The sequence below is a fragment of the Streptosporangium sp. H16 genome, assembly GCF_051918855.1.
GTDB lineage: Bacteria > Actinomycetota > Actinomycetes > Streptosporangiales > Streptosporangiaceae > Streptosporangium.
In genome coordinates this window covers 57077-113655 of sequence record NZ_JBPXMD010000018.1, presented here as the reverse complement: position 1 = coordinate 113655, position 56579 = coordinate 57077, and the positions used below count along the sequence as shown (strand labels likewise).

The 56579-nt window shown below is 69.6% G+C and carries 54 protein-coding genes (2 of these 54 running past the window's edge); 33 read left to right on the top strand and 21 right to left on the bottom strand.

The window, feature by feature from the left end; translation table 11 throughout:
• Positions 1-926 carry the 3' end of a sensor histidine kinase gene (locus ACTOQ2_RS27585; RefSeq protein ID WP_440103404.1) on the top strand. It extends 955 nt beyond the left edge of the window, so the window shows 926 of its 1881 coding nt (coding positions 956-1881); the start codon falls outside the window, past its left edge; it ends in the stop codon at positions 924-926.
• An 11-nt stretch (positions 927-937) separates the two neighbouring features.
• Here ACTOQ2_RS27585 and ACTOQ2_RS27580 read toward each other — a convergent pair whose 3' ends face one another.
• A complete protein-coding gene (locus ACTOQ2_RS27580; RefSeq protein ID WP_440103402.1) occupies positions 938-1747 on the bottom strand; it encodes a sensor histidine kinase in 810 nt (269 codons plus the stop codon).
• Between the two features lie 439 nt (positions 1748-2186).
• On the opposite strand from ACTOQ2_RS27580, the gene ACTOQ2_RS27575 reads away from it, so the two are divergent.
• Positions 2187-3515 (top strand): hypothetical protein, encoded by a 1329-nt coding sequence (locus tag ACTOQ2_RS27575; RefSeq protein ID WP_440103400.1) that lies wholly within the window; start codon positions 2187-2189, stop codon positions 3513-3515.
• A gap of 28 nt (positions 3516-3543) precedes the next feature.
• Here the strand turns inward: ACTOQ2_RS27575 and ACTOQ2_RS27570 are convergent, their stop codons facing one another.
• The 5 genes from ACTOQ2_RS27570 to ACTOQ2_RS27550 form a co-directional block, all read right to left on the bottom strand.
• Positions 3544-5217, bottom strand: a complete 1674-nt coding sequence (locus ACTOQ2_RS27570; RefSeq protein WP_440103399.1) for a tRNA ligase subunit PheS family protein — start codon at positions 5215-5217, stop codon at positions 3544-3546.
• Positions 5218-5775: 558 nt separating this feature from the next.
• Complete coding sequence (locus tag ACTOQ2_RS27565) at positions 5776-5991, bottom strand: EF-hand domain-containing protein (protein ID WP_362871798.1); 216 nt, start codon at positions 5989-5991, stop codon at positions 5776-5778.
• A 245-nt stretch (positions 5992-6236) separates the two neighbouring features.
• On the bottom strand, positions 6237-6593 hold the full coding sequence (locus tag ACTOQ2_RS27560) for a four-helix bundle copper-binding protein (protein WP_440068853.1): 357 nt from the start codon (positions 6591-6593) through the stop codon (positions 6237-6239).
• Positions 6594-6770: 177 nt separating this feature from the next.
• The gene (secD, locus tag ACTOQ2_RS27555; protein ID WP_440103397.1) at positions 6771-9047 is read right to left on the bottom strand and encodes a protein translocase subunit SecD; all 2277 of its coding nucleotides are present in this window, start codon (positions 9045-9047) and stop codon (positions 6771-6773) included.
• A gap of 149 nt (positions 9048-9196) precedes the next feature.
• Entirely contained in the window at positions 9197-9583 is a 387-nt protein-coding gene (locus tag ACTOQ2_RS27550) for a hypothetical protein (RefSeq protein ID WP_440103395.1), read from the bottom strand.
• A gap of 117 nt (positions 9584-9700) precedes the next feature.
• On the opposite strand from ACTOQ2_RS27550, the gene ACTOQ2_RS27545 reads away from it, so the two are divergent.
• Positions 9701-11362, top strand: a complete 1662-nt coding sequence (locus ACTOQ2_RS27545) for an alpha-amylase family protein (protein ID WP_440103393.1) — start codon at positions 9701-9703, stop codon at positions 11360-11362.
• A 28-nt stretch (positions 11363-11390) separates the two neighbouring features.
• Here ACTOQ2_RS27545 and ACTOQ2_RS27540 read toward each other — a convergent pair whose 3' ends face one another.
• Positions 11391-12032 carry a TetR/AcrR family transcriptional regulator gene (locus tag ACTOQ2_RS27540; protein ID WP_440103391.1) on the bottom strand — a complete coding sequence of 214 codons (642 nt, stop codon included), beginning with the start codon at positions 12030-12032 and terminating at the stop codon, positions 11391-11393.
• Positions 12033-12112: 80 nt separating this feature from the next.
• Here ACTOQ2_RS27540 and ACTOQ2_RS27535 point away from each other — a divergent pair, with 80 nt between their 5' ends.
• From ACTOQ2_RS27535 to ACTOQ2_RS27525, 3 genes are all read left to right on the top strand, one after another.
• Positions 12113-12847, top strand: a complete 735-nt coding sequence (locus ACTOQ2_RS27535) for an SDR family oxidoreductase (RefSeq protein ID WP_440103389.1) — start codon at positions 12113-12115, stop codon at positions 12845-12847.
• A 202-nt stretch (positions 12848-13049) separates the two neighbouring features.
• Positions 13050-16130, top strand: coding sequence for an ATP-binding protein (locus ACTOQ2_RS27530; protein WP_440103387.1), 3081 nt, complete (start codon positions 13050-13052; stop codon positions 16128-16130).
• Between the two features lie 226 nt (positions 16131-16356).
• The gene (locus ACTOQ2_RS27525) at positions 16357-16896 is read left to right on the top strand and encodes an RICIN domain-containing protein (protein ID WP_362696219.1); all 540 of its coding nucleotides are present in this window, start codon (positions 16357-16359) and stop codon (positions 16894-16896) included.
• A gap of 25 nt (positions 16897-16921) precedes the next feature.
• On the opposite strand, the gene ACTOQ2_RS27520 is transcribed toward ACTOQ2_RS27525, so the two are convergent.
• Positions 16922-17338, bottom strand: coding sequence for a VOC family protein (locus ACTOQ2_RS27520; RefSeq protein ID WP_440103385.1), 417 nt, complete (start codon positions 17336-17338; stop codon positions 16922-16924).
• A 300-nt stretch (positions 17339-17638) separates the two neighbouring features.
• Here ACTOQ2_RS27520 and ACTOQ2_RS27515 point away from each other — a divergent pair, with 300 nt between their 5' ends.
• Positions 17639-17770: a hypothetical protein gene (locus ACTOQ2_RS27515; RefSeq protein ID WP_440103383.1), complete on the top strand. Its 132-nt coding sequence runs from the start codon at positions 17639-17641 to the stop codon at positions 17768-17770.
• A gap of 14 nt (positions 17771-17784) precedes the next feature.
• Positions 17785-18876 carry an alanine racemase gene (locus tag ACTOQ2_RS27510; RefSeq protein ID WP_440103381.1) on the top strand — a complete coding sequence of 364 codons (1092 nt, stop codon included), beginning with the start codon at positions 17785-17787 and terminating at the stop codon, positions 18874-18876.
• A 242-nt stretch (positions 18877-19118) separates the two neighbouring features.
• On the opposite strand, the gene ACTOQ2_RS27505 is transcribed toward ACTOQ2_RS27510, so the two are convergent.
• Both ACTOQ2_RS27505 and ACTOQ2_RS27500 read right to left on the bottom strand, forming a co-directional pair.
• A complete protein-coding gene (locus ACTOQ2_RS27505) occupies positions 19119-20984 on the bottom strand; it encodes a CASTOR/POLLUX-related putative ion channel (RefSeq protein ID WP_440103379.1) in 1866 nt (621 codons plus the stop codon).
• 585 nt (positions 20985-21569) lie between these two features.
• Positions 21570-22109 (bottom strand): DUF4262 domain-containing protein, encoded by a 540-nt coding sequence (locus ACTOQ2_RS27500; RefSeq protein WP_440103377.1) that lies wholly within the window; start codon positions 22107-22109, stop codon positions 21570-21572.
• A gap of 317 nt (positions 22110-22426) precedes the next feature.
• Here ACTOQ2_RS27500 and ACTOQ2_RS27495 point away from each other — a divergent pair, with 317 nt between their 5' ends.
• On the top strand, positions 22427-23233 hold the full coding sequence (locus tag ACTOQ2_RS27495) for an SDR family NAD(P)-dependent oxidoreductase (RefSeq protein ID WP_440103375.1): 807 nt from the start codon (positions 22427-22429) through the stop codon (positions 23231-23233).
• A 116-nt stretch (positions 23234-23349) separates the two neighbouring features.
• On the opposite strand, the gene ACTOQ2_RS27490 is transcribed toward ACTOQ2_RS27495, so the two are convergent.
• Positions 23350-24753, bottom strand: a complete 1404-nt coding sequence (locus ACTOQ2_RS27490; protein ID WP_440103373.1) for a hypothetical protein — start codon at positions 24751-24753, stop codon at positions 23350-23352.
• 207 nt (positions 24754-24960) lie between these two features.
• Positions 24961-26520 carry a glycosyltransferase family 39 protein gene (locus tag ACTOQ2_RS27485; protein WP_440103371.1) on the bottom strand — a complete coding sequence of 520 codons (1560 nt, stop codon included), beginning with the start codon at positions 26518-26520 and terminating at the stop codon, positions 24961-24963.
• A gap of 324 nt (positions 26521-26844) precedes the next feature.
• Between ACTOQ2_RS27485 and ACTOQ2_RS27480 the strand changes: the two genes are divergently transcribed.
• The 7 genes from ACTOQ2_RS27480 to ACTOQ2_RS27450 all read left to right on the top strand — a co-directional run bounded on the left by ACTOQ2_RS27480 (position 26845) and on the right by ACTOQ2_RS27450 (position 34522).
• On the top strand, positions 26845-27360 hold the full coding sequence (locus ACTOQ2_RS27480) for an FBP domain-containing protein (RefSeq protein ID WP_440103369.1): 516 nt from the start codon (positions 26845-26847) through the stop codon (positions 27358-27360).
• 167 nt (positions 27361-27527) lie between these two features.
• Positions 27528-28901 carry an alpha/beta hydrolase gene (locus tag ACTOQ2_RS27475; protein WP_440103367.1) on the top strand — a complete coding sequence of 458 codons (1374 nt, stop codon included), beginning with the start codon at positions 27528-27530 and terminating at the stop codon, positions 28899-28901.
• A gap of 170 nt (positions 28902-29071) precedes the next feature.
• Complete coding sequence (locus ACTOQ2_RS27470) at positions 29072-29593, top strand: RNA polymerase sigma factor (protein WP_362696255.1); 522 nt, start codon at positions 29072-29074, stop codon at positions 29591-29593.
• Positions 29590-30828, top strand: coding sequence for a CU044_5270 family protein (locus tag ACTOQ2_RS27465; protein ID WP_440103365.1), 1239 nt, complete (start codon positions 29590-29592; stop codon positions 30826-30828). The genes ACTOQ2_RS27470 and ACTOQ2_RS27465 overlap by 4 nt, the downstream gene beginning before the upstream one ends.
• A 284-nt stretch (positions 30829-31112) precedes the next feature.
• Entirely contained in the window at positions 31113-31958 is an 846-nt protein-coding gene (locus ACTOQ2_RS27460) for a class I SAM-dependent methyltransferase (protein WP_440103364.1), read from the top strand.
• 344 nt (positions 31959-32302) lie between these two features.
• Entirely contained in the window at positions 32303-32989 is a 687-nt protein-coding gene (locus ACTOQ2_RS27455) for a TetR/AcrR family transcriptional regulator (protein WP_440103363.1), read from the top strand.
• Between the two features lie 72 nt (positions 32990-33061).
• The gene (locus tag ACTOQ2_RS27450; RefSeq protein ID WP_440103362.1) at positions 33062-34522 is read left to right on the top strand and encodes a serine/threonine-protein kinase; all 1461 of its coding nucleotides are present in this window, start codon (positions 33062-33064) and stop codon (positions 34520-34522) included.
• A 102-nt stretch (positions 34523-34624) separates the two neighbouring features.
• Here the strand turns inward: ACTOQ2_RS27450 and ACTOQ2_RS27445 are convergent, their stop codons facing one another.
• The gene (locus tag ACTOQ2_RS27445) at positions 34625-35350 is read right to left on the bottom strand and encodes a hypothetical protein (protein WP_440068818.1); all 726 of its coding nucleotides are present in this window, start codon (positions 35348-35350) and stop codon (positions 34625-34627) included.
• A 225-nt stretch (positions 35351-35575) separates the two neighbouring features.
• On the opposite strand from ACTOQ2_RS27445, the gene ACTOQ2_RS27440 reads away from it, so the two are divergent.
• From ACTOQ2_RS27440 to ACTOQ2_RS27425, 4 genes are all read left to right on the top strand, one after another.
• A complete protein-coding gene (locus tag ACTOQ2_RS27440) occupies positions 35576-36763 on the top strand; it encodes a CE1758 family FMN-dependent luciferase-like monooxygenase (protein WP_440103360.1) in 1188 nt (395 codons plus the stop codon).
• A 2-nt stretch (positions 36764-36765) separates the two neighbouring features.
• The gene (locus tag ACTOQ2_RS27435; protein ID WP_440103358.1) at positions 36766-37254 is read left to right on the top strand and encodes a MarR family winged helix-turn-helix transcriptional regulator; all 489 of its coding nucleotides are present in this window, start codon (positions 36766-36768) and stop codon (positions 37252-37254) included.
• Positions 37251-37967: a CE1759 family FMN reductase gene (locus ACTOQ2_RS27430; RefSeq protein WP_440103357.1), complete on the top strand. Its 717-nt coding sequence runs from the start codon at positions 37251-37253 to the stop codon at positions 37965-37967. The genes ACTOQ2_RS27435 and ACTOQ2_RS27430 overlap by 4 nt, the downstream gene beginning before the upstream one ends.
• Before the next feature lie 206 nt (positions 37968-38173).
• A complete protein-coding gene (locus ACTOQ2_RS27425) occupies positions 38174-39202 on the top strand; it encodes an oxidoreductase (RefSeq protein WP_440103355.1) in 1029 nt (342 codons plus the stop codon).
• A gap of 13 nt (positions 39203-39215) precedes the next feature.
• Here the strand turns inward: ACTOQ2_RS27425 and ACTOQ2_RS27420 are convergent, their stop codons facing one another.
• Together ACTOQ2_RS27420 and ACTOQ2_RS27415 are read right to left on the bottom strand one after the other, a co-directional pair.
• On the bottom strand, positions 39216-39986 hold the full coding sequence (locus tag ACTOQ2_RS27420; RefSeq protein WP_440103353.1) for a phosphotransferase: 771 nt from the start codon (positions 39984-39986) through the stop codon (positions 39216-39218).
• Positions 39983-41518: an MFS transporter gene (locus ACTOQ2_RS27415; RefSeq protein ID WP_440103351.1), complete on the bottom strand. Its 1536-nt coding sequence runs from the start codon at positions 41516-41518 to the stop codon at positions 39983-39985. Before ACTOQ2_RS27415 ends, ACTOQ2_RS27420 begins: the two co-directional genes overlap by 4 nt.
• An 88-nt stretch (positions 41519-41606) precedes the next feature.
• Here ACTOQ2_RS27415 and ACTOQ2_RS27410 point away from each other — a divergent pair, with 88 nt between their 5' ends.
• A complete protein-coding gene (locus ACTOQ2_RS27410; RefSeq protein ID WP_440103350.1) occupies positions 41607-42569 on the top strand; it encodes a LysR family transcriptional regulator in 963 nt (320 codons plus the stop codon).
• A 319-nt stretch (positions 42570-42888) separates the two neighbouring features.
• Here the strand turns inward: ACTOQ2_RS27410 and ACTOQ2_RS27405 are convergent, their stop codons facing one another.
• From ACTOQ2_RS27405 to ACTOQ2_RS27390, 4 genes are all read right to left on the bottom strand, one after another.
• Positions 42889-43584: a hypothetical protein gene (locus tag ACTOQ2_RS27405; protein WP_440068803.1), complete on the bottom strand. Its 696-nt coding sequence runs from the start codon at positions 43582-43584 to the stop codon at positions 42889-42891.
• Positions 43585-43834: 250 nt separating this feature from the next.
• Positions 43835-44254: an ATP-binding protein gene (locus ACTOQ2_RS27400; protein ID WP_440103348.1), complete on the bottom strand. Its 420-nt coding sequence runs from the start codon at positions 44252-44254 to the stop codon at positions 43835-43837.
• Between the two features lie 172 nt (positions 44255-44426).
• A complete protein-coding gene (locus ACTOQ2_RS27395) occupies positions 44427-44945 on the bottom strand; it encodes a hypothetical protein (protein ID WP_440103347.1) in 519 nt (172 codons plus the stop codon).
• On the bottom strand, positions 44942-45427 hold the full coding sequence (locus tag ACTOQ2_RS27390; protein ID WP_440103345.1) for a hypothetical protein: 486 nt from the start codon (positions 45425-45427) through the stop codon (positions 44942-44944). Before ACTOQ2_RS27390 ends, ACTOQ2_RS27395 begins: the two co-directional genes overlap by 4 nt.
• A gap of 373 nt (positions 45428-45800) precedes the next feature.
• Between ACTOQ2_RS27390 and ACTOQ2_RS27385 the strand changes: the two genes are divergently transcribed.
• The 9 genes from ACTOQ2_RS27385 (at position 45801) to ACTOQ2_RS27345 (ending at position 53875) form a co-directional block, all read left to right on the top strand.
• Positions 45801-47078, top strand: coding sequence for a helix-turn-helix domain-containing protein (locus ACTOQ2_RS27385; RefSeq protein WP_440103344.1), 1278 nt, complete (start codon positions 45801-45803; stop codon positions 47076-47078).
• Positions 47075-48859, top strand: a complete 1785-nt coding sequence (locus tag ACTOQ2_RS27380) for a S9 family peptidase (protein WP_440103342.1) — start codon at positions 47075-47077, stop codon at positions 48857-48859. Before ACTOQ2_RS27385 ends, ACTOQ2_RS27380 begins: the two co-directional genes overlap by 4 nt.
• Before the next feature lie 238 nt (positions 48860-49097).
• Positions 49098-50072 carry a hypothetical protein gene (locus ACTOQ2_RS27375; RefSeq protein ID WP_440103341.1) on the top strand — a complete coding sequence of 325 codons (975 nt, stop codon included), beginning with the start codon at positions 49098-49100 and terminating at the stop codon, positions 50070-50072.
• A 219-nt stretch (positions 50073-50291) separates the two neighbouring features.
• Entirely contained in the window at positions 50292-50705 is a 414-nt protein-coding gene (locus ACTOQ2_RS27370; protein WP_440103339.1) for a very short patch repair endonuclease, read from the top strand.
• A 196-nt stretch (positions 50706-50901) separates the two neighbouring features.
• The gene (locus ACTOQ2_RS27365) at positions 50902-51066 is read left to right on the top strand and encodes a hypothetical protein (RefSeq protein WP_440103337.1); all 165 of its coding nucleotides are present in this window, start codon (positions 50902-50904) and stop codon (positions 51064-51066) included.
• Entirely contained in the window at positions 51056-51556 is a 501-nt protein-coding gene (locus ACTOQ2_RS27360; protein WP_440103496.1) for a DUF6879 family protein, read from the top strand. Before ACTOQ2_RS27365 ends, ACTOQ2_RS27360 begins: the two co-directional genes overlap by 11 nt.
• 15 nt (positions 51557-51571) lie before the next feature.
• Complete coding sequence (locus ACTOQ2_RS27355) at positions 51572-52423, top strand: helix-turn-helix domain-containing protein (RefSeq protein WP_440103335.1); 852 nt, start codon at positions 51572-51574, stop codon at positions 52421-52423.
• A 94-nt stretch (positions 52424-52517) separates the two neighbouring features.
• Entirely contained in the window at positions 52518-52988 is a 471-nt protein-coding gene (locus tag ACTOQ2_RS27350; RefSeq protein ID WP_440103334.1) for a glycine-rich domain-containing protein, read from the top strand.
• Between the two features lie 2 nt (positions 52989-52990).
• Positions 52991-53875 carry a phosphotransferase family protein gene (locus ACTOQ2_RS27345; protein WP_440103332.1) on the top strand — a complete coding sequence of 295 codons (885 nt, stop codon included), beginning with the start codon at positions 52991-52993 and terminating at the stop codon, positions 53873-53875.
• An 88-nt stretch (positions 53876-53963) separates the two neighbouring features.
• On the opposite strand, the gene ACTOQ2_RS27340 is transcribed toward ACTOQ2_RS27345, so the two are convergent.
• The gene (locus ACTOQ2_RS27340; protein WP_440103330.1) at positions 53964-54221 is read right to left on the bottom strand and encodes a hypothetical protein; all 258 of its coding nucleotides are present in this window, start codon (positions 54219-54221) and stop codon (positions 53964-53966) included.
• Between the two features lie 18 nt (positions 54222-54239).
• On the opposite strand from ACTOQ2_RS27340, the gene ACTOQ2_RS27335 reads away from it, so the two are divergent.
• Positions 54240-54380 carry a hypothetical protein gene (locus ACTOQ2_RS27335; RefSeq protein ID WP_440103328.1) on the top strand — a complete coding sequence of 47 codons (141 nt, stop codon included), beginning with the start codon at positions 54240-54242 and terminating at the stop codon, positions 54378-54380.
• 120 nt (positions 54381-54500) lie between these two features.
• Complete coding sequence (locus tag ACTOQ2_RS27330; protein WP_440103326.1) at positions 54501-55073, top strand: SUKH-4 family immunity protein; 573 nt, start codon at positions 54501-54503, stop codon at positions 55071-55073.
• Between the two features lie 178 nt (positions 55074-55251).
• Here the strand turns inward: ACTOQ2_RS27330 and cpt are convergent, their stop codons facing one another.
• The gene (cpt, locus tag ACTOQ2_RS27325) at positions 55252-55785 is read right to left on the bottom strand and encodes a chloramphenicol phosphotransferase CPT (RefSeq protein WP_440103324.1); all 534 of its coding nucleotides are present in this window, start codon (positions 55783-55785) and stop codon (positions 55252-55254) included.
• A gap of 212 nt (positions 55786-55997) precedes the next feature.
• Here cpt and ACTOQ2_RS27320 point away from each other — a divergent pair, with 212 nt between their 5' ends.
• Positions 55998-56579 carry the 5' portion of a dihydrofolate reductase family protein gene (locus ACTOQ2_RS27320; protein WP_440103322.1) on the top strand. It continues 153 nt past the right edge of the window, so 582 of the gene's 735 nt are visible here — the first part of the coding sequence; the start codon lies at positions 55998-56000; its stop codon lies beyond the right edge, outside the window.

Below are 56579 nucleotides of genomic sequence, written 5' to 3'. Positions count from 1 at the left end.
ACGAGGTGAGCGTCTCGGCCACCGTGCTGAAGACCGGGCGCCTGACGCGAAAGGGGAGCTACGAGCAGAGCGGCGGAAAGATCGCGACCTGGGTCCGGAAGATGGGAGTCACCTCCACCGTCGGTTCTCCCATCATCGTCGACGGAAGCCTGTGGGGCGTGATGCTCGTGTTCTCCAGCGCCCGGGAGCCGAGGTTCGAGGGGGCGGAGGAACGCATCATGGACTTCACCGAGCTGGTCGCGACCGCCATCTCCAATGCCCAGGCCCGTGCCGATCTCGCCTCCTCCCGCGCCCGCGTCGTCGCCGCGGCCGACGAGACCCGCCGGCGCATCGAGCGCGACCTGCACGACGGAGCCCAGCAGCGCCTGGTCTCGCTCGGGCTGGAGCTACGCGCGGTGGAAGACGGCCTGCCGCCGCCGATGACCGAACTCAGGGAACAGCTGTCCCGGGCGGTCCAGGGACTGAACGGGGTCGTGAACGATCTGCAGGAGCTCTCACGGGGCATCCACCCGGCGATCCTCTCGAAGGGCGGGCTCGTGCCCGCGCTGAAGGCGCTCGCACGCCGCTCCGCCCTTCCCGTCGAACTCGAACTGGAGTCCGTCCCACCTCTGCCGGAGCACGTCGAGGTGGCCCTCTACTACACGGCCGCGGAAGCGCTGACCAACGTGGCGAAGCACGCGAACGCCTCCGTGGTGTACGTCACCCTGGACATGGCCGGAGCGGCCGTCCGGCTCTCGATCCGCGACGACGGGTGTGGAGGAGCCGACTACGGCAAGGGGTCGGGGCTCATCGGGCTCAAGGACCGCGTCGAGACGCTCGGCGGCAGGCTGCGGGTCGCGAGCTCCGCGGAGGAGGGGACGTCGCTCTCCGTGGTGATACCGATAGTGATGACACCGATCGAGACGGTTTCGGCTGATCATTCCTGATATCGGCGATATCAGGAATGTTCTGGCAGCTCATGGACGGCGAGGGGTAGGCGGAGGACGAACCGCGCGCCACCGGTGCTGGAGTCCTCCACGTCGATGGTCCCTCGGTGGGACTCGGCGATGTCACGGGCGATCGTGAGGCCGAGCCCGGTGCCTCCTCGGTTCCGGCAGCGGGCGGTGTCCAGCCGGGTGAACCGCTCGAAGACCCTCTCCCGGTCGGCGGCGGCGATGCCGTCACCGTCGTCGGTGACGGCCAGCTCGCCGTACCGGCCGTTCCGGCACACCTCGACCAGCACCGCGTGCCTGGCGTGGCGCTGGGCGTTGTCCAGGAGATTGGCGAGGAGGCGGGTGATCTCGGCGTCGATGACGTTCGCCCGCACCCCGGGGGCGAGCCGAAGCCGTACGGGGACACCGTTATCGCGCCGCGAGATCGCGGCGCGGACCATCTCTCCCAGGTCCACGTTGACGAACGCGTCAGGCGTGTGCGCCCCCACTTTCGCCAGCACCAGCAGGTCGGTGACGATCCTCTGGAGCCGGTCGACGCCCTCCAGCGCGTCTGCCAGGAGCTCGTCCAGATCCGTCTCGTCGGGATGCAGCCGCGCCTCTTCCAGGAGCGTTCTGAGCCCGGCGATCGGGGTGAACAGCTCGTGGGAGGCGTCGGACACGAATCGCCGCTGCTGGATCAGCGACTGGTCGACCCGGCTTCTGGCGCTCTCCAGCCGTTTCAGCAGGTTGCCGGTGGCCAGGGCGAGATGCATGATCTCGTCCGCCCTGGGAAGGCCGTGGAACCCGTTGCTCAGATCCTTGGTGTGCGGTGACATGAGGATCCGTTTCGAGATGTGTTGATCGGTGCGCTCCCGTCGACGGCGACGGGGTTTCTCGTCGGCGGTTCGACGGCCGGGGGGAGCCCTCCCGCCTCTGGACAGTTGTTCACCACATCATGATGTCGTTTTTGCCGCCCGTCGTCTGCGCTGGCAGCCTCCGTTTGGTCCTTCATGCCAGCGGGGCCTCCGGTATTACCGCTAGCCGCAATGCCCCGGCGCCCTCACCCGAGTATGATCCGCCGCCCGAGCCGGGCCGGCTCACCGCGGCACGGCGGTGGTGTGAAGGGTGACGGCCGGGTACGGGTCCGGCGGGAGACGGCGGAGATAGCGGAGATATCGGAATGCTGATGATTCCTTGACTGGGGCTGTCGAGCCCATCGTGATCTGGGTAAAGTGCGGATCGATCGTTTTGACCAGCTTTCGGGGAGTTCAGGACATGCGACTTACTCTGCGCCGGGCTCTCGCCGTGAGCGCCACGCTCGCGCTCGTCGGTGTCATGACGCCCGGGGCCGCATACTCGCAGGACGATCCCCGCAGCTGTAACGACCTGCTGGGAGCCGACACCCCGGCCTACGTCGTGTGCCACTGGCTGGCCAAGCCGGAGGAGGCCCTCGGCGTCGCGCTGTTCTGGGGTGCCGACGACGGGGCCCACCTCAAGGAGGCCACCCCGAGCGACGGCAAGTTCCTCGACTGCTCGGCCGCCGGATCGGTCTGCCCGGAGGCGCCCGGCGGCGGCTCCGAGGGCGACGAGAACTCGCCCTTCCCCGAAGGGGCCGGAGACGGTGGCGCGCCCGACTGCGAGGCCGGCCAGCAGTGCGCGGTCGACGGGCACGGCGAGGGCGGCGACGGCACGGTCGCCGGGGACGAGCAGACCGGCGCCTCCACCCCGGCGCCGACCCCCACCCCCACGGGCGCCCAGGACCCCGCGGCCGCCGCCGCGGCGCAGACTCCCGCCGGCCAGGCGATCACCGCGGCGAAGGCCGTACAGCTGAGGGTCTGGATCGACACCGAGCTGGCCGACGACTGGAAGGCCGGCACCGAGACCTTCACCGCCGCCGTCAAGCGCATCGGCGCGCTGGCCGCGCGCCCGGAGGTGGCGGGCATCCGGTTCACCTCCCAGCTGGGCTACAACACCACGTTCAAGACCGACGCGGAGATCACCGCGTTCGTCACCGCGGCCTCCGACGCCCTCCGCCAGGCCGCGCCCGGCAAGCGGCTGGGCATCCACACGGTGGTGCCCGAGCTCGCCTGCGGCGCGAACGACACCTGCAAGGCCGAGATGCGCAAGCGGTACCCGCTGCTCGCTCCCGAGAAGATCGAGTCTCCCCTGATCGCGGGCCGCGTCGACCAGCTCTCCCTGGACAGCGGCCTGCTGTACGGCGGCTACGACGCCTGGAAGATCAACGCCGAGCAGGCCCACCTCAACCAGTGGATCCAGGTCCGCGCCCGTTCGTGGGACGTCCTGGCCCAGGTCGCCGCCGAGGAGACCGGGCTCGTCGGCCAGGTGACCGACGCCAAGATCGCCTCACGTCTGTCGGCGCCCGTCAAGGACGGCGGCGCCCAGCAGGTGAACGTGTGGACCAGCGTCCAGAACGCCCAGGGCGCGGTGAACCGGCTGACCGCCTGGGACCAGCTGAAGAAGCTCCTCCCGATCCAGCGCCGCCTGGCCGGCGTCTACAACCCGGCCAGTCCCGAGACGGACATGACCACCGACCTCAAGAAGCTCTCCGAGGTCTTCGGCCAGATCTATCTCACGACCGTCTGACGCCCCCGCCGGCGGGCCGCCTCGGGAGTCACCTGCTCCCGAGGTCGGTGAGGTGCTCCATCGCGGTGAGGTCGATCTCCATGGCGCTCGTCCTCGGGGGCAGGCCCAGGGCCTGAACCGTACCGGCGCGCAGCTCGCCCGCGTGGCCCAGCACGGCCCCCCCGACGAGCAGTTCCAGGCAGCGTCCAGGCAGCCAGGGTGCGTACTCGGTGGGCCGGGTGACCAGTCCGGCCCCCATGATGTGCGCCGCCGTACGCGCGGCGTCGACCGCGCGGGCCCATGACGACTCGCCGGTCAGGGCGGCGGCGAGGTGGCGAGGCTGGGCGGGGATGGCGGTGTTCAGCGCGTCGAGCTGGTCGTCGGTGGGGCGGCGGTCCGCCCGGGGAACGGGCGGGAGGTCGCCGCTCGCGGGCGGTACGAAGACCGTCCCCTGCTCGAAGAGCGCCGGGGCGGGGTTTCCCCGGGTGAGGTTGAGACCCAGCGCGGCCAGCAGCCCGGGGAGAAGCGTGGTGCGCAGTGACGGCTCGCGCGGGCTGATCGGGTTCGTGAGCGTCAGCGCGGCGCGGCGCGGGTCGTCGGGCGCCAGGCCGAAGGCGTCCCACGCGGCGTCGCAGACGAAGGGAAAACACGGCGTCTCGACGTATCCCGCTCCCGCCAGCGCGTGCCCGATCCGCCGCCGCAGGTTCTGTGACCGGGTGAGCCCTCCACCGGCCTCCCGTCTCCGCGCGGCCCTGGCAGCGTGGCCGCGCGCGAGCGGGATGGTCTCCATGTCGGGCACGGCCCGCGCGGCCGGCACGGCTCGCGTCGGGGGCGTGGCCCGGGGAAGGGGCCTGGGCCGCGGTCTGCCGGGGGCGAACTCGTCCATCCCGAGGGGGAAGCGGACGTCGCCGTCGACGACGTCGCGCATGTCCTTCAGCCCGTGCCGCAGCATCAGCGTTCGCTCGACGCCCATGCCGAAGGCGAAGGCGCCGTACCTGTGCGGATCGACACCGCAGGCCGCCAGCACCCGGGGATGGACCATGCCGCACCCGCCCCACTCGATCCATCCCTCGCCGCCGCAGGTCCCGCACGGGTCCGCGGGAGCGTCTCCGGCGGCGCCTTCCCGAGGGACCTCGGCGCGGTCCTCCGCGCCGGTGCCACGGCAGACCGCGCACTCCACGTCCACCTCCGCCGACGGGTCGGTGTAGGCGAAGCGGTGGGTGCGAAGCCGGGTCACCGTGCCGCCGCCGAACACGGAGGCGGCGAAGTGGTCGAGGGTCTTCTTCAGGTCGACCATGGTGAGGCCCAGGTCGACGGCGAGGCCCTCGACCTGGTGGAACACCGGGCTGTGGGTGGCGTCGGCCGGGTCGGGACGGTAGGCGCGGCCCGTGCAGACCACCCGCAGGGGAGGGGGCGTGCCGAGCATCGCCCTCACCTGCACCGGTGAGGTGTGCGTGCGCAGCACGAGACCCGACCTCCGGCCGGGGGCCGAGGGGTGCTCGACGTAGAAGGTGCGTTCGGGGGCGCGGGAGGGGTGGCGGTCGTCCATGTTGAGGGCGTCGAAGCTGAACCACTCGGCCTCGACCTCGGGCCCCTCGGCGACACGGTAACCGAGGTCGAGGAAGACGTCGGTCATCTGCTCGGCCATGACGGTCACCGGATGCCGGGCACCACGCGAGTCATGCGGCGCGCTCCCGGCGCGGCCGCTGGATGCGCTCCTCATTATCTGCCCTCTTCCTCTGTGAGGCCTCCCGAGCAGGCCGGCCCCCGAGGCGGTCAGGCGAAAGACGCCGGATCGCCTTCCGGCCGGGACGTGACGGGAAGCGAGCGGAAGCGCGGATCGTGGCGACCGGACGGCCTCACGCGCGAGACGCGAGATCGCCTTCTGAAAGGGATCGGCGTGCGACGACCGTTCGGGAACGTCGGTGTTCACACGTCGATCCGAGCCTTCGCTACGCTGTGCGCTCATATGACTACCCAAAGTTATTGTGCGGTCAATGGCGCGTCAACATGCCACCAGGTCGGTGGCGAGTCGGTGGCGAGGCAGGCCGGGGGCGCCCCGGCCGTGCGCGAGGGGGGTGGCGGCGTACGCCGGCTTTCCCGGCAGGGGGTTTCGGCCGGGATCAGCGAGGCCGGGGGCGGCGGGCCGGGGTCGGTTTGCGGTGAGGGTGGCTGGACCGGATCCGATCGGGGTGCCCGGCCCGGGGACGGGCGGGATGCCTCGATCGGATCCGGTTCGCAGGCCGGTCCGGTCTGAGGAGTCCGGATCGGGGCCGGAAGGTCAGCCCGCCCGGGTCTGGGCGAGGTATCCGGCGAACTCCTCCAGGGAGATGAGGCCGTCGCCGTCCTGGTCGATCCTGGCGACGGCCGCCGCGGCCGCCTCCGGGGTGATCGGCTGGCCGAGCACCTCCATGAGCCTCGTCAGCTCGGGAACCGAGATGAGGCCGTCACCGTCAACATCAACGATCTTGAAAGTCGTCGCGTAGTCGTCCGCCACGATTGCATCCGCCTTCGGCAGCAGGGAAATCAGACGCCAAGCACACTAGCGGGATTCGAGGCGCGGTCTCCTGCTGAAAGCGGAGGATTCCTGTTGTTCCGGTCATGGCGGGGGCGCCGCCGATCGGATCGGCGGCGCCCCTTTCACTCTCTTTCACCTTCTGTTCCGCCATGTCGCCCCGCGTCCCGTTCACGTCATCCCTCTACCGACGTGGACGGCCCGGCGAAGACCGGCCGGACGGTCGTTCAGGCTCGCGCGCCGACCATGGCCTGGCAGGCCTCGACGCACATCCGGCACGCGTTGGCGCACTCCTTCATCATGGAGTCGTCGCCCATGGACATGCACGCCTCGGCGCACTTGCTCGCCACCTTCGCGCACATCGCGGCCATCTCCATCGCCATCGGCGACTGGCGCATCATCATGTCCGCGCACATGCGGGTCATGTCGGCGCAGTCCATGAGCGGGCCCATCATCGCCATGTCGGCGTGCCGGCCCCCCTGCATGAGGCAGTAGGTCATGGTCTGCTCGCAACGGCTGTGGCTCTCCATGCACGCATCGATGCTCTTCTGCATCTGAGGGCTCATCTTGACCGCGTGGCTCATGCTTTCTCCCCGTTTTCGTGACCGTCCTGCTTCAACGGCCGAAGATCTCGCAACAGTGTTGTGCCCCTGTCGAGGACCCTTGCCAGCCGAGGAGTTCTGCCTTTAGTCCCAGATGGCAATAGTTTTGTGTATAAATTCACCCATCATTTGTAGGGTTAGTAGGAAAGGCGGAGGCGATCAGATCACCGCGCCCGAGCCCTGGCGGGCCGGGGCCGGCCCCCTCCGCTTGGGCCGGGGCGGGGCGGTGGGCCTGCGCCGCTCCAGCTCGATCGCGAGCGGCGCCGCGACCAGCGCGGAGGAGAGCGTGCCGACGACGATCCCGATCAGCAGCGCCACCGCGAAGTCGGTCAGCGAGTCACCGCCGAGCACCGCCAGCGCGGCCAGGATGAACAGCGCGCCCAGGCCGGTGTTGACCGTACGGGGGACGGTCTGCAGGATCGCGGTGTTCGTCACCTCGGCGAACGGGGCCTTCGGCCGCGCACCCCACAGCTCGCGGACCCGGTCGAAGACCACGACCTTGTCGTTGACGGAGTAGCCGATCACGGTGAGCATCGCGGCCAGGAACACCCCGTCCACCGGCTTGCCCAGCCACGCGAACGCGCCGATCACTATCGCCGCGTCGGCCACCAGGGCCAGCACCGTCGCCAGCCCGAACGTCCAGCGGAACCGGAAGGCGAGATAGGCGAGCTGCGCGGCGAGCGCGACCCCCAGCGCGATCAGCGCGTTGCGGCGCAGCTCGTCCCCGAGGCTCGGCCCGATGAGCTCGTCGCGCTGCTTGGTGACCGACGCGCCCCCGCTCTCCAGCGCGCTCTCGATCCGCACCACGTCGGCGGGACTGATCTGACCGGCCCGTACGGAGATGTCCTCGCCGGAGGACTGCACCACCGCGTTGGGGAACCCGGCGTCGCTGACGAGCTCGCGGGCGGCGTCGGCGGTCATCGGGGTGCTCGTGGAGTACTCCACGAGCCTGCCTCCGGTGAACTCCACACCGAAGTCGAGTCCCCGCACCGCGACCCCTGCCACGGACGCGGCCACCAGCACGCAGGTGACCAGGAAATACACCGCGCGGCGGCCCATCAGGTCGGGCTTGTGCGCGTTCAGCCAGGTGCGGACGCGCCCGATGTCGGACAGGCCGGTCAGCCTGGGCCGCGAGGAGACGGCCTGGAGGCTAACCGCCCACTGGGCGAGGACGCGCGTGATGACCATCGCGGTGATCAGCGAGGCGATCACACCGATGCTCAGCGTGACACCGAAGCCGCGTACCGGTCCGGACGCCAGGAAGAACAGCAGTCCGGCGGCGAGCAGCGTGGTGATGTTGGAGTCGGCCACCGCGCTCCACGCGTTGCGGAAGCCCTTCTCCAGCGCGCCCCGCAACCCCGGCTCTGTCGCGTACTCCTCCCGCGCCCGTTCGAAGACCAGCACGTTGGCGTCGACCGCCATGCCGATCGCCAGGACGAAGCCGGCCAGTCCCGGCAGGGTGAGCGTGGCGCCGAGTCCCACCAGCGCCGCGTACGAGATCAGCGCGTAGCAGGCCAGGGCGAAGGCGGCGATGAGGCCCACCAGCCGGTAGGTCACGACGATGAACAGCGCGGTGAGCGCGATGCCGATCACCGCGGCCCAGGCGCTGGCCGTGATCGCGGCGGCGCCGAGCGTCGGGCCGACGGTCCGCTGCTCGATGATCTCGACGGGCACCGGCAGCGAGCCGCCCTTGATCAGCAGGGCCAGGTCGGCGGCCTCCTCCGCGGTGAAGGTGCCGGTGATCTGGGTGGAGCCGCCGGGCAGGCCGACGTCGCAGGCCACGTCCTCGTTCACCTGGGGGGAGACGATCACCTTGGAGTCGAGCACGATGGCGACCCGCCGTTTGGGGTCGCCCGCCGGGTTGCAGGCGGCCTGGCCGGTCAGCTCGGCCCACTCCGCCCGGCCGCTGTCGCGGAAGTCGACGGTGACGAACCAGCCGCTGCCCTGCTGGGCGTCGATCCCCGCCTCGGCGCCGCTGACGCCGTCACCGGTGAGGGCGGCCGGTCCGATGTGCAGCGCGCCGCCACTCTCGTCGGGCAGGATCTGTTCGCCCTTCCCCGGTTTGGTGCCGGCCGCCGGGTCGGGGACGCCGAGGACCGGGTGGAAGGTGAGCTGCGCGGTCTTGCCGATGACCTCGGCGGCCTTGGTCGGATCCTGCACGCCGGGCAGTTCCACGATGATGCGCCGCTCGCCCGAACGGGCCAGCGGCGCGTCCGCCACGCCCAGGCCGTCGGCCCGGCGGCGGAGCACCTCGAGGGTGCGGTCGGTGGCCGCGGCGTCGGCCTTGACGGTCGGTGAGTCTCTGGTCTCCAGTACGAGCTGGGTGCCGCCGCGCAGATCGAGGCCGAGGCGCGGCGACATGGTCAGGGCGATGAACAGCGAGGTGGCGATGACGGCGAACGCCGCCACCGCGCGTACCACCGGGGCACGCGACATGGGAGCCTCCACAGGCTGGGGAACTGTCCTCGGGGATGCCGGAGGGGCCGGTCTTTCCAGGACGCCGGCATGCTTCGCGTACGGCGGCTTTCCGGTACGGGAAAGGCGTTTTCCGGTACGGCGAAGGCCCGGAGCGGCTCCGGGACGGTTCAGCCGGCGGCGGAGGCGGGCGGCGCGCGCCCCGGCCTGACGAGCAGGGCCGCGAGCGGGCGGGTGTCGTCGTCGCGGGCCGGGCGCGAGTCCAGGCCGGTGGCGAGGGAGAGGTGCCGCAGGTCCGCCGGCGGGGTCGCGAGCGGATGGCCGCCCCCGCCCCCCAGGCCGATCCCGGTGGCGGAGAGGCCGGTGACGAGGGCGTTCCTGTGCCCGCCGTCGGAGGCCGGGCGAGAGAGCCGCTGGTGCTCGCCGGAGGACTGGGTGACGGTGGTGTGCCGCAGGAGGACGGTGGCGCCGCCCCCGCTCAACCCGCCGGAGACGAGCAGCGGCAGCAGCAGGGCCAGCAGCCAGCCGAAGGGCGCGCCGCGCCTCAGCTGTCGCATGATCTCCTCCTGGCCGTCCCGTCCACCGTAACGCGCCGGGGGCTCGCCGACCTCTCCGGCGCCGGCCCAATGTCGGTGTTGTCTCATAAAAACGTCAAGGGAGGGTAGTGCGCACGCATGCGACTCACCTATACGGCTGATCTGTGGTGGAAGAACGCCGTCGTCTACTGCCTGGACGTCGAGACCTACAAGGACGGGAACGGTGACGGCATCGGTGACTTCCGGGGCCTCACCCAGCAGATCGACCACCTGGACCGGCTCGGGGTGACCTGTATCTGGCTGATGCCGTTCTTTCCCAGCCCCAGCCGCGACGACGGCTACGACATCAGCGACTTCTACTCGGTCGACCCCCGGCTGGGCACCCTTGGCGACTTCGTGGAGTTCATGCGCACCGCCAGGGACCGCGGCATGCGGGTGATCGCCGACCTGGTGGTCAACCACACCTCCGACGAGCACCCCTGGTTCAAGGAGGCCCGCGCCGGCCGCGACTCTCCCAAGCGCGACTGGTACGTCTGGCAGGACGAGCCGGAACCCGTCGACCCCAAGGCGATCGTCTTCCCCGACAAGGAGGACAGCCTCTGGGAGCTGGACAAGAAGACCGGCCAGTACTACTACCACAGCTTCTACAAGTTCCAGCCCGACCTGAACACGGCGAATCCGCAGGTCCGCGACGAGATCGCGCGCATTCTCGGCTTCTGGATGGAACTCGGCCTGTCCGGCTTCCGGGTGGACGCGGTGCCGTTCCTGATCGAGGGCATCGGCGGCGACCCGCACGAGTTCCTCGCCGACCTGCGCGCCTTCATGAACCGCCGCGACGGCGCCTCGATCCTGCTGGGCGAGGTCAACCTGCCCTACCCGGACCTGATGAAGTACTTCGGCGACGCGGACAACGGCGACGAGGTCACCCTGTGCTTCGACTTCATCGCCATGCAGCGCTTCCACCTGTCGATGGCCCGCCAGAACCCGGAGGCCCTCGCCGAGGCCCTGCGCGACCGGCCGGAACCGCCCGACGACTCCCAGTGGGCGATGTTCGTCCGCAACCACGACGAGCTGACCCTGGACAAGCTCACCGAGGCGCAGAAGCACGAGGTCTTCGACGCCTTCGGCCCGGAGAAGAGCATGCAGGTGTACGACCGGGGCCTGCGCCGCCGCCTCCCCCCGATGCTCGGCGGCGACCTGCGGCGGCTCAAGCTGGCCTACAGCGTGCTGTTCTCCCTGCCGGGCACCCCGGTGCTCTTCTACGGCGAGGAGATCGGTCTCGGCGAGAACCTGAAGGCCGAGGGCCGGATGGCGGTCCGGGTCCCGATGCAGTGGTCGGCCGGAGGCGGCTTCTCGCCCGATCCGAAGACCAAGGTCACCTCGCCCACCGGCAAGTTCGGCCCGCGCAACGTCAACGTCGCCGACCAGCGCCGCGACCCCGACTCGCTGCTCAGCTGGATCAAGCTCCTGGTCGAGCGCTACCGGGAGTCGCCCGAGCTGGCCTGGGGCGCGTACGAGATCCTGGACGCCGGTGACGTGGCCGTGCTGGCCCACCGGGCCGACGCCGAGGGCGGCACCGTGGTCGCCGTCCACAACTTCGCCGACCGCGAGGCGAAGGTGGATCTCGTGCTCGAAAAGCTCGGCGGCTGCGAGACGCTGGTCGACCTGCTGGTGGACGGCACCCTCGACCTGCCCTCCGACGGCCGGGTGAGGTTCACGCTGGAGCCGTACGGCACCCGCTGGCTCCGCGCCTCCGTTCCCGACGCGGCCCCGGAGGACACCTCGGCCAAGAGCGGGTGACCCGGCCCGGGGATCACCCCCGGCCGCGTCAGGGGTGCCCGTCCGGAGCGTCTCGCCGGGCGGGAGGGTGCTCGTCCGGAGTGCCCTCCCGTTCCCCCGGCCAGGCGAGCATCGCGAGCTCGGCGATCCGTTCCAGATTCCGCCGGGTCGCGCCGTCGCGGGCCTGGGCGGACATGCCCTGGATCGTGGCCGCGTAGAACAGGGCGAGAGCTCCGGCGTCGGTGCCCTCGGGGAGCAGGCCCGCCGCCACGTCCGAGGCGATGCGCGCCGTGAGCGCGGCCTTGGCGGCCTCCCTGATCCCGCGCATCGCCTCCCGCACGTCGGCCGACTCCGGGCCGACGTTGACCGCCGCGCTGAAGATCAGGCAGCCCGGCGGGTGCCCGGGGCCGGTGTAGTTGGCCGCCGCCTCGCGCAGCATCCTGGAGATCGCCGCCCGCGCGGTCGGCTCCTCGGCCAGCGCCCGCGAGGAGAAGTCGTACCTCCTGTAGCGCTCGACGACCTCCTCGAACAGGTGCCGCTTGTCGCCGAAGGCGGCGTACAGGCTGGGCGGGCGGATGCCCATCGCGGCGGTGAGCGAGGCGATGGAGGTGGCCTCGTAGCCGTGCCGCCAGAACTCCAGCAGCGCTGTCTCCAGCGCGGTGTCGCGGTCGAAGGCTCGTTTCCTGCTCACCGGAGCATTGTATAGCGAACGCTACAAAACCCTGCTACGGTTCGATTTTGTAGCGATCGCTATAAAACCTGGGAGGCGATGTGAGAACCGCGCTGGTGACGGGTGCGAGCAGGGGGATCGGCAGGGCGATCGCCCTGCGGCTCGGGCGCGAGGAGGTCCGGGTGGCCGTCCACTACGCCAGGGACGAGGCGGCGGCCCGGGAGGTCGTGACGGCGATCACCGAGGCCGGGGGAGAGGCGTTCCCCGTCCGGGCGGAACTCGGTGTGGCGGGGGACGTGGAGACGCTCTTCACCGCCCTGGAAAAGGAGGTGGACGGGCTCGACATCCTCGTCAACAACGCGGGGATCATCGTCCCCGGCGGCATCTCGGAGGTCACGCCCGAGGCGTACGACAGGATGTTCGCCGTCAACGTCAGGGCGCCGTTCTTCATCATCCAGCGGGCGCTGCCCCTCCTGCGCGACGGCGGGCGCGTCGTCACCATCAGCTCCGGCGTGACCAGGATCGCCTTCCCCCAGAGTCCCGCCTACGTCGCGACCAAGGGGGCGATGGAGGTGCTGAACCGGACGCTGGCCAAGGAACTCGGTTCGCGCGGGATCACGGTGAACTCGGTCTCGCCGGGCATCACCGACACCGACATGAACGCGGGCTGGCTGCGCGGCGACCCGGGGGCACAGGCGTACGCGGCCGGGCAGTCCGCCCTCGCCAGGGTCGGCGCCCCGGAGGACGTCGCCGACGTCGTCGCCTTCGTGGTCTCCGACGACGCCCGCTGGGTCACCGGGACCACCCTCGACGCCACCGGCGGCTCCGTGCTCTGAGCCGTCTCCGGCTCCTCGCGACCTCGGGGCTTCGGGTCCCGAGTTTCGCACGACCTCTCAGAAGAAGGACCGTGCGAAATGCGCCGGTGACATGCTGTGAAAATCGCTAAACTGTTTTTTTCTCCGGCTGTGGCCGATCGGAAGTGAATTGATCGCTGTGGCCTGTCCCGTGCGGCGCGTTCAAGGAACGTGAGGAGCGGAAATGGCCCGTCCGGACTCCGACGACCATCTTCGGCGCCAGCTGCGCACCTTACAGCGGGTCGTGGGCGGACCTACCGACGCGACGCTGGCTCGCCGTAGCGGGGTCGCGGCGGCCACGTTCTCCGAGGTGATGGCCGGCAAACGGCGACTGCGGGACGAATTCGTCGCGAAGGTCGTCGCGGGCTGCGTGGCCTGTGCCCGCGCCGCGGGGAGGGGCGCCCTCGATGAGCGGCACGTTCTGCAAGCACTGCGACTGCCTGGTCACACCGCCGCGGACAATGGCATCTTCGAACGCGACGACGATCTGAATTCCTGTTCATCGTCGCTCGACGACGTCCGCAGAAGGGCGGGGGCCACGATCGTGGTCGAGGGCCCGGCGGGAATCGGCAAGTCCGAACTGCTGGCGCGGGTGTGCTCGGAAAGCGCCGTGCGTGGGATCACTCCCCTGGTGGTGCGCGGCAATCAACTCGATCAGACGATGGCCTTCTGCGGCGTCCGAACGCTGCTCGGCCGCTGGGCGGCCGGTCACAGTGGCCAGGATCGGCAGCGTCTGTTCGCCGGCGCCGCCGCGTTCGCGCGGGTACCGCTCGGCCTGCCGCATACGCGGCGAGGGGGCTCGATGATCGGCTTGACCGAAGCCCTGTACTGGCTCCTGGTCAACGCCACCGACCCCGCCGGACGCGACGACGCGCTGCTGCTGGCCGTCGACGACGCGCACTGGCTGGACGAGGAGTCGCTGAACTGGCTGGAGTTTCTCAGCGACAGGCTGGCCGGACTGCCTGTCGTTTTGTTGCTCGCCTGCCGGCCGGACGAGCCCACGACGTCTCCGGCGCTCACCCGCATCATCCTGCGCGCGACCTCGATCATCCGGCCCCGGCCGCTCAGCCTGGACGCCGTGCGTGCCATCGTCGACCGCAGCCTCGGGCGGCGGGGCGGCCCTCCCGACGAGACGTTCTGCTCGGCCTTCCACCAGCACAGCGGCGGCAATCCGTTCTATCTGCGGTGGATGCTCGATCTGGCCCACGAGCGCCGGCTCGCGCCGACGGCCGAGTCCGCCACGCGCGTCGCTCGCCTCATACCTCGCCAGGTCGTGGTCCACCTCAACGAGCGGCTGAGCATGCTGGGGCCGTCGGCGGGGCGGCTGGCCCGTACGATCGCCGTGCTCGGCCCCGGTATCCAGCTTGACCAGGCCGTACGTCTCGCGGGACTGACCTCTGAGGAAGGTGGGCGCGAATACGACCGGCTCTGCAGGGCCGCGATCCTGGCCGACCGGTCCAGTGTCGACTTCCGGCACCCGATCATCCGAAGCGCGGTCTACGACGCCATCGACCCCTCGCAGCGCAGCGACACCCATCTCGCGGCGGCAAGGCTGCTGCACCATGCCGATGCCGGCCTCGAGACGGTGGCTGCTCACCTGCTGCGGGTCAACACCGCGGGCGATCCCTGGGTGGTCGACCGGCTGGCCGCCGCAGCCGCCGAGGCGATGAGCTCCGGCCTGGCAGGCACGGCGGCCCGCTACCTCGGGCGCGCGGTCGCCGAGCCGCCCCCGCCCGGCCGGCGTTGCCAGGTACGAATGCGCTACGGGCAGGCGCTGGCGCTGGGCGAGGTGGCCACGGCCATCCCCGAACTGCTCGCCGCCCGCAAGCATGCCGCCGATGACGCCCAGGGCGTCGAGGCGGCGATCGCGCTCGCCAAGGCGTACAGCTACGCCAACCGGCTCGGCGACGCCGTCCGATCCCTCGACCGGGCACTGGACGGTTGCCGTGACGACGCTCTGCGTGACCGCCTGCGGGCAGAGCAGTTGTTGTGGGCGACATGGTGGGCCGACGACCCGCACCGGCCCGACCGCATGCTGCTGCTCGACCGGGCCGCCCCACCGCTGTCCGGCACCGGCCACGTGGAGCGTCTGCTCATCGCCACGCACGCATGGAGCCTGGTGCTGCGCGGTGAGCCGCGGACCGCCGCGGCGGAGGCCATCCGGCCCGTGCTCCGGAACGGTGTGTCGTTCGCCGACCTCGACCAGGGCATGGAGGTGGGTACCATGACCGGATTCGTCCACCTGTACTCCGACGACCTCTCGATGGCCGGACGTCTGTTCGAGCAGGCGATGGAAGAGTTCGACCGCAACGGCTGGCGCGGTACCCATCTCACGTTCACCCGTGCCCATGTGGCGAACGTGGCTCTGCGGGAGGGAAGACTCGCTGACGCGGTCGCCGACGCCGAGATCGCGTTGCGCCTGGCCGACCGCACCGGTCCCGGAACGCCCGGGGAGCAGTTCGCCACCGGCACCCTGATCGAGGCATTGCTCGCGCGTGGCGACGTCGAGCGTGCGCAGGCGGTGTGCGGCGACCGCGAGTACGGCACGTCCTTGGCCGACGCGCTGGTGCTCCCGGTGCCGAACGCCGTTCGAGCCGCCCTTCAACTCGCGCGCGGTCAGACCGCCGGTGCCGCCGCCACTCTGCGCCGGGTCGGGCAGTGGCTCGAAAACGCGTGCCTGCTCAACCCGTCCATGTGCCTGTGGCGCTTCGATCTCGGCCGGGCGTTGCGACACTCCGCGCCGGACCAGGCCCGCGAGGTCGTGGCCGTCGGGATGCGGCGAGCGGATCGATTCGGCGGCGAGCTGGCCCGTGCGCGAGCCCTGCGGACCCTCGCCGTGTTGCAGCCGGACTCGGCCGCGGAGCTTCTTGAGGAGGCGATCCGGATCTTGCGCCCCACGCCGCACCGCCTCGAACAGGCCCACGCTCTCGCCGAACTCGGCACAGCCCTGACCCGGAGCGATCACGATGCCCGCGTTCTGCTGTCCGAGGCACTGACACTGGCCGAGGAGTGCGGCGCCGTGTCGCTCGGCGACGCCGTCGCGCGGCGGCTCGGGTCCGCTTCTCGCCTCCGGCGCCGGCGGGTGAACGCCCTGGACCCGTGTCGGCAACGCATCGCCCGGCTCGCCGCGGACGGGCACTCCAAGTCCGAGATCGCCTACAGCATGGTCCTCGACCTGGACACGGTCACCACGCTCCTCCGCGAAGCACACGACGTCCTCGGAGTCGACTCGCTCGCGGAACTGCGCCGTGCCCTGACGCCGTGAGCGTCATGGCGGGACCGTGATCGCCACCACCCTCCGGGGCCGGTACGGCCCCTGTCTTCGGGTGCCGGAAACGTTCGGTTATTCGGCGGCGATGGCGGAGCCCCGGCGCGGCCGGTGAAATGAGTCATCCGGTGACCGCGCCTCGCGGACCGGAACTCTTCGAAGGCGAAACGGACCCCGTAACGGTTCCTCCTGTCGTCTCCACGACCAAGGGAAAGTGATGGCAATGGCGAAGCATTACACGAAGACGGTCGGCGTGCTCCTGGCGGCGATGGTCGCGACCGCGGGGATGGCGCCGTCCGCGCCGGCGGCCTCAGCCGCCCTGGCGTCACCCGTGCCGGCGGGGGCCCTCACCTGGATCAGGAACTTCAACAGCTTCAAGTGCCTGGCCATCGCCGGTGCCGACCGGAACGACAACGCCCCCGCCGTCCAGTTCGGCTGCGACAGTCACGGGTCGCGTGTCTGGTATCTCGTGGACAGAGGCAACAACCATTACTGGATCAAGAACAACTTCACCGGTAAGTGCCTCACCATCGCCGCCGGCAGTCCCTACGAGAACGCCCCCGCCGTCCAGTACTACTGCGACGCACATCCGTCACGCCTGTGGTCCTTCGTCGACAAGGGCGATTCCAACTACCACATCCGTAATTACAACAGTGGCAAGTGCCTCACCGTCGCCGGCGGCGGCATCACCGACAACGTCTACGCCAACCAGTACTTCTGCGACAACCATCGGGCGCGTCTCTGGTACTTCGTCACCCGATGACCCTCGGGATCGAAGGCCTGAACGGCTAACGGGCGCCCTGGGGATCGGCGGCCTCCCCCAGCTCGGTGAAGAGCGTGAGCTGGAGCCCGGCGGGCCCCTCAAGGCGGGAGTTGAGCGAGTTCCACGGGGTCCGGACGGGTTCGGCGACCACCGTCGCCCCGGCCCCAGCCAGCTCGGCGGTGACGGCGGCCGAGTCGCCCACCTCGAACGCCACCCGGATGTGCCCGGCCACCCTCCGCCCCACCTCGACCCGGTCGATGAACTCCGCCTGCGACGGGTCGGCGATCTCCAGGGTGGCCCGGCCCGCCTCCAGGATCGTCACCCGTCCGTCGGGCGAGGAGTACGCGGCCCGCTCGGGCAGGCCGAGCACGTCGCGGTAGAAACGCAGAGCCTCGTCGTAGTCGGCGGCGGTGACGACCAGGCGTAACTCTCGAACGGTCATGATGGCTCCCATGATGATCGCGAATCTCTCGACCACGACAGCACGACCGGTCGCGTCCGGCATTCCCGATTCGTTTGGCATTTTCGATCCGTGCGGGATACCCGGCCGCCCGCCCGGGAACCCTTCAGGCCACTCGCCGGGGTGGGACGCCCCGGCCGCTCCCCGCCTTCGCTCCCCGTGCCCTCGCCGCGTTCGCGGCCTTCGCCCCGGATGGCCGCGCACCGACGGGCGGTACCGTACTCTCCGCGCCCTCGACTTTCCCCGACACGGCACCGTATCGATGAACCGCCAGGACGAAGCGTGTTGGATGTCCACCACACGGATCAGATCGTGGACGAGGAGGTGACCGCGGTCACGGCCGCCGTCACGCCCACGCACCACCTGATCGTCGAGACCCGGTTCCCGCCCGTCCGGCGTCCCGTACCGCCATGATCGGAGATAACGCAGTGACAGCCACCGTCGCGGCGCAGCCGCAGACCTCGGAGTCGTTCCTGGCCGGGCCGCTGCCCGCATACGTCTACGACCTGGTCGAGCTCGGCGCCCACGTCAGGGACATCCGCGCCGCGCTGGGAGACGTCGAGCTGTACTACGCGGTGAAGGCCAATCCCGACCCGGAGCTGATGCGGACGCTCGCCCCGCACGTCGACGGCTTCGAGGTCGCCTCGGGAGGCGAGCTCGCGCACGTGCGGGAACACTTCCCGCACGCGCCGATCGCGCTGGGCGGGCCGGGCAAGACGGACGCCGAGCTGTTCGGCGACGTGACCCGCCTGCACGTCGAGAGCCCCGGCGAGCTGCGCCGCCTGCTCGCGTCCGGCCGCTCGGCGGACGTGCTGCTGCGGGTCAACCTGGACGTCCCGATCGCGGGAGCCTCGCTGGCGATGGGCGGCGGCGCCACACCGTTCGGGATGGACCCCGCGGGGATCGCCGAATGCGTCGCCCTGCTGGAGGCCCAGAGCGCCGTACGGCTGCGCGGGATCCACGCGCACCTGGCCAGCGGGCTCGACGCGCCCCGGATGCTGGAGCTGGCGGCGGCCGTCCTGGACTACGCGCGGACGCTGGGAGCGACCGAGATCAACCTCGGCGGCGGCATGGCCGTCTCCTACGCCGACCCCGGCGACCGCTTCGACTGGACGGCCTACGGCTCGGGCCTGGCCGCCCTCCGCCGTCCCGGGGAGACGCTCCGGATCGAACCGGGACGCTCGCTGACCGTCTACTGCGGGAGGTACGTGACGCGCGTCATCGACGTCAAACGCGTCCACGGCGAGCTGTTCGCGATCGTGGCGGGCGGGACCCACCACATCCGCACCCCCGCCACCAAGGGCCACGACCAGCCCCTGGTCATGACGGAGGCCGGTGAGCCGATCACGATCGTCGGCCAGCTCTGCACTCCCAAGGACACCCTGGCCCGCCGGGTCCCCATCGCGCTCAAGCCCGGCGACCTGGTGGAGTTCACGATGGCGGGCGCCTACGCCTGGAACATCTCCCACCACGACTTCCTGATGCACCCGAAACCGAGCTTCCACTATCTGAGCCGCTAGGAACCGGCGGAGGCCGAGCCGGAGAAAGCCGCCGGCCGGCCCCGACCCGGGTACGGGAACGCCTGCCGATACGCATATGCTGCGCATCGTCGTTTTCATGTCAGGCAGCACCCAGAGGGAGAAGCTCACCGTGTACAAGGAGTTCGCGATCGAGGCCGTGGTCTGGGTGATCCCCGTCGTAGTGCTGCTCGGGCTCGCTTTCATGATCACTGCCTGACCCGGCAGGGCCCCGCCCCGGCGGGTCAGCGCTCGGCCAGGACGATCACCGAGTCGCCGGGGCCGAGGCGCAGCGGTCGCGACTTGTCCGGATTGAGGACGACGCCGAAGTGCGGGGCCTCGTTCACGCGGTCCGCCAGGCGGTAGCCGATCGCGGTCTCGCCACGGCGCCGGGCCGACTCGATCACCGAGGCGAAGTCGACCGGCGCCCCGGGGCGGACGTACCGCTCCGCCGGGCGCGGGTAGATCTCCGAACCCCCCGAGTCGAAGAGCTGGCCGAACACCTCGGCCAGGTGCCGGTTCTCGGCGAGCTGGGCCAGCAGCAGGCCGATCACCGTGTCACTGATCACGATGTCGTCGGCCTTGGTGACCTCGGCCAGGCTCCGGTTGTTCTCGTCGTGCATCTCGCTGACGATGGAGTAGCGCTCGCCGAGCGAGGACTGCATGTCGCGCAGCTGGAGCAGGGTCGTCAGGGTTCGCGTGTCGGCGTGGCCGGGGCTGTAGCGGTCGTCGGAGAGCACGATCACGTGCTGGTAGACGCCCAGGCCGAGTGAGTCCAGCGCGTAGCGGTCGGAGGTGTCGCACTCCTTGACGTTGACCGTGAGGTTGCTCAGCCCCATGAAGCCGGTCGCCGCGTCGGGGTGGTCGGAGGCGATGTCCAGGACCGAACCCGGCGCGACGTACGCGTCGAGATAGCGGACGATCTGCCGGCCCCGGCCGTTCCAGTTGAGGATCAGGGTGCGCTCGGCGCTCTGCCTGGTGTGCTCGACCAGGACGATCGACTCCTCACGGGCCGAGGGCATGCCGGCGGCCAGGTGGATCATCGAGTCGTCGTTGGCGATCACGATGATCTCGCCGGAGTCGGAGATCACGGTGTTCATGGGCGGGTTCAGCGTGACCGTCCCGGCCTGGCGCAGCCCGATCACCGTGGCGGTCTGGTACGCCGGGAGCACCTCGCCGTACGTCATGCCGGTGAAGTGGGGGTCGGAGCGCAGGTAGATCTCCCCGTCGCCGAAGTCGAGCAGGTCCATGCAGACCACGGACATGCCCGACTGCCGCGACGACTGCACGATGAGCCGGGAGGCGGTGTCGTCGGAGTCGACGAGGTGGACGTCGGGGCCGCCCGCGAGACGCGCGGCGGCCATGTTGGAGCTCTCGGCGATGGCGGCCACCACCGGCGGGTGGCTGCCGGGCCGTTTGGCCAGGGCGAGCAGCGTCTTGATGACGTGCGCGTCGGGGTCCTCGCCCTGCGGGGAGAGGACGACCACCGAGCGGGCCCCGGCGAGGTTCATCAGGTCGAGGTCGGTCGGCTCGGTGGGCCGCCCGGTCCGGCAGACCAGCCTGGTCCTGCCGGTCTCGCCCGCGAACTGCCGGATCTCGTCCTCCATGGCGATCTTGTCCTTGTCGGCGAGGATCGTGATGACCGACCTGCGGTCGCTCGCGTGGGCCTGGACCAGCTCGCTGACGATCGTGAAGACCTGCTCCGACCAGCCCAGGATCACGATGTGGCCGCTCTCGATGATCCGGGACCTGCCCTTGCGCAGCTCCTCGAACCTGCTCTTGAGGTCGTTGGAGAGGATGCCGACCAGGGCGCTGACGATGAAGAGCCCGCCCAGCGACGCGACGAACATCAGGGCGACGAACGGCGCGCTGCCGGTGTCGCTGGCCACCTTCCCCGGGCTCAGCGCGCGCATCAGCGTCATCCACAGCATGCCCGGGGCGCCGTGGTTCTTCGCGGCCTCGTGCGGGGTCAGCCACAGGCTCAGCGCCGTGACCAGCAGGATGAGGACGAGAGAGACGAAGGCGAGCCATCCGATCAGCGCGGGCGTGCCCCGGGACATGGTGTTGTCGAACCAGTAACGCAGGCGTTCTCGAAACGTCGCCCTCGGCACGGAATTCCTCCCCCGTCGGTAAAGCACAGTCGACAATTGTACAAAAACTACAGGTCGCCGAGTGGGGGGTCGGGTGAACGCGCCGGAGGTCGCCGGTATGGGCGCCCGACGCCGCGCGGGCGGGGAAACCCCGCGGGCCGGGGCCGGGCGAGGTGCGCGAGCCGCGACGGCCCCGCGGAGGGGCGGTTCTCAAGGCCGTTCCCGGGCCCTTCCCCGAGGTCGCGTCCTTCGTCCTCGGGGAAGGGCCCGGAAGCACCGTGAGGAACATGAGGAAATGGCCATGGGCTTTATGCGGGCGACTCCCGGAATAAGGCCCTGAGTCGCCAGAAAACGGCATAAAACAGGTAAGTCAGGTTATTTAGCCGGTTATCCGGTTTTCGGTTCGCCGCAATGCCGGAGCCGGTGACCGTCGCGATCTCCGGCGGTTCGGCCGGTGCCGGTGGTGTGTCTCCGGTCGCGGGTGGTGTGCGGCCGCCTCGGCCGGGTCTCCTGCCGCAGGCGGTCTGTCGCCGTCCCGGTCGCGTTCCCGGTCGCCGGTGGCATGTGGCCACCCCGGCCGGGTCTCCGGTCGCGGGCCCGGGTTCGTCAGGGAAGTTTGGTCCAGGGGCCCGGGGCGTGGTCGTCCCTCGGGATCCACAGCGCGGGCTGGAGCTCGCGGAGTCGCGGGGCACAGCCGTCGTTCCAGGGGAAGCGGCCCGCGGCGTCCGGCCAGACGATCTCCATGAAGGACAGCGGGGGCCGCTGGTAGAAGTGCAGTGCCGTGCCGAACAGCGACCGGTACCAGCTCGCGTCCACCGTTCTCGCGACGACCGGGTAGTTCCTGATCACGTCGTCCCGCTCCCGGGCCTCGACCAGGTGACGCCCGGCGGCGATCTCGTCGGCCAGGGTGTCGAGGCAGTTGCCCATCACGTCCACGCGGAGACCGAACATGGCCACCTCGGGGGAGCGGAGCGTGTGCCACAGCCCGACGGTGAACGCCCAGCCCGGCCCGTCCTCGTCCTCCGGGACCATCACGACCGCCCACCCGCGATCCCGGACACTTCGCATCGTCCTGAGGTCGGCCTCGTCGAGTTCTACCTCCTGCTCGACGCACAGCAGGCAGTGGCACGCGCTCTGGTGGGACACATGTCTGATCGTAGTGCTTTGTGGTCGTTCATACCTATAAGTCCGACCTTGCCTGCCCCGCTCCGGGCTCCCTCCGTCCGGGGACGCGAGCGCCCGGACGGCCGCCGGAGCGCTCACGCCGGATGAGGAGGTCCGGGTCCGGCGTGAATCGCCGGCCCGAATGATGATAGGTCCGGGTCCGGCATGGATTACCGGTCCGAATCCAGCGTGAATTGCCGGTCCGAATGCTGCCAGCCCGGGGCCGCGTGCCCGCCATAGCTTTGCTCGCGTGAGGGGCCCCTGCCGCCGTACGGGGCCCGATGACGAGAGGACAATCCATGGACCTGCAGCTTTCCGGCCGCGTCGCGGTCGTCACCGGCGCCTCCAAGGGCATCGGCCTGGCCGTCACCCGTACCCTGCTCGACGAGGGGGCCCGCGTCGTCGCCGCCTCGCGCAAGAGCACCCCGGAGCTGGAGGCGCTCGACGGCGCGGACCTTCTCCACGTACCGGCCGACCTGACCGACCCCGAGGCTCCGGGCCGGATCGTGGCGCGGGCCGTGGAGGTGTTCGGCGGGCTGGACATCCTGGTGAACAACGCCGGTGGCCCGCCGCCCGGTGTGGCCCTGCCGCGCTTCTCGTTCCTCGCCCCCACCGACGACGACTGGCGGGCGATGTTCGAGTTCAACCTGTTCTCGGTCGTACGGGCCGTCCGTGCCGCCGTTCCGGTGATGCTCCAGCGGGGCGGAGGCTCGATCGTCAACGTGTCCTCGGGCGGCGCCCGGCTGCCGGCCCCCATGAACGTCGACTACAACGCGGCCAAGGCGGGCCTGAACAATCTCACCAAGGCGCTGTCGGAGGAGTTCGCGCCGCAGGGCATCCGGGTGAACACCGTGTCGCCGGGGCCCGTGCGGACGGCGTGGTGGACCGAGGAGGGCGGCGCGGCCGACATCATCGCCGCGCAGGCGGGAACCGACCGTGACACCGTGATGAACAGTGTCGCGGTGGAGATGATGAAGCTGACCACCGGCCGCCTCGTCGAGCCGCAGGAGGTCGCCGACGTGATCGCCCTGCTCGTCTCGCCGCGCTCGGCGAGCACCACCGGCGCCGACTTCGCCGTCGACGCCGGTTTCCTCAAGGAGATCTGAGGTCGCTTTCCGCGAGGAGATCTGAGGCCGCGCAGGCCCGTGGCCGCCGGCCCCTTCGCAGACCGGGTCCTGGTCTCCTGCCCCCCGGCGCCAGAAGACCCGGACCCGGGGCCGGTTCAGGCGGGCAGGGCGACCAGCTCGACGTCTCCGGTCAGGAAGGCGGTGAGGAACCTCTCCCGGCCGACGATCTGGAAGATCTGGTCCGCGTACCGCCCATCCGCCCCGTAGCTGAGATCCTTCTTTTTGATCGGAGGCACCAGGGCGCCCTCCACGCCGACCATGAGCCTCCTCGTGGACTTCTCGCCCCCGTGGTCGACCATCCAGTTGTAGATCTCCCTGGTGACCACCTCGACGAACCCCTCCGAGATCACCAGCGGCCTGTTCGTGATCTTCATCTTCGCGGTCAGACGCGGATGGATGAGGGAGTGCGTCATCTCGTGGACGATAGTCTCGATCACCTCCCAGCGGGACCGTGACTGCGGCTGGTCGGGCCTGAACTCGGTGACCAGGCCGATGCCGCCGCCCTTGTCTCCATGGGAGTTGGAGCCGATGTGCTGGGCGTAGAAAAGCGTGAGCCGCTTCGCGCCCTTCTCCTCGTTCATCCATTTACCGAGCGCTTCGAAGAGGAATGTGTTGTCCGCACCTCGGGTGCTGTCGTATCCGGCCGCGTCGAAAACCGTTTTTCCCGGTGCGCCCTGCCCACCCACCTGGAAGGCGCGAGTCATCAGGTGCCTCACCAGATCGTTCTCGGTCGGTACGGCCGTGGTCTTGTCGTATATGTTCTTGAAATAGTCGAAGCCCGTCACGAACGGGTTGTCCTCCCTGGCCGCCGCGTACGGTTGCAGCATCTCCCAGGCCACGGACTGGGCGAGCTGCGCGATCATCTCGAAGTCGGACATCTTCTGGAACGCGCGCTCCACCCCGGGCGGCCTGCGCCATATCGCGACCTCCCTGATGAGAAATTCCTGCAGTCGCGGGAGTAACTCCTTGAGGAGAAGCGCCCGGTCGAGCGGGGGCCGTTCACCCGGCGCCCCGGGAGGCGGGGCGCCGTAGCAGGCGGCGGCCCGTTGCCGTGCCTCCTCCGGGAGGCGCGGCACCTTCGCGCCCAGGGCCGCCTTCAGCCATCCGGTGCGGCCGAGCACCTGGAGTTCGAAACCGTCGCGGTCGGAGAGAGGCATCCGAGGCCGCACCGTGGTGGCGTTGTTCACCAGCCAGGTCAACGCCTCCTTGACATTGAAGCCGGGGGCGCCCGTCTGGTTCACCGCCAGCAGGTTGGCCGCGTACAGCAGCCAGTGGCGGAGCTGCGGATCCGTCAGGTTCCCGACCAGGCCGGGGTCCTGGCCGACGGCCCTGTAGATGCTTACGAGCTTCTCCGTCACCCCCGCCTCGTCGAGACCCGCCAGGGCGCTGTGCCGGACGTTGATCTGGAGCGGTCCAAGATTGAGCATCCGGTCAGCCGGAAGGTCTCGCCGGACCACGGCAAGGGCGTCCTCGGTGGTGGGGATCTGTGGCGTCGACATGCCTGCCTCCGTGCTGCGGATCGGTGGTGGCCCCATCAAATCCGCCCGACGCCGAATTGGGAACGGCGCGACGGCATGGAATTCGAAGCCCGGGATTTGCGAGCATCCGAGGTCCGCACGCCCGCCGCGTCTGCGATGACCCGCGGCCAGAGCGGCCTCGCCTTCGCCGAGCGTTGGGCCCGCGCGTTTCTCGCGGGTGGCGGGACGTCAGCTGTGGTGCCGCATCTCGGGCCAGAGCAGTTGCCACGGGCGCAGCGGATCGCGGCAGACGAGGATGGGCAGGTGTTGTTCCTCGTTGGACAGGCCGACGCCGTTGTCGATCCTGCCGCGTTCCTCGCAGGTGGCGAACACCCGGGAGTAGCCGCCGGGGGAGTCGGTCACGACCACGGCGATCCGGGCGGACGGCGACGGCGGGCCGCGCCAGTAGAGCTCGTTGTGCCCGCTGTGGACCTCGGGCAGGCCGTACTCCCCGCCGTAGCGGTCCAGCGCCCCGGCCTCGCCGTAGTTGTCGGTGAGGAGCACGGTCCGCGCGCGCTCCTGGGGCGTCAGCCCGCCGACCACCGCCGCGACCCGCGCGGCGAACTCCGGCCATCCGATCGACTCGCGCGCCACCTCGTTGATCCCGGCGACCGGGGTGCCCTCCAGGGCCGGGGGAGGGATCACCGGCAGCGCGATGACGACGGAGAGGACCGCGTTGGCCGCCAGGGCGCCGACGACCGGCGCGCGCCGTCCCGCACCCGACATCCACCGGCTGACCGGGCCGCACCCCGCGGCGAAGAGCAGCACGAGCAGGCCCGCCACGTAGTCGGGGCGCCCGCCGGAGTAGAGCGTCAGCGCGCAGGCCAGCGGGTAGGCCAGGGCGAGGCAGCGCAGGCGGGGCTCCCGCCACAGCCGTACGGCGCCGACCACCTGGACGACCGCCTGGGGCGGGCCGAGCAGCAGGAACTGCAGCGGTACGAAGGCGAGGCGGTTGTCGGCGCCCTCGTCGGCCTCCAGTGCCCCGGCCATCACCAGCTGCGGCCAGCCGTGGGTCGCCTGGTAGACCAGGTTGGGCGTGGCGATCACGAGGGCCAGCAGCGCGCCGAGCCAGAGCCTGCGGTCCCGCAGCACCTCGCGCGGTCCCGCAGCCAGCACGCCCACGCCCACACTGACCAGGAGCAGCACGATCAGCTGCCGGTTGTACGTCGCCACCCCCGCGACGGCGCCCAGCGCGAGCCACCAGCGGCCGTCGCCCCGCAGCGCCCGTACGGCGAACAGCGCCGCCGCGACCCAGAGCGGCAGGTCGACCCCGAGGGTCAGCAGGGAATGGCCGCCGATCAGGAGCAGGGTCGTGGTGGCGATTCCCGCCGCGGCGACGATCTGCGCCCTCCGGTCGCCGCCGAGTTCCCGGGCCAGGAGGGCGACCAGGACGACGACGAGCGACGCGATCAGGGCGGGAACGACGCGCAGGGCGACCACGGTGTCGCCGAACACGGCGACCGAGGCCCGCGCGATCAGCGGGGTCAGCGGCGGGGTGTCGAAGTATCCCAGGGCGGGCCGCTCACCCAGCATCCGGAAGTACAGCTCGTCCCGGTGATAGCCGTAGCGCGGGCTCGCGACCAGCAGCACGGCGAGCGTGGCCAGCGCGACCGCGCCGACGGGCCGCCGGGCGAAGGGGGCGGCCGGGACGGTTGGGCCAATGGTGTGCGAGGCGGTCGTGTCAGCGGTGTGCGCGGAGGAGGGGGAGGACGCGTCGGGGGTGTGCGGCGCGGAGGAGGACTCGGACACCCGTTCATCATCGGCTTTCGACGTCGGTGACGCGAGGGGTGATCCCGATTCGCTCGCCATCCGGCGACGGGCGCTCGCGCGGCCTCCGGGCGTTGGGGGAAAAATCCTTCGACGTCCTCGATGTCGTACTGAGACACTGGCCGCTGCCGGATGCCCGGGGAGCACCTCGGCCTGACCGAGATCCGTCCCGGCCGGGCCCGACCGGGCTGTGACCTGGCCTAACCTGGTCTGGCCGCTCGCCGGTCGGCGGAGGCGCCGACCGCGGGGGCCGGAGCCGGGGCTCCGGGGGCCTTTTTCAATGATCGTCATGACGGTAGGTGAACCATGAACCCGGTCGGCGAGCGAGAGATACGCGAATCCTTCGTCAACTGCTCGAAGGGGGAGGCGCGCAGGCTCAACCTGCCCAGGAACCTTTCCGAGCTCTCCTGGGCCGACCTCGACTTCCTGGGCTGGCGCGATCCCGGCGCCCCCGACCGGGGTTACCTGGTCGTCGAGCGGCAGGGCGAGCTCGTCGGCGTCACCCTGCGCGTCGCGCAGGATGTCCGCAGGAGTTTCACCAAGAGCACCGTCTGCTCGATCTGCCTGACCCCCCACTCCGGCACCGGGGTCGCCCTGTTCGTCGCGCCCAGGGTCGGCGCCGCGGGCCGCCAGGGCAACACGGTCGGCACCTACATCTGCGCCGACCTGGCCTGCTCCCTCTACGTGCGCGGCACGAAGCGGGCGGAGTCCGGCGTGCGGTTCGAGGAGACGCTCACCACGGAGGAGCGGATCACCCGGACCGCTCTCAACCTGGAGGGCTTCCTGGACAAGGTCTTCGACGGCGACCTGCGCTCGGCGTGATCGGATCGCGGGTCCGCCCGCCTTCCGGAGGTCCCCGGCGGCCCCGGGCATCCGCGTAGTGGCCGCGTGATCGTCGCGGGATGACATCCCCCGGTCTGATCGGCCGCCTCCGGAATCAGACCGGGCTCCGATGTGGCCGGGGTGGCCGTTCGGAGATCGTGGCCTTCATGCTGACGTCGATCGCCGTCGCCCTGACCCTCCTGGGTTCGGGCGTGCAGGCACCACAGAACGATTCCCTCGACTGGAGCACCTGCCCGGGTGACAAGATCGGGATGGAGTGCGCCGACCTGCGGGTCCCCGTCAACTGGCAACAGGCCGGCGGACGCGAGATCACCCTGAAGCTGGGCCGCCTGAAGGCCACCGGCACCTCCGAGGGCTCCGTCCTGATCGCCTACGGCGGGCCGGGCGCGCCGGGGATCGCCATCACCCGGTCCGGGAACCGGTGGGCCGGGCTCCGCGAGCGCATGGACATCGTCACCTGGGACACCCGGGGCTACGGTGAGCAGATCGGGGGCCTGAGCACCGGCCTGCCGTGCACCTGGACGCGCATCCCGCTGCCCGAGTTCCCCGAGGACGACGCCGACTTCGGGCGGCTCTCCGACACCAACCGCGGCTACGCCGAGGCCTGCCGCGACAAGGATCCCGAGTTCTTCGCCGCGATGAGCTCGGCCGACAACGCCAGGGACATGGAGGCGATCAGGAAGGCCCTCGGCGGTGCCAAGCTCAACTTCTACGGCGCCTCCTACGCCGGGTTCTACGGGCAGGCGTACGCCAGGCTCTTCCCCGGCCAGGTGCGCACGATGGTGCTCGACGGCACGTGGAACCACAGCACCGCCGACTGGGCCGGTGAGCTGGAGGCGATGGCCAGGAGCAACGAGGAGGCCATCGGCCGCTTCTTCGACTGGTGCGCCGCCGGACAGTGCCGCGACGTACCCGCGAAGTGGCGCAAGCTGGTCGCCGGGGCCGATCGCACGCCGATTCCCGCCAGGCAGGCCGGCATCGCGTACGACGGACGCGACCTGCAGGCCTTCGCGGTGAGCTCCGCCAGGAAGGGCGCCGAGGCGTGGCCGAAGCTGGCGCGGGACATCCGCGCGGCCGTCGGCGGCGACGCCTCCGGCTTCGTGCCCGAGCGCGGCGCCCGCTACCCCGACCAGTCGACCGGCGTCACCGAGTGCGTCGACTGGCCCCGTCCCGCCGGCCGCGCCGAGCTGGAGGCGACGATCGCCCGGCTGCGCGAGGTCGCGCCCAACGCGGGCACCGCGAACACGATGGCGACCGCGACCCTCGGCTGCGTCGGCTGGCCGGTACGGGTGACCAACCCGCCCGCCCCGCTGCCCAAGGGGCTGCCGCCCATGCTCGGCGCGGGCGCCTGGGGCGAGTCCGACGCCGTGCGGCGGGTGCTCAGGCAGGTGCCGGGCAGCGTCGTCGTCCGGCACGAGGGGCCCGGCCACACTCTCCAGGCTTCCAACCCCTGCGCCCGCGCCCACATCGACCGCTACCTCACCGACCGCGTGCTGCCCGCCGCCGGGACGAAGTGCTGACGCGCGGGCGGGCCCCCGCGGTCACCGAGCAGGAGACGGGTCCCAGGCAGGGATGATTCCTGATTTGTAGTGGTTCGTACCATTTTTTTGAAGAAGGCAGGTAACAAACGAGGAGCCCCGGCCATTTCCCCGTGTCAGAACAACACATCCGGTACGAAGGGGGCGGGGCGGTGACGGACGACTCGCAGCGGTTCACCAGCATGTACGACGAGTGCCGGCAACGTGTCTGGGCCTACGTGGTCAGCCGCGCGGGACGGCAGGTGGCGGACGAGGTGGTGAGCGAGACGTTCGCGATCGCCTGGCGGAGGCTGGAGGAGGTGCCGGAGCCGGCCCTGCCGTGGCTCCTCGGGGTGGCCCGCAACGTGCTGCGCGACAACATCCGGGCGGAGGTCCGGCGCGACGCGCTCAGCGCCGAGTTGCGGGCCTGGACCGAGGACGACGTCGCCGAGCAGGTCGCCGAACGGCTCAGCGTGCTCAAGGCGCTGACAGGGCTGTCGGAGGACGACCGGGAACTCCTGATCCTGACCGCCTGGCAGGGACTCTCCCCCCGCGACGCGGCGCGGGTCGTCGGCTGCTCTCCGACCGCCTTCCGGGTACGGCTCCACCGCGCGCGTAAACGGCTCAAGCAGGAGATGGACACCGCCGCGTACCCCGGACCCCGGATGAGGAACCTCAGCGAGGAGTGGTCATGAACCCCATCGATCAGCTGCGGGCCGCACGCCCCGAGCACCTGGGGGACGCCCCGGTCGACCCGCGTACCAGGGCCGCCGAGCTCTCCCGCGCCATGGCACAGCCCCGGCGGGCGCCGGCCGGGCGCAGGGTCGTCCGCCCGGGGTGGGGCCTCGGCCTCGGTCTCGCCGGAGCCGCCGCGGCCGTGACCGCGGTCGCCGTCACGATCTCCGCGACCGGCGGCACGGTCCCGGACGCGCCCTCCGCCCAGGCCGATCCGGGCCGGACGGCCTCCAGCCCGGCGTCCCCCGGTCCGGGGTCCTCCGGTCCGGCGTCCTCCAGCCCGGCGCCCTCCGCCTCGCGGGTCGAGCTCTCCAGCCGATCCATCCTGCTCGCCGCCGCTCACGGAGCGGCCCGCCAGCCGGACACGACCGGCGCCTACTGGCACACCGCGTCGGTGACCCGGATGTTGTCCGAGGCGGCGGACGGGGACTACACCGTCGTCGAGCGGACACGGAACGAGGGCTGGACCCCGTCGGCGACCGGCGGGGACCAGTGGAGCCGGACGCGGTCACTCGGGGCGCGGCCCGCGAGCCCGGAAGACGAGGCGGCCTGGCGGCGGGCCGGTTCCCCGACCGAGATCGAGGTCGAGCTCCCCGGCAAGGGCGGGGGCCGGAGAGGCGGTTACGTCCTGTCGACCGAGCCGGGAGAGGCGAAGGACAGCCACACCCCGCTCGTCGACGGGGACAAGGTGTTCTGGCTGGGCCGCAACGTCACCATGAAGGACCTGCGCGGCCTGCCCGACGACCCCGACGACCTCAAGGCCTGGCTGCTGCGCTCGTACACGGGGAGCGGCACCGAGTCGGACGACCCGATGTCGTCGGACGCCTGGCTGTTCGCCGTCTCGGTCGGGCTGATCACCGACATGCCGGTCACCTCGCAGGTGCGCGGCGCCGCCTTCCGGATGCTCGCCGACCTCAAGACCATCAAGGTCTCCCGCGGCGTCACCGACGCGGAGGGCCGCACCGGCAGCGCGGTCGCCATCGAGGGACCGGCCAGGGCGAAGGCGGACGCCAAGGGCGCCGACGGAGTCCTGCTGGACCGTCTGATCTTCGACGAGGCAACCGGCAGGGCACTGGCCAGGGAGAACGTCGTCGTACGGCCGGGTGGTCTGCAGGCCGGATTCGAACCGGGCACCGTGTGGCACTCCCAGACCGTCCTCGAAGCCGGCTGGACCGACGAGAAGCCCGCGTCCTGAGTCCCTGAGCCCGCGTCCTGGATCTCTGAACCCGCCGTACTCCCGGGGGCGTACGGCGGGCCGGGGCGGACGCCGGTCCCCGTGGACGACGCCCGTCACCCGGTCGCGTGCGCCCCTCCCGCTCCGGCCCGCCCGGATGACGATTGACATGTACGGTTCCACGCCCTCATTATGAACAAGCATTCATGAACGAGTGTTCATATCTGGGATGTCGCGGCCGCACCGAGAGCGGAACCGGTGAGAAGCCGTCCGGGGCGTCCCGAGAGACCCACGGGAGGAACGCGGTGCTTTCCATCGTCAACACCGAGCAGGCGGAAGCGTGGAACGGCTACGAAGGGAACCACTGGGCCGATCACCAGGCACGGTACGACGCCGTGAACAGCGGGTTCAACGACCACCTGCTCGCGGCGGCCGCCATCGGCGACCGGGACCGCGTGCTCGACGTCGGATGCGGCAACGGGCAGGTGACGCGGCTGGCCGCCGGGCGGGCACGGCTCGGACAGGCCACCGGGATCGACCTGTCGGCGCCGATGCTGCGGCGGGCGCGTGCCAGTGCGGCCGGCGAGGGGGTCGCCAACGTGACCTTCGAGGAGGGCGACGCCCAGACCCACCCCTTCCCCACCTCGGGTTTCGACGTGGCGATGAGCCGGTTCGGGATCATGTTCTTCGCCGATCCGGTCGCCGCGTTCGCCAACATCGGCCGCGCGCTGCGACCGGGCGGGCGCCTGGCCATCCTGTCCCTGAGAAGAATGGCCGACAACGACCTGGGCGCCGTCTTCGCGGCGATGGCCGAGCACCTGCCGTCGCGCCCCGCCCCGACCGAGCCCGGTGCCCCCGGCCCGGAGTCGCTGGCCGACCCGGACCGTGTCCGCGAGGTGCTCACCGGCGCGGGTTTCGAGAAGGTGACCTCCACACCGGTCGACGCGCCACAGGTGTGGGGCAGGGACGCCGCCGACGCGGCCGGTTTCCTCGGGGCATGGGGCCCCGTCCGCTTCATCCTCGACCAGGTCGGCAAGGACACCGCGGCCCGGGCCCTTGACGCGCTCACGGTGGCGCTGCGGCCCTACGAGGAGCCCGACGCCGTACGGCTGCGCGGCGCCGCCTGGCTGACCACCGCCACCCGCCCATGACCGTCACCTGTCCCTGACCCGCACCCGCCCATGACCGTCACCTGTCCCTGACCCGCACCCGCCCATGACCGTCACCTGTCCCTGACCCGCACCCGCCCATGACCGTCACCTGTCCCTGACCCGCACCCGCCCATGACCGTCACCTGTCCCTGACCCGCACCCGCCCATGACCGTCACCTGTCCCTGACCCGCACCCGCCCATGACCGTCACCTGTCCCTGACCCGCACCTGTCCCTGAACGCCACCCGACCCTGACCGCCACCCGACCCTGACCGCCACCCGACCCCGACCGCCACCCGCTCCCGGTGATCACTTGCTCCCGGCGGTCACTACGATGCGATGTGATGTCCCCGAGAAAAGCAGCGGCCCTGCGTGATGGCGAGGGCGATCGGAGCCTGCGCGAGCACCTGATCGCCGCCGCCGAACGCCTCATGGCCCAACGCGGTACCGCCGGGCTCACCGTACGCGACATCGCCCGCGAGGCCCGGGTCGCCGACGGTGTGCTGTACAACCACTTCGAGGGCAAGGAGGAGCTGCTCGCGCTCGCCCTGCACGCTCACGTCCAGACCGTCGAACGCGGGCTGGGCGAGCGGCCCACCAGGGCCGGAAGCGGCACCGTCGAGGACAACCTGCGCGCCTACATCACCCAGGGGCTGGCGCTGCACGTCGCGATCCTGCCCTCCTTCGCGGGCCTGCTCGGCCGGCCGGAGGTTCTCATCCGGTTCGCGAACCTGCCCAACCCGGTAGCGGGCGGCCGGGGACTACGCGCGGACCTGGCCACGTACCTGCGTGCCGAGCGCGACCTCGGCCGCCTGGCCCCGGGCGCCAACCCCGAGGCCGCCGCCGCCATGATCATCGGAGCCTGCCACGAGCTGGTCCTGCCCCACCTGTTCAGCGGTGGCGCGGCGACCGCCCTGGAGATTCCCCCCGGTTTCGTCGAGGATCTGCTCACCACCGTCCTGAACGGCATCGGCCCGGTCCCGGGTCCCGGAACCGTCGCAGGAGCAGGGACATCGACTTCCCCGGCGTGAAGCCGACGAACAGTTCGAGGGATCGTGCTCTGACGATCCCGACCGTGAAACGGCAAGGAGGGCAGGAGACCGATGGACACCGAGGGATGGGCCGTCAGTGTTCCCCGCGGATACCGCGTCGGTGACTGGCGGGTCGGCAGGCCCATCTCCACGGGGAGCTGGGCGAGCGTCTACCTGGGAGTACGGGACGGAGAGGGTGCGACACGCGCGGCGTTGAAGTTCCTGCCCACGGGCACGGTCACCCGGCGGCAGCTGGGACACCTCAAGGACATGACGCAGCGGGAGATACGCCTGCACAGCAGGCTGCGGCACGCTCGCCTGATCCGGTTGCACGAGACGCTCGTCATCGACGACGCGGGAAATCCCGAACTCGACGGCGCGTGCGTCCTGGTGATGGACCTGGCGGAACGGTCGCTGGCCGACCTGATCCGGGGAGGGGCTCCCGCTCCCGGCGCGCCGAAGCTGATCGCCGAGATCTGCGAGGGCATAGCGCACATGCACGCCGAGGGATGGGTGCACGGAGACCTCAAGCCCAACAACGTGCTCGTGATGGCCGACGGCTCGGTGTGTCTCGCCGACTTCGGCCTGGCCACCGAGATCGACGGGACCCACGGTTACCTTCCCCCGATGGGGTCGGTGGACCACGTGCCTCCGGAGCGCTGGGGCGAGCCCCTGAGCGAACGCGGACACGCCGTGTGGGCCTCGGCCGATGTGTGGGCGCTCGGCGTGACGGCCTGCCAGCTGCTCACCGGTCACCTTCCCTTCAACGCCCCGACCGCCCGCGCGCGCTACGTGGCCGCCGCCGAGTACGCGGCGGGCGAGCGGCCACTGACGCTTCCTGTCTCGCTGCCCGAGGACTGGCGCTCCTGGGTGGCCGACTGCCTGACACCCGATCCGAGGCTCCGGCCCAGCGCGGCCCGCCAGCTCTACCGGGCACGGGTGCTGGCCGGCACCACCAAGGCCCCGCTGCGGCGAACGGGCACACGGCTGGCGGGGGCGATCGCCGCGGCCCTTCTGGTGATGGCCGGCGTCTCGGGGGCCGGGATGGTCGACTCGTCGGTGGCCGATCCGTTCGGGCGCTGGTTGCGCTCCGATTCCGACATTCCCCCGGAGTACCGCGCGCTGATCGTCGAAGCCGGCACGATGTGCGCCGAGCCGGGCCTGAGCCCGGCACTGGTCGCCGGCATCCTGAAGGCGGAGAGCAACTTCGACGCGGAGCTGTTCGACGTGGCCAACAACGAGTACGGCCTCGCGCGCTGGACGCCGTCGGTGCTGCAGTACTACCTGCCCGCCGACCGCCGCGGCGTCATACCCACCCCGCCCTTCTCCCCCGAGGACACCATTCCCGCCGTCGGCCGCTATCTGTGCACGCGGCTGCCCCTGATGGCCGGGGTGCCCGGAGATCCCGGCCTGCTGGGAGCCGCGGCGTTCCGTTCCTCCGACGATGTGGTCCGCCGGGAGAACGGGGTTCCCGAACGCATCCGGCCGTTCGTCGAACGGGTACGGAAGCACCGGGCCGAATACCAGCCGTGATCACCCGCGTGACCGGTCCGCACGTCAAATGTGATCACCTGCGTGACCGGTCCGCACGTCAGATGTGACCACGTACGCGACCGGGCCGGACGCCGGACGTGATCACGTGTTCAGCCATTTCAGGTGCTCCTCCCGCACCAGGTCGAAGCGCAGCGCGACCGAGACCAGCGCGGCGCGCTGCCAGTCGGCCTTGCGCGAACCGGACGACGGCTTGACGCGCAGTTTCGTCCGTGCGAGATAGTCGACGTGGAAGTTGACCGCGGCCCGGGTCAGTCCCGCGCAGCCGGGGACCTCGTGCAGCCGCTCCAGCACCTCCGGCACCGTCGGGATGACCGCGGACGTACAGTCGCGAAGGCGCGGCTCGCAGAGCGCGATCAGCACGAGGAAGTATTTCGCCGTCTCGTCCAGGGGAAAGCCGGAGACGGTCGGCTCACCGACCGTCGCCTCGGGCGCGTCGAGGTCGATGAAGCTGTGCTGTGAGGCGAAGACCAGAAAGGAACAGGCGCCACCCGCCACCGGGAGCGCCACCCGGGCGAACTCGAACGGTACGGGCGCGGCCGCCCGGCGCGGAGCCACCTTGAGGAACTCCCCGCCCCCCTCGGGATTCTCCACGACAAGGGTGGAGTCACGGCTGAGATTGGTGAGCAGCCAGTAATCCTCCATGGCCCGTATGATCCCGGCCCGCCGGGATATCCCCGGATGATCAAGAGGGAAGTCGACCGGGGCGTCCGCCGAGCCGCGGCCAAAAGTGATCTCGCGGCCCGGAGAGAGCTCGATGACGACCTGTTCGGCGTCGGAGACCTCGGTCTGCAAGAGGATCGTCCGCATCCACCCACCCTCGCAGCGTTCCGGAACCTCGGGCGTTGACGAGCCACAGCTTACGTTGATCAACGCCGTTGTCAGAACCGCCCGGACGGGCGTTGGCGGCGATCGCCTTCGTGACCCTCTGGAAGGGCGTCGACGGCGCCTGGGTGGGGCGGGTCTCCCATCGCGGGAATACATGCGCAGGCATGTTGTTGTGGTGTCCAGAAACAACCTGAAAAGGCGGACATTATGCAGTTTGGAATCTTCACGGTCGGTGACATCGCGCCCGACCCGGTCACCGGCCTTACCCAGAGCGAGGCGGAGCGCATCGGCAACATCGTGCGAATCGCGCAGCGGGCCGACGAGGTCGGGCTGGACGTGTTCGCGCTCGGCGAGCACCACAATCCCCCCTTCGTCCCGTCCTCGCCCACCACCCTGCTGGCGCACATCGCGGCGTTGACCAAGCGCATCATCCTCAGCACCTCGGTCACGCTCATGACCACGAACGACCCGGTGAAGATCGCCGAGGACTACGCCATGCTCCAGCACGTGGCGAAGGGGCGGCTTGATCTCATGCTGGGACGTGGCAACACGGTGCCGGTCTATCCGTGGTTCGGAAAGGACATCCGGCAGGGCGTGGCTCTCGCTCTGGAGAACTACAACCTGTTGCACCGGCTCTGGCGGGAGGATGTCGTGGACTGGGAGGGCACCTTCCGCACGCCGTTGCAGGGCTTCACCTCGACCCCGCGGCCCCTGGACGATGTGCCGCCCTTCGTCTGGCACGGCTCGATCCGCACTCCCGAGATCGCCGAGCAGGCCGCCTTCTACGGCAACGGATACTTCGCCAATCACATCCTGGCGCCGAACCTGCACTTCAAACCGCTCGTGGACTTCTACCGCGCGCGTTTCGAGCACTACGGGCATGGCACGAGGGAACAGGCGATCGTCGGCCTCGGAGGGCAGGCGTTCATCGCCCGGCGCTCCCAGGACGCCGTGAACACCTTCCGACCGTACTTCGAGGAGTACCCGGTCTTCCGGGGGAGCTCGCTCGATGACTACATGGCTCGCACGCCGTTGAGCGTCGGCAGTCCGCAGGAGGTCATCGACAAGACCCTCACCTTCCAGGAGGGCTTCGGTGACTACCAGCGCCAGCTCTTCGCGCTCGACGGTATGGGGCTGCCCGTCGAGATGGCGCTCGAGCAGGTCGAGTTGCTCGGAACCGAGGTCGTCCCGGTGCTCCGCAAGGAGATGGCCGGCAGGCGCGCCCCCGGGGTGCCCGACGCCCCCGTCCACAGCACCCTGGTCGCGGAGAAGTACGGCGACGCCCGGCCGCGGCAGCCGCGCCCGAACCCGAACCGCGGCGACAACCTCTCCGGCGCGTCCCCGTACCAGGACAGCGACCCGGCCGTGGCGGCACGCTTCCCGTCGGTCGTGTGACCATGGCGGGCAACGTCCGACTCGCGAACGAGGCGTGGGAGGCCTTCTTCCGGGCGCAGGCCACGATCGCCCGCGAGTTCGCCGAGGCCGATCACTGGGGTGATCTGCTGCCGCGGGAGTACGGCGTGCTCTACGCGCTCTCCACCGCGGGACGCGGGCTGCGGATCACCGAGCTCGGTTCCGACGTGCTGATCTCCCAGCCCGGCATGTCCAGGCTCGTCGCACGGCTCGAAGCTCGCGGGCTCGTCGAGCGGGAGGACGACCCGGACGACGCCCGTGCCTGTCGCATCCGCCTCACGCCGGCCGGCGTGGAGGTCCAGCGACGCGCCGGCACCGCCCACGCGCGACATGTGGCCCGGGCGATGACCCGGGCCCTGGACCCCGGCCAGCTGGAGATGATCCGCGACCTCAGCCTCAGGCTCCTCGAGGCCGCCGAGCACGAGGCGGCGACCGCCGCCACCCCGAAGAGAACGAAAAGGAACCCCGAATGAGCCCCGACACCTTCGACCCGCACGATTCATCCGAACCGGACGAGCCCCTGCGCCTCGTCGTCGTCAGCGCCGGTGTGAGCGAACCCTCCTCCACCCGCCTTCTCGCGGACCGCACGGTGCAGAAGGTGCTCGACCTGCTCCGTGAATCCGGCACGCCCGCGACCGTCGGGGTCATCGAGCTCGGACCGCTCGCGGTCGACATCGCCCAGGCGATCGTCTCCGGATTTCCCGGCGAGCGCCTCAAGGCGGTGTTCGAACGCCTTGCCGCCGCCGACGCCGTCATCGCCAGTACACCCGTGTACAAGGCGGGTATCAGCGGGCTGATGAAGTCCTTCGCCGACATCCTCGACAACGACCTGCTCATCGCCAAACCCGTCATCCTCGCCGCCACCGCGGGCACGGCCCGGCACGCCATGGTCGTCGACGAGCACTTCCGGCCCCTGTTCGCCTTCATGCGGGCTCTCCCCGTGCCCACCTCCCTCTTCGCCGCACCCGAGGACTGGGGGCAGGCCGCGCTCGGCGACCGGATCCAGCGAGCCGCCACCGAACTCGTCCTCCTGCTGCGCAGCGGCGTCGGCCGGTCGATCGCCGACAGCGCATGGACCGGCTACCAGCACCAGTTCGGCGGCAACGCCACCCGCGCCGAACGCAGCGCCGACGACGTCGACTTCACCACCGACCTCATGCGACTCGCCGCCGGCGGAACACTGTGATCGCGGGTGCCGGTCCCCGACCGGAGTGCTTCCAAGGGAACCGGGGTGCTTCCGAGGGAATACGGCACGTTTGCTAAGTGGAGGATCCTCCGTTATCGTCGACCCCACGTAAACGGAGAATCCTCCGTTTTGTTGACCGTCGTAGGAGAACCCATGCGCCACATCGAGCCCGACCACCTGGGCCCCGACCTCTCGGAGGCGATCGCGTGACCGCGCCCGCACCCACACCGCAGATCCCGCTCGGCACCGGATACGGTCCCGCGACGACCGCGGGCGAGGTCGTCGCCGGTGTCGACCTCACCGGCAGGACCGCGATCGTCACGGGCGGCTACTCCGGCCTCGGCGTCGAGACGGTCCGCGCGCTGCGTGCGGCGGGAGCGTCGGTCGTCGTTCCCGTACGGAACCGCGAGAAGGCGGCCGAGACCCTCGCCGGCGTCGACGGCGTCCAGCTCGAACCGATGGACCTCCAGGATCCCGCGTCGGTCGACGCGTTCGCCGACCGCTTCCTCGACGCTGACCGGCCACTGCACATGCTGATCAACAGCGCCGGGATCATGGCCGGCCCGCTCTCCCGCGACGCGCGCGGCTACGAGTCCCAGTTCGCGACCAACCACCTCGGCCACTTCCAGCTGACGCTCCGGCTCTGGCCCGCGCTGCTGCGGGCCGGGGGCGCCAGGGTCGTCGCGGTCTCGTCATGGGGGCACCGCGAGTCCGACATCGTCTGGGACGACGTGCACTTCGAGCGCCGCCCGTACGACCCGATGGGCGCGTACGGGCAGTCGAAGACGGCCAACAACCTCTTCGCCGTCGAGCTCGACCGGCGCGGACGCGACCACGGGGTGCGGGCGTTCTCCCTGCACCCGGGCAGGATCCTCACCCCGCTCGTACGGCACACCAGCACGGACCACCTCCAGCGGATGGGCATGATCGGGGAGGACGGCGAACCGCTCATCGACCCGTTGCGGAACAAGAAGAGCCCCGAGCAGGGCGCCGCGACGAGCGTGTGGTGCGCCACCGGCCCGCAGCTCGACGGACTCGGCGGCGTCTACTGCGAGAACTCCGACATCGCCCCGCTCGTCCCCGAGGGCGACGACCCCGTCGCCATCGCCGAGGAGCGGGTGCGAACCGGTGAGTCCCTCGCCTTCGGCGTCATGCCCTACTCGATCGACCCGCACTCCGCGACCCGGCTGTGGGACCTCAGCGAGAAGCTCACCGGAGCGCGCCTCGACGCGTGACGGCGCGGCACCGTCACTCCTCGTCGAAGGCCCTGAGCAGGAGGTCGCGGTTCGCGGCGAGATAGCGGATGTCGGCCTCGTACAGGTCGATGTGGCCGCCGTCGATGTGGGACTGGAACGCCTTGTTGCCCCGTTTCGCCTGAGCACGCATGAAGTCGATGAGGGCGCGCAGCCGGTCGGCCACGATGTCGAGGAGCGCGGCGTCGGCGGGAACGCCGTAGGTATGGCAGAAGCGGGCCGCCCGGCGCCCCTGCTCCGCAGGGCTTCCGTAGCTGTCGGGATTGTCCGGCGCGTGCAGGGGGGCGAACCGGTAGACCGCGTACGCCACGTCCCACATGCGCGGGCCCGGGTGCGCGGCGTCGAAGTCGATGAGGCCCACGACCGTGCCCTCGCGCACCACGCAGTTGTACGGCGCGGCGTCGCCATGGCAGATGACCTCGGCGGGCGAACGCGCGGGCAGCCACCACCGGTCGCCGGGACCGGTTTCGAACGTGGCGCTCGCGTCGTGGAAGCGGCGCAGCAGCATGGCCGCCGAGTCCAGGAGTTCGGGCGTGCGCAGCTCGGAGGGGAGCGCCTGGTGCACCTGTCCGTGCAGGAAGGTCAGCACCTCGTCGCCGTCGGCGTCGAGGCCCAGCGGCTCGGGGGCGCCGTCGAAGCCCCGCGCGCGCACGTGCCGCAGCAGCCGGTGGATCGCCGGCGACGCCGCGGAGGCCGGGCGGCGGACGGTGTCGCCGTACCGGCGCACCACGTTCATGCCGCCGCGGAGTTCCTCGCCCTCGGTCATGCGGCGGGCTTTCCCGTACGATCCGCTCCGGTACGCCACACCGTCGCCGACACCAGCACGGAGGCCAGGACCAGAGCGCCCGCCGCGGCCAGGAAGGCCCACCGGTAGCCGCTGACGGCCGCCGCAGGGGAGGAGCCGCCGGCCTCCAGCGCCACGCCGGTACGGCCTATCGCGATCGCGGCGAAGACGGCCAGCCCCAGGGCGCTGCCCAGTTGCTGCATGGTCGTCTGCACCCCGGAACCGAGTCCGGCGTCCTGGTCGGTCACCCCGTGCAGCGCCGCGTTCTGCAGCGCGGGAAAGGCGATCCCCAGCCCCGCGGCGATCATCACCATGGCGGGCAGCACGTCAACGGCGTAACCGCCGGCGACCGACATCCTCAGCGCCACGTACAGCATGCCCGCGGCGCTGAGGACGAGACCGGCGCCGCTGGTGAGCGCGGTACCGAGCCGGTCGGTCAACACGGTGGAGAGCATCAGCCCGCCGAGGAAGGCCACGCAGAATGGCAGGTAGGCCAGTCCGGTGGCCAGCGGCCGGTAGCCGAGCACGTTCTGCATGTACAGGGTGAGCAGGAACATCGTCGCCGCCATCCCGCTGGCCAGCGTGACCGTCGCCAGGTTCGCCGACAGGCGGACGCGGCTCGCGAAGAAGCGCGGCGGCACCAGCGGCGAGGCGGCCCGCGCCTGCACGACGAGGAAGGCGGCCAGCGCGACCAGCCCCGCGCCCAGAGGGACGAGGGTGGCCGAGGTGCTCCACCCGCGGTGACCGGCCGACAGCAGGGCGGAGATGAGCGCGATCAGGCCGGTCGTGACGAGTACCGCCCCCGCCCAGTCGACCCCGCGGCCGCCGCCACCGCCCGGCCGCGCCTTCACCAGCCGTGGCGCGAGCAGCAACGCCACCGCGGCGACCGGCAGGTTGATCAGGAAGATCCAGCGCCAGCCCGCCAGTTCGGTCAGCGCCCCGGACAGCAACACCCCCACCGTCGCGCCCAGCCCGCTCAGCCCTCCCCAGATCGCCAGGGCACGGGCCTTCTCGCGACCGTCGCGGAAGGTCAGCACGATGATCGACAGGGCGGCCGGCGCTGCCAGCGCCTCGCCGAGGCCCTGCCCGAACCGGCTGGCCACCAGCATGCCGGTGTTCGCCGCGACCCCGCTGGCCAGTGACGCCAGCGCGAAGATCGCCGTGCCCAGCAGGAACATGCGGCGCCTGCCCCACAGGTCGGCCAGCCGCCCGCCGAGCAGCAGCAGCCCGCCCGCGGTCACGACATAGGCGTTGACCACCCAGGCGAGGTCCGCCGTCGAGGCGCCCAGGTCACGTTGCAGCGAGGGCAGCGCGACGTTCACGATCGAGCTGTCCACGGTGAACATGAACTGCACCATCGCCAGCACCGCCAGCGCGCGCCAGCGGCGCGGATCCGCCGCGCCGCCCTCGGCCGTACCGGTCACGTCGGTGGTGGCGGCCACATCGGCGGTGGCGGTCGTGTCTCGGACGGTCGTGTCTCGGACCGGTTCGCCCGACCGGGTGTCCTCATCCATGAGATCCACTCCATCGCCCACCGGCGTGCGGTGTCCAACAAGACCTTCCCTTCTTGACAAGCGTTGCTTGTCGCTGCAGCGTGTGGGGGTGGATCTCGACCTTCGACAGCTTCAGGCGTTCGTCACGACCGCCGAGGAGCTGCACTTCGGACGGGCCGCGGCCCGGCTGTGCCTCACCCAGCAGGCGCTGTCGCTTCGCATCCGGCGCCTGGAGGAGACCCTGGGCGGATCGCTTTTCGTGCGGGGCCATCACCTCGTCGAGCTGACCGACCTGGGACGGCGGCTGCTGCCCCTGACGCGCCAGACCCTGGCCGCGGCCGAGGAGATCGTGGCCGCCGCCCGGCTCGACTGCCGTCCGCTGCGGCTCGACACCTTCCGCCCGATCGCCGGCTCCTTTCTGATGCGCTGGCTGATCGACCTGGTCGACCTGCCGCTGGAGCTGAGCAGCCGGCACAGCCTGGGGACCGCTCTGTCGGCGCTGCGGCGTGCCGAGATCGACGTGGCCTTCGGCCGGGTGCACGGCCTCGCCCCCTCCTGGTTGGAGGACCTGGCTCATCAGCCCCTGAGGTTCGAGCCGCTGTACGCGCTGATGTCACGCCGCCATCAGCTGGCGGCGCGGTCCCGCCTGCGCCCGGCCGACCTGCGTTCCTGCGGGCTCTGGACACCGGCCCTGGCGGGCGCCACCGAGCTGGACGGCTATCTGCGCGCCTTCAGCGACCACTTCGCCGTCCCCCTGGCCATCGGGCCGGCGCTGGCCACGCTGGAGCAGGTGGTGGCGCAGCTCCACGCCCGTACCGACCGGGTATGGCTGATCGACGCCAACGCCCAGACCGCCGGCATCGCGGACACGGCGCTGATCCCGCTGGTCGATCCCACCCCGCTCTACCCGTGGTCGCTGGTCTGGCGGCGCCGCAATCACCATCCGCTCCTGAACCGGCTCCTGCACACCGCCACCGCCACTGCCCGGCAGGAGGGATGGCTTCACTACGAGCCCACCGCACACTGGCTGCCGCCCGAAGACCTCGCCGCCGCGACCGCCGGCCGTCCGTGAAGACCGCGAACACCGGATCAACCACAGGATCCAGGAAACAGGACCCAGGGCGACCATGTCACCCTCGTCGATCCCGTCCGTGCCCGTATCGAGCGGCCACTCCGGCACGATCGGCGATACTGCCCACCTGCGCCACGCGCTGGACCAGGGCGCCGACTGACCCCGGCCCTACCACGAGGGCAGCACCTGTTGAGACCGGCGCGACCGGCCAACGGCGCCGGACGAGCCTGAAGACGCTGAAATCACGTGACGCCGGACAGGTGGCGACGGTCAAGGCGCGGAGGCGTCGCTCCGCTCAGCGGAGACGAGCACACTTGAGCTACAGGTCCAGCGCCGGGGCGTAGACCGACTGCTGCTCCCGGACGAGCCGGTCAAGGTCCAGACGCACGCCGCTCATCGCTTCCACGGTCGCCAGGGCGGTCTCCCAGTCGCGATATTGATCGGGGTACGGCACGCCCGTTTCGGCGTCGGTCATCTTCCGGTTGTGGAGCATCCGGAGTGCGCCAAGGTAGGCATCCAATCCCCGCGGGTTCTGGCCGGTGCATCCCGCCGGCTGGGGATGCAGGATGTCCAGCGTGGTGACAAGAGCGCCGTCGGCGCCGTAGCACAACTCATTGGCATTGTTGATCAACCACCAAAAACCCCACGCTTGAGCGTTCTCGGTCAGCCTGGCCCACGCTCCCGGGGTGGTGGGCGCGAAACCGACGCTCGCTATGAGGATCACACCACGCTCGCTTTGCTCCAGCGCCACATAGCCGGTGTCCGGCAGATCCACCGGAAGGCGCGGAACGATCGTGCCGGGGTCGGCACCCAGCCGGCACGCGACCTCGGTGACCGTCAGCGGCGTGTCACGACCCCGTACGACCATCCAGAACATCGAATCGGTGTTCATGTACCGCCCCGCGGACAGGTCGTCAAGATCTTCCAAGAAGCGCGTGTAGTGTTCGATCATCTCAGGTGTAACCGGATCCATTGATTTTCCGCCCCTGTCGGGAAGCGCCAGGATAGCGATCACTCACGACAGTGGCCACGCCGCGGCATGTGTCGCATGCCGCATGGGCTCGGCCGGAGACGTGGGGCGGCTTCAGTCCTGACGTGATGTTTCGGGGGGTGGCGAGTTCGACCTCGAATCCGTCGGCGACCAGGACGGCAGGTCGTCCCCCCTCGCGCGGTCACTCGCGGTTGTTCCCGGTGGACCGGTGTGATGGTACGAATCCATCCAGATCTCGTACCATCACACCGGTCCACCGGCCTTGTCCGGGTTCTCAGCCGGGTGAGCCGAGCTCGAACCAGATGACGGTCCCGGTGCCGTCGCGATGGAAGCCCCAGCGGGTCGCGAGGTCGTTGACGAGCATCAGTCCCCGGCCACCCGTGGCGTCCGGCCCGGAGTTCCTTACGCAGGGGATCCGCGCGGAGCCGGGGTCCTGGACGGTGACCAGCACGCCGTGAGGGAGGAAGGCCACCGTGACGACGAACTCTCCTGGCCGCTCGACCGGTCCCGTACCGTCCCGCGTGGTGCCGGTATCAACTGGTTGGACGGAGTGCTCGACGGCGTTGGTCGCGAGTTCGCTGGTGAGGAGCACGGCGTCGTCACACAGCGGGTGGCCGTCCCCGAGGATCTCGGCGACGAAGTTTCGGGCGGGCCTGACCTGGTCGCGGGTGGCCCCGAACCGCTGAGAGATCACGGGAGACCTCGCGGGTACGTGACCCGCATGATCCGCGTGATCCGAGGGCGTCGACCACCCGGGTACGTGGCCCAGGTGCGGCGACCATACCGCTCCCGCGTGGGCCGGCCCCGCCTGGGCCGGTTCTGCGTGGGCCGGTTCCGTGGCGTCGTCGGCTGTCGCTCGGAGCCGGTCAGCGAACACGCCGACGAGCACGGAGAGGAGTCGCCCCGCCATCCCTGTCACCCCCCTTACTCGTGATCGCGATGCTCTTCCCGCCCCCGGCGTCCCTTTCCGTCTCGTCCCCGGCGTCTCTTTTCACGAACCTGACGTCCTCGGTGCCGTCGACACCTTCAGGCCGTGGCTCTGGAACGGCCGTTCGGCGGCCCGTCCCGGGGAGAGAACGCCGTGACCGTTCACGCTGGTCGAGAGCGGGGTGGGGGCGGAAGTCCTCGATGTGCCGCATCCGTGCGACCAGCTCGGCGAAGGTATCGGCCTCGACCAGGCCGACGCGCTCCCGGCACCAGGCGGGGGAGAGCGCCCACCAGCGCTCGGTGGCCTTGCCGTACCAGAGGCACCAGCCGGTGAACCGGAGTGCCAGCGCGCCGGTGTCGTCTTCGCCGGGCTCGCAGGAGGGGGGAGCGGGAAGGGTTTCCGTTGTTTCGGCGGTCGTTGTCGTGCCGGTCGCTTCGACGGATGGCGGGCTACTCATGCCGTCACCCCTTTCCGGTACGCCTCGCGCCTGCCCGGCCAGGGCCGTACACCCGGCGACTCCCGTCCGTACGGCTGCTGTCTGGACGAAGGCTGTCCGTACGGCGACTGTCCGTACGGCGGCGCGGCCATCGAGGCCGGTCGCGCGTGGCGTCCCCTGCCTGAGGGAGAACCCGCGAAGGGACGGCTCGTCGAGCGCGCGGCCACGGTGGTGGACGGATTCGGTGCGGCGGGCACCGGGTGTGCGGCCGGTACGGCCGAGGGCAGCCGACCGCAGAGCCCGAGGCGGCGCCGGGCCGTCATACGGGTACGGACCTGGGCCGGGGTGGGCTGCTCCCACAGATGGCCGGGCCGATGCGGCAGGCTGGCGGCGTCGTGCGCGTACGGGGGATGACCGCACCAGCGGCAGCCCAGGGGCGAGGGCGGCTGCTCGGCATGCCAGCGAATCCTGAGGATCCTGGGGGTTCTACTAGGGTTGGCCATGGGTCGCACCTTCCTGTGCGATCAAGGCTCTGCCGGGTGACGCTACTCGCCCGGCGGAGCCGTTTTTGTGATGCCCTTGAGTTCGCCGGTCGTGACTACCTGCGTGTTTTCAGGTGAGGCGGTCTCGCTCGACGGCCTGGTATGAACTCATGGGGATCACCGCCGGGAGACCGCCTGGCATGTCCTTCCCAGGCGAGACCGGGCAACGTCGCCCGCATTCTCGGGGGTGAGTTTCTTCAGCTGATCGAGGGCACATACCGAGTCGATGCTCATGGCGTCCATCTCTCACGATCCGGCCTGCTCAAGGTGCTGACAGCAGACCGCACGACCTGATTTGCTCGCAACGAACAGCAAAACAGCAGGGAGTACGCGCATGGCTACCGAGAGAAAAGGAAGTCGCGGGCGACCGGCCAAGGTCCTCGACCCCGGATCGTCACTGCTCGCCGCGCTTGGCTCCAGGATGCGCGAACTGCGCAAAGCGCGCTCGCTCACGCTGATGGAGCTCGGCGAGTTGACCGGATACTCCTGGCAACACCTCGGTGCCGTGGAGCGGGCTTCGGTCGCCCCTTCCGAATCCGTGGTCATCGCGTGCGATGCCGCGCTCGGCGCGAACGGGACGCTCAACGGCATGTTTCCCGGTGTCATCCGAGAGCAGGCCCATCTACGCCACCGCAGCGAAGCCGCGCGGAGACCCGTCCCGGAGACGCCGGATCCCGGTATCGACTGGGGGCGGCTCAGCACGTGTGGCAAGCGCGCTTCGGCGATCACCTCCGCCGTGGTGGAGGACATCGAAGTGATCACCATCCACCAGCGCCGCCTCTACCACGAGCTGACGTCGGCCGAGATGCTCGTCCCGGTTGACGGCCATCTCGCCCTCCTGCTCTCGCTCTTGGAGGCGCCCACCTCCAACCGGCTGCGGCGGCGAATCGCCCACGCGGCGGCGGAGGCCGCCGGGTTCGCGGCGTGGATCCGGTTCGACCTGGGTGATCACTTCACAATGGGACACCGATACGCCACCGCTCTGGATGCCCTGGGCGAAGCGGGCGACAGAGGACTTCGGTCCTACGTCAGCGCCTACCGATCCGTCACCGCGGACGCGGCCGGGCGGGCAGACGAGGCCATCCACCACGCCTCAGCGGCTTTGGAAACGGCCGGTCGCTCAGTCACCCGTGTCACGAGATCCTGGCTTCATGCCGTGAGTGCCACCGCCCACGCCCACGCGGGTGACAGCCAGACCGCCCTGGCCGAACTCGACCGGGCGAACGGAGCCCTGGAACGGGCCGGTGACGAGCGGGACGAATGGATGTACGACTTCGACCGCGAGCGGCTCCTCGGCTATGAGGGTGACTGCCTTCTCGAACTCGGTCGGTACGCCCAGGCCGCCCGTTCCTTCGAGGACGCCATCGGTGGCGTTCCCGCCACGTGCGTACGTCGCAGGGCAGAACTCACCGTGGACCTGGCGCGAGCGCGGCTCGGAGAAGGCGAATCCGCCGAGGCCGTACGGCTGGCACAGGAGGCCATCGCCGTATTCGCCAGGCGAGGATCAGTCGCCGGAATGTCCCGGGTCCAGCGCTTCCGCGATCACGTGGCGAGCCGACAGCCTGCGGTCGCTCGCGAACTGGACGACTTCGTCCGATCATGGCAAGAGTGAGCCCTATCCCCGCTGAACTTGTCGCTCGCGCCACCATCTCCTATGACGCTGTCCAAGCGGTTGGTGAGACCGTTTACTGGATCGAGGGGCGGGCGGACGGAGATGTGCTCGTATGTTGGACCGCCACCGACGGTCGCCAGGACGTGCTACCGGAGGGATTTCACGTCGCCTCCCATGTACACGAGTACGGCGGAGGCGCTTATCTGGCCACCGAGCGGGACGTGTGGTTCTGCGACGCCGACGACCAGCGGATCTATCACGTACGCGACCATCGGCACCCCGTACCGGTGACTCCCGTTCCCGCCTCACCGGGAGCCCTCCGCTACGCCGACCTCCGCCTCCTGTCGGGTACGGACAAGTTGGTCTCCGTCCGAGAACGACACGAGGAAACCCTTGTCCACAACGAGTTGGTCGTCCTGCCTGATGACGGATCCGCCGAGCCGACGGTCATCGCGTCCGGTGACGACTTCTACATGTCCCCGGAGCCCAGCCCTGACGGGAGGCGACTGACCTGGGTCTCATGGAACGCCCCGCTCATGCCCTGGGACGGCGCCCGGCTCTGGCTGGCCGACGTCCTACCTGACGGCACCCTCACCGGTACGCGGTTGGTCGCGGGAGGGGACGACGAGTCGGTGTGCCAGCCACAGTGGAGCGACGACGGGACACTGCACTTCGTCTCCGACCGCTCCGGCTGGTGGAACCTGTACGCCTGGCGCGAGGGCCGCACCGAACCGGTGATCACGGGGGAGTTCGAGGTCGCTGCGGCTCCCTGGGAGTTCGGCTACCGCACTTACGAGATCCAGGACTCCCAGATAACGGCGATCATTCAGCAAGGGCCGTCGCACTCCCTGGTGGTGAGGCGTCTCAATGGTGATCTCGAACGGCTGGCGTTTCCGTACACCTCCATCAAGCCCTACCTTGCCATGGCAGGTGGAAAAGTCGCCTTCATCGGCTCCAGTCCCACGCGGTTGCCCACGGTGGTGCTGGGCGCGCCCGACGGTTCTGTCCATGAGCTCACCTCGGCCGACGTCACTCTTGACCCCGCATCGCTCGTCCGGCCAGAGCCCTTCACCTTCGGTACTCGCGATGGAGGTGAAGCGCACGGTCTCTACTATCCGCCCCTGGGAGGGAGCGATCGGCCTCCGCCATTGCTCGTACGAGCTCATCCTGGGCCGACGGCGAACTGGCCGCTGCGGTTGGACCTCCACGCGCAGTACTTCACGAGCCGTGGTTTCGCCGTCGCTGATGTCGACTATCGGGGGAGTACTGGGTACGGCCGCGCGTACCGGCTGGGGCTCCGTCGCCGGTGGGGGGTGGTCGACGCCACCGATTGCACTGATGCGGCTCGTCACTTGGTGTCCGCCGGTCGGGCGGATCTTGGGCGGATGGCGATCTGGGGTGCCAGCGCCGGGGGCTACACCGTTCTGCGGGCTCTGGCGGTCACTGATGTGTTCGCGGCCGGGATCGCTAGGTCAGCGGTGGTCGACCTGGAGAGCTGGGGCAGAACCGTGCCGAAATTCCAGGCCCATCACGCCGAACTGCTTGGCAGCGATCGCCTCAGCGAGGCAGGTGAATCCGAGATCGAGACCCGACGCCCGCTGCTCCTGATTCACGGAGACGAAGATCGCGTAACCTCGATAGACCAGGTGCAGGCCCTCGCCCAACACCTTAACAACGTCCTGATTGTCATCCATGGAGCAGGTCACACCCTGCGGAAGCTCGCTGACGTTCAGGATGTTCTCTTCGCGGAACTGGAGTTCATCTTGGCCTGTTTCCGTTGATCATGACCTAAAGGCTAAGGCTGGGCTTCCTATGTGCTCTCGTTGTGAGCACTGCAGGCTATCCGAAAGATCCTCTATCTGGCCAATGGGTGCTTTTGGGGTATTTGGCACCTCTTGCACCCTGGTCGACGCCAGGACAAGCATTTCCGCAGGTCAATACCTACCGCCGGTATAGCGGAAATATTAGAACTTAATTCTTGAGATCTTGGTTGTCGGTGGAGGCGTCTAAAGTCATCATATGACCGATATGTCAATCAGTCCCGGATTGATCACTACGCGTGCCGATATGAAGGAGATCTTCGGTGGTGGGACGCAAGGCGGCATCGTCCCCTCTGCCACGACACCGAACGTTCTGATCTACTCAGACCCAAGTGCCGGGGAGCAGTCGGGGTACTTCGACGGCTGGTTAGCCCAAGAAGATGAGAAGGGGTCTATCTTCGAGTACACCGGCCATGGCCAAGCTGACCAGACATTTGAAGGGCAGGCAGGGAACGGCAATCGAGCAGTCCTTCACCACATCGACGATTGCCGCGCGCTTCACGTCTTCAAGGCTGTAGGTAAAGTTCCTGGTTCTGGCACCAAGGAGCAGCGGTACATCGGTGAGTTTGCGTTAGATCTCGAAGAGCCTTATGTCATCCGACAAGCGCCAAACAAGAAAGGGGTGCTCCGCCGGGTTATTGTCTTCCGAATGCGTCCGGTTGGGGCGGTTCCCCGAAATGAATTAGACTACATCCCTCCAGCAGAAAAAACAGAGGCTATCGCTGTCCCGGCGGATGTTACGACGAGTGTGATGGTCGAGCCAGAGACTAGCAATAAGACAACAAGTTCTCGATCAGCGATTCCTAAGACAACGACAGAGCGGCGAGAGGCAAAGATTTCGGCTGATTTTCAGGCATTCCTAGAAGCTCATCAGCACCAGGTTAAGCGTTTTCAGATCAAGGTAAAAGGGCTCACGTCTGTGCTGCTCACCGATCTATATGACGCCACGGCACACGTGTTGTACGAGGTAAAAGGCAACAGTTCGCGACAGTCGATACGCATGGCGATCGGTCAATTGCTGGATTATCGTCGTCATGTCATCCCTGCCTGCCCGGCAATTGCTGTCCTGCTGCCCGAAGAACCAAAAGAGGATCTTCGGGATCTTTTAGAGTCCGCGAAAATCGCCCTAGTTTACCGGGATGGCGATAGTTTCACTGGCTATCCAGTTCAGTGAGCTTTTCATCCTCGGGCGACCTCGTAGTTCTGTAGAACAATGATGGCCTTGCGCAGGTGTCCGGCTTGCTGGGCGTCTCATGCTTCTACCTAGTCTGCCACTATATTCTCGCTTCATCTTAATTTTTTCTGAAGCTTTTATGTCTTTAGATTTGGAGAGGGGCTATGAAACTTGCAAGAATAGGTGTGCGAATAAGGAGAAGAGCCACAAGCCGGCCTTATGGCTAGGGCAGTTATGTGGGCTAACAAGGGCCGTGACACCAAACCAGAGCTCGCTCTTCGTCGGGCCGCGCACGCGCTCGGGCTCCGCTATCGCGTCTCATACCGCCCGCTCAAGGTAGTTCGCCGGACCGCAGACCTCGTGTTCACCAGGGCGAAGGTCGCCGTGTTCATGGACGGCTGCTTCTGGCACGGCTGCCCGCAACATCACACCGTGGCAGCGACCAACGCAAGTTTCTGGGCGGAAAAGGTCCGGAGGACGAAGGAGCGCGACGCGGAGACCGATCGTCTTCTGGAGGAGGAAGGCTGGCTGGTTATCCGGGTTTGGGAACACCAAGATCCTGTGCAGGCGGCTGTGCACGTCGCCGGTGTGGTGGCTACCCGTCGGGACACTCTGACTGCTGAAGGCAAGTAAATCGATCTACCTACAAGTCGAACTGGCGAGCTCAGGCAAGGTGCTAGGCGGGGCGAGTGGTCTATGAACTATTGACGGCAAGGGCGTCTCGACGGATTATTCGGGAAATCCAGAGAAACCGTCAGACGGGAGCGAGTCCATGGCCCTGGTTTGGCTTGGTAGGGAGACTGACGGGGGTAACTCTCCGACCCTGTGGGTGGACGAGGCGACCGACGAGTACGTCATCCAGGGGTTCACGGTGACCGACCCCGACGCGCTGACCGTGATCGGAACCATCCCCGACGACGAGCTCGTCTTGCGGGTTCCCCGCAGGCTGATGGATCATCTGCCCAAGGAGGCTCGTGGACCTGATGACATATGAGGAGTTCCAGTCCTGCTTCCATGATGCGAAGCGGGCGTGGCACCTGGAGCTGAAGGACACCTACCGGGTCGCCCAGGAGGACGAGCCGCTGCGGAAGTGGCTGACCGGAGCGTACGACGACCTGGCTTGGCGGCGGCCCTGGCAGCGGTTCATCCGGCAGGTGACGTCGGCCGGCTGCGAGGTTCAGCGGCTCCGAGTCGTCACTGTGCCACACACGGACTACACCCGGTGGCTACTGGCCATCGCCGGTGACAACGTGAAGGCGGGCGAGGACATCCGGTACCTGCCGCGCCACCTCGCGGCGGATGTGGACTTTCCCGCCGAGGATTGCTGGCTGTTCGACGACGACCGACTCGTCCTCAGCGTCTTTCCCGGGGATGGCCGTACCGGCGCCTTCGTCGTCGAGACCGATTCGCAGTTGATCGAGCGTTACCGCGCGGCCCGGGATCTCACCTGGTCACGCGGTGTTCCCCACGCCGACTACGTCTGATTTCCGTCACGCCTCGTGCTCCCTCCCACCGACCAGGCCCGCGAAGCCCTAGGCGCACGTCTGCGGGAACTCCGTCGTGACGCGGAGCTGTCCGGCCGTGATCTGGCGGAGCGGGCCGGTTGGAGAGCCCCAAAGGTCTCCAAACTGGAGCTGGGCAGGCAGAACGCTACCGAGGCGGACATCCGCACCTGGTGTCGTGTTTGTGGCGCCGAGGACCAGATCCTCGAACTGATCGCCACCGTCCGTACGATCGACGCCCAGTATGTCGAGTGGAAACGCCAGATGCGCGGTGGCCAGCGGCGCGTCCAGAACGCCATCAGGAACGAGGACCTGAACACGCGCCTGTTCCGGATCTTCGAACCCTTCCACATCCCCGGCTTCCTGCAGACTCGTGACTACGCCCGGGTCATCATGGCCAGGTCCGCTGCCTTCTACGAGCTCGTCCACGACGACCTGGAGGCGGCGGTCGGCGCCCGGCTTGGTCGGCAGGCGATCCTGCGGATGGGGGATCGGCGTTTCCACGTCATCATGGCGGAGCAGGCCCTCGACACGTGGGTGGGCGGCCCGGAGGTGATGCGCGATCAACTCGCGCACATCCACGCCGAGATGGAGGCGCTTCCGCTGCGTCTGCACGTCGGCGTCATCCCCCGGCATGCCGACATCGAGCTCGGTCCGCACGCCGGGTACTGGATCTTCGACTCGCGGATCGTCATGACGGAGACCGTCACGGCCGGGCTGAACGTGACCCAGCCTCGGGAGATCGCGCTGTATGAGCGGCACTTCGGCGGTTTGGACCGTCTCGCCGTATATGGGGAGCGCGCGCACGAGCTGATTGACCGTGCCCTGCACGATATTGAAGAAATCTGAAGACATTCCGTTGAGCCGTACGGCATGCCGTCCTTAGCGTCGAAGCAGGCTCACTCCGGATCGACTTCGCCCGGATACCCGCATGGAGGCTGCAATGGCTTCTGCCACAACGGTTCGGCTCACCGACGATGAGCTGACACACCCTCGTACCCTCATCCCCGAGAAGCTGTTCGGATTCCTGACCGACCGCATCGCCCGTGAGGAGGACATCCCGACGGAAGACGCCGTGCACGTCATGGAGCAGGCCCTGGCGTTTCTGGTCGCGTGCGCGCTCAACCCGGACGCACGTCTGTCCCCTTCCAAGCAAGTGGACATCGGCTGGCACGCCTTCCTCGCCTACACCCGCGAGTACCAGGACTTCTGCACGATGATCGCTGGCCGGTTCATTCACCACGCACCCGTCGACACCCCTGAGGACGCGATTCACGATCCCGTGGCCGCGATCGGAGCTACCGTCGAGGCCATACGAGCCGCCGGTCTGCCTGTCGTCCCTGAGCTGTGGATCCCCGCCAGCCAATGCAGCCAGTGCTACGCGGGCTGCGCCGACGACCCGAGGGAGAACTGACCGTGAAACCACAGTGGGACGACCTGCCCGGCAACGTGCGTCACGCCGTCGAGCAGCAGATCGGCCCGGTCCTCAAGGCCGAACCGGTGACCAAGGGTCTCATGCCCGGCCTCGCTGCCCGGCTGCACACCGAGGACGGCGGGACCGTCTTCCTCAAGGCCGTCTCCACCGCCAGTCCAGCCGCGTTCCTGTACGAGGGGGAACGACGAGCCGGCACCGTACTGCCGCCCGGCCTGCCCACCCCCCGCCTGCGGTGGAGCGGCGAGGCGGAGGGGTGGATCGTGCTGCTGCACGAGTACGTCGACGGTCGCGACGCCGACCTGTCGCCCGGCTCGCCGGATGTGCCGCTCGTGCTGGACACCCTGGTCGTCCTGAACGAAGCGCTCACCCCGTGCCCAGGCGATGTTCCGGACGTCGTCGCGAACATCGCGACGCTCCAGGCCAAGGCCGCGCGACTGCTCGCTCTTCCTCCCGAGGAGCTGCCGCACCGGGCCATGTACGAGACGGCGCTCGACAAGCTCAGCCCCGAGGCCCTGGACGGCGACACCCTTCTCCACTACGACCTGCACTCCGGCAACTTCCGGATCGATGACGGTCGGCCGTACGTCATCGACTGGGCGTTCGCGGCGCGCGGTGCGGCCTGGATAGATGCCGTCATGCTCGCACCCCGCTTCATCGAGGCGGGCCACACCCCCGAGCAGACCGAGGCACTTCTCGCCCAGGTGCCCGCCTGGCGGTCCGCACCCGCGGACGCCGTCACCGCCCTGGCCGCGCTGTGGACGCTGTTCCGCCTGTACAAGGCGCGGTTCGGCCCGGTGGAAGGACGCGATTTCCGTGCGCGAGCCGCCGAGGCAGGGCGAGCATGGGTGCACCACCGCTCCACCTGACCGGCTGACCACAGCAATCGAAGACGCCACGGCCTGCCGATCGCCGCAGCCCTCGCCGATCTGCTCCCGGAGGCGGTGAAGGTGGCCGTCAATCGCCGCCGAGGTCGGCCAGGCCGATGTCGCCGTCGGCCTGGGCGCGGCGGACGAGCCGGTCGAGGATCTTCAGCAGGGTGTGGCACAGCCGCCGTTCCTCGGGGTCGGTGTGGAACTGCTCCCAAGTACTGGTGAACCAGATCGACAGCCAGGTGGCCAGCCGCAGCTCGGCGGCGGTTCGGCGGATCAAGCGCGACAGCGCCCGCCAGGCGTCCGGTTCCTCGTCCTCGGCGTCGCGCGCGATGGCGACCACGCGGTGGAAGAGGCGGAGATGACCATCGACTCGATACTGCGCAGGATCGGTCACCAGGGGCCCGTGGCCGCCGACCTGGAAGACGGCGTCGCCCGGCTCTGGCACAAGACGGGCACCCAGGACGACCTGTGGCGCGCACGGGTCAGCGACACTCCCTGATGCGGTGTCCACAGACGTTCACCGGGTCCGCTGACACGCCGGTCGGCGTCTGGGACGCCGGCGCCGCCCGTCGCCCTGCTGGTCGCTGCGGACTGCCGCTCAGCGCGAGGATACGGATCCATGAGCCCCTTGATCGACCGGACCATGATGGAGTCCGTGTTCCCCGCCGATGAGCTGGTCACCCTGGATGACCGCGCACTCGCCGCGATCGCGCACGAGCCGACCCGGACCTTCCTGCGGGAGGTCGGCCTGCCGGACCAGGTCGGCTGGTTCGAGACGGACCAGTTCCTTCTTGACGGCGACCTGCGGATCGGCGGCGAGGCGTGGCAGGCGGTCGCGCGGAAGTATCCGAGCTGTCCGTTCGACATGTCGGCCTGGCTGTCCCTGGGAGGGATTGCCCTGGATGACGTCATCGTGGACACGGTCACGGGGGTGGTGTACTCCATCCCGGAGGATGGTTCTCCCCACCTGCTCAACACGAGCATCGAGACGCTGGCGTATTTCCTCCACGCGCTGGAGGAGGAGCGGCCTGAGTACGACGTCGAGGCCTGCACCGACGAAGGCATCGACCCCGAGGGCGCCGAGCGGAGGCTGCTGTGCCGGATGCGCCGAGCGGACGCCGTCGCCCTGGAGCATCCCGGATCGACCTGGTTCCTGGTCCTACGGTATGTGCGCAATTTCCTGCAGGATTAGCGAAGTCGTGCGGACCTCCCGTAGCCCCGGCATCACGGACGTCGACCGGCGTGTCACCGGACCCGGTGAACGTATGTGGACATCGCACTGGATCCAGCACGGCGCGGGCGCTTTCATCTCCCGTCGACATTCCCATCAAGAGGGGCAGGAGCCGGGCGGCCGGGAGCCGAGCCGCCGATCAGCTGACGCGGGCGGCGATGGTCCGCGCGCACACCAGGGACTCGGTATGCGTCGTGTCCACCTCCACGCCGTAAACCACGCCGTCGTGAACCATGTCCGCCTGCAACGCGGCCATGCCCTGGACCCGGTCTCCACGTGCGACCTCGCGGCCCGCGGCGACCGCAGCCTCACATCTCACACCGACCCACAGCACGTCCAGCTCGTCCAGAACCCTCTGCCACCGCCGCTGGGACGAGGCTCCACCGAGAAAGACGTCGTCGATGATGACCCTGGCGCCGGTACTGGCCATGGCCGCGACGCCCCGCATCCAGGCCGACTGCAGCGCCATGAAGTCCGGCCCGACGCTCACCCCGCCGTCGGCGCCGATCTCGAGCCCCTCGTCCGACGCCCGCATCCTCGCGGGCATCGCGTCGACGAGCGAATCGACGCCGAACGCCAGCCACGGATCGGGAAGAACAGCCTGCAGGCACCGGACGATCCCGGACTTCCCCGAGCTGGAACCACCGTTGATAATGATCATCTGAGTCGCCACCCCGCCACGGTAGAGCCTCTCCCACACGGCCCAAAGCGGATTTCGGCCGACCCCGCCCTGCCGTCACAACCCGGTGAACGTTGCCGCCGCGAGGCCGGGGCGTCCGGTGGCGTCAAGATTTCGGTGCGGGCATGTAGAGATCCGGTCCGCGGCTCCGACTCCCTACCGAGCGGGTCCCATTCGGGGGGTCGCCGGAACAGGAGCGAAGCGACATGACAAAGGTGACGGCACAGATGTCGGTCTCACTCGACGGCCACTACGCCGGCCCGCGACACACCGGCGAGGCGAGGGATTGGCTGCAGTCGGCGGAGGCCGCGGGCTTCTTCCGGGTCACCCGATGGGTGATCGACGCCGCGGCCTGGCGTGAACGGCAGGGCTTCGCGGGCGGCGAACGGGACGTCAACTCCGACATCATGGCCGAGACGTTCGAGGCCGCCGGGGCCTACGTCATGGGGCGGAACATGGCGGACGGAGGCGAGGTCCCCTGGGGTGACGAGCCGCCGTTTCGCGCGCCGGTGTTCGTCGTGACCCACCGCCCCCGCGAGACCCTGGTGCGCAAGGGCGGGACGAGCTTCACCTACGTGACCGACGGCATCGCCAGTGCCGTGGAGCAGGCACGCGCCGTCGCGGGGGGCAAGAACGTGGCGGTCGCCGGAGGGGGCACCCTGCTGCGCCAGGTCATCCAGGCCGGTCTGCTGGACGAGCTGGAACTGCACATCGTCCCGACCGTGCTCGGCAGGGGGATGCGCCTGCTCGACGCCGACCTCGGCGCGGGCCTCGGCCTCGACCTCGCG

Coding starts and splice junctions, on each gene's coding strand:
- ACTOQ2_RS27390 (WP_440103345.1), bottom strand. CDS start 45,427: ATGGCCAACCCTAGTAGAACCCCCAGGATCCTCAGGATTCGCTGGCAT.
- ACTOQ2_RS27455 (WP_440103363.1), top strand. CDS start 32,303: ATGTCCCCGAGAAAAGCAGCGGCCCTGCGTGATGGCGAGGGCGATCGG.
- ACTOQ2_RS27360 (WP_440103496.1), top strand. CDS start 51,056: ATGACATATGAGGAGTTCCAGTCCTGCTTCCATGATGCGAAGCGGGCG.
- ACTOQ2_RS27370 (WP_440103339.1), top strand. CDS start 50,292: ATGGCTAGGGCAGTTATGTGGGCTAACAAGGGCCGTGACACCAAACCA.
- secD (WP_440103397.1), bottom strand. CDS start 9,047: ATGTCGCGTGCCCCGGTGGTACGCGCGGTGGCGGCGTTCGCCGTCATC.
- ACTOQ2_RS27570 (WP_440103399.1), bottom strand. CDS start 5,217: ATGAGGAGCGCATCCAGCGGCCGCGCCGGGAGCGCGCCGCATGACTCG.
- ACTOQ2_RS27495 (WP_440103375.1), top strand. CDS start 22,427: ATGGACCTGCAGCTTTCCGGCCGCGTCGCGGTCGTCACCGGCGCCTCC.
- ACTOQ2_RS27330 (WP_440103326.1), top strand. CDS start 54,501: ATGAGCCCCTTGATCGACCGGACCATGATGGAGTCCGTGTTCCCCGCC.
- ACTOQ2_RS27480 (WP_440103369.1), top strand. CDS start 26,845: ATGAACCCGGTCGGCGAGCGAGAGATACGCGAATCCTTCGTCAACTGC.
- ACTOQ2_RS27465 (WP_440103365.1), top strand. CDS start 29,590: ATGAACCCCATCGATCAGCTGCGGGCCGCACGCCCCGAGCACCTGGGG.
- ACTOQ2_RS27450 (WP_440103362.1), top strand. CDS start 33,062: ATGGACACCGAGGGATGGGCCGTCAGTGTTCCCCGCGGATACCGCGTC.
- ACTOQ2_RS27350 (WP_440103334.1), top strand. CDS start 52,518: ATGGCTTCTGCCACAACGGTTCGGCTCACCGACGATGAGCTGACACAC.
- ACTOQ2_RS27545 (WP_440103393.1), top strand. CDS start 9,701: ATGCGACTCACCTATACGGCTGATCTGTGGTGGAAGAACGCCGTCGTC.
- ACTOQ2_RS27395 (WP_440103347.1), bottom strand. CDS start 44,945: ATGAGTAGCCCGCCATCCGTCGAAGCGACCGGCACGACAACGACCGCC.
- ACTOQ2_RS27530 (WP_440103387.1), top strand. CDS start 13,050: ATGGCCCGTCCGGACTCCGACGACCATCTTCGGCGCCAGCTGCGCACC.
- ACTOQ2_RS27335 (WP_440103328.1), top strand. CDS start 54,240: ATGACCATCGACTCGATACTGCGCAGGATCGGTCACCAGGGGCCCGTG.
- ACTOQ2_RS27375 (WP_440103341.1), top strand. CDS start 49,098: ATGACCGATATGTCAATCAGTCCCGGATTGATCACTACGCGTGCCGAT.
- ACTOQ2_RS27525 (WP_362696219.1), top strand. CDS start 16,357: ATGGCGAAGCATTACACGAAGACGGTCGGCGTGCTCCTGGCGGCGATG.
- ACTOQ2_RS27475 (WP_440103367.1), top strand. CDS start 27,528: ATGCTGACGTCGATCGCCGTCGCCCTGACCCTCCTGGGTTCGGGCGTG.
- ACTOQ2_RS27435 (WP_440103358.1), top strand. CDS start 36,766: ATGGCGGGCAACGTCCGACTCGCGAACGAGGCGTGGGAGGCCTTCTTC.
- ACTOQ2_RS27430 (WP_440103357.1), top strand. CDS start 37,251: ATGAGCCCCGACACCTTCGACCCGCACGATTCATCCGAACCGGACGAG.
- ACTOQ2_RS27440 (WP_440103360.1), top strand. CDS start 35,576: ATGCAGTTTGGAATCTTCACGGTCGGTGACATCGCGCCCGACCCGGTC.
- ACTOQ2_RS27385 (WP_440103344.1), top strand. CDS start 45,801: ATGGCTACCGAGAGAAAAGGAAGTCGCGGGCGACCGGCCAAGGTCCTC.
- ACTOQ2_RS27560 (WP_440068853.1), bottom strand. CDS start 6,593: ATGAGCCACGCGGTCAAGATGAGCCCTCAGATGCAGAAGAGCATCGAT.
- ACTOQ2_RS27445 (WP_440068818.1), bottom strand. CDS start 35,350: ATGCGGACGATCCTCTTGCAGACCGAGGTCTCCGACGCCGAACAGGTC.
- ACTOQ2_RS27490 (WP_440103373.1), bottom strand. CDS start 24,753: ATGTCGACGCCACAGATCCCCACCACCGAGGACGCCCTTGCCGTGGTC.
- ACTOQ2_RS27415 (WP_440103351.1), bottom strand. CDS start 41,518: ATGGATGAGGACACCCGGTCGGGCGAACCGGTCCGAGACACGACCGTC.
- ACTOQ2_RS27520 (WP_440103385.1), bottom strand. CDS start 17,338: ATGACCGTTCGAGAGTTACGCCTGGTCGTCACCGCCGCCGACTACGAC.
- ACTOQ2_RS27420 (WP_440103353.1), bottom strand. CDS start 39,986: ATGACCGAGGGCGAGGAACTCCGCGGCGGCATGAACGTGGTGCGCCGG.
- ACTOQ2_RS27580 (WP_440103402.1), bottom strand. CDS start 1,747: ATGTCACCGCACACCAAGGATCTGAGCAACGGGTTCCACGGCCTTCCC.
- ACTOQ2_RS27575 (WP_440103400.1), top strand. CDS start 2,187: ATGCGACTTACTCTGCGCCGGGCTCTCGCCGTGAGCGCCACGCTCGCG.
- ACTOQ2_RS27550 (WP_440103395.1), bottom strand. CDS start 9,583: ATGCGACAGCTGAGGCGCGGCGCGCCCTTCGGCTGGCTGCTGGCCCTG.